Annotated in this window: 61 protein-coding genes, 1 pseudogene and 1 riboswitch (2 of these 63 only partly in view); of the genes and pseudogenes, 21 read left to right on the top strand and 41 right to left on the bottom strand. The window is 52.6% G+C overall.

Translation table 11 applies throughout. The features are described 5' to 3' along the window. The 8 genes from cydC to arcA all read right to left on the bottom strand — a co-directional run. Nucleotides 1-845 carry the beginning of a thiol reductant ABC exporter subunit CydC gene (cydC, locus tag EVJ26_RS05000; protein ID WP_070329149.1) on the bottom strand. 871 nt of this gene lie to the left of the window's left edge, so the window shows 845 of its 1,716 coding nt (coding positions 1-845); the start codon lies at nt 843-845; its stop codon lies off the left edge, out of view. Continuing rightward, a complete protein-coding gene (gene cydD, locus EVJ26_RS04995) occupies nt 842-2,566 on the bottom strand; it encodes a thiol reductant ABC exporter subunit CydD (RefSeq protein WP_131458991.1) in 1,725 nt (574 codons plus the stop codon). Before cydD ends, cydC begins: the two co-directional genes overlap by 4 nt. Before the next feature lie 127 nt (nt 2,567-2,693). Beyond that, nucleotides 2,694-3,383 (bottom strand): Crp/Fnr family transcriptional regulator, encoded by a 690-nt coding sequence (locus EVJ26_RS04990; protein WP_070329176.1) that lies wholly within the window; start codon nt 3,381-3,383, stop codon nt 2,694-2,696. Nucleotides 3,384-3,504: 121 nt separating this feature from the next. Then, complete coding sequence (locus tag EVJ26_RS04985) at nt 3,505-5,847, bottom strand: glycoside hydrolase family 31 protein (RefSeq protein WP_131469944.1); 2,343 nt, start codon at nt 5,845-5,847, stop codon at nt 3,505-3,507. A 178-nt stretch (nt 5,848-6,025) separates the two neighbouring features. Next, nucleotides 6,026-6,988, bottom strand: coding sequence for a carbamate kinase (gene arcC / locus EVJ26_RS04980; protein ID WP_131469942.1), 963 nt, complete (start codon nt 6,986-6,988; stop codon nt 6,026-6,028). 15 nt (nt 6,989-7,003) lie between these two features. Beyond that, complete coding sequence (gene arcD / locus EVJ26_RS04975; protein ID WP_131458994.1) at nt 7,004-8,479, bottom strand: arginine-ornithine antiporter; 1,476 nt, start codon at nt 8,477-8,479, stop codon at nt 7,004-7,006. A gap of 53 nt (nt 8,480-8,532) precedes the next feature. Continuing rightward, the gene (gene argF, locus EVJ26_RS04970; RefSeq protein WP_070329153.1) at nt 8,533-9,561 is read right to left on the bottom strand and encodes an ornithine carbamoyltransferase; all 1,029 of its coding nucleotides are present in this window, start codon (nt 9,559-9,561) and stop codon (nt 8,533-8,535) included. Between the two features lie 16 nt (nt 9,562-9,577). Continuing rightward, nucleotides 9,578-10,807 carry an arginine deiminase gene (gene arcA, locus EVJ26_RS04965; protein ID WP_070329178.1) on the bottom strand — a complete coding sequence of 410 codons (1,230 nt, stop codon included), beginning with the start codon at nt 10,805-10,807 and terminating at the stop codon, nt 9,578-9,580. A 335-nt stretch (nt 10,808-11,142) separates the two neighbouring features. On the opposite strand from arcA, the gene mgtE reads away from it, so the two are divergent. Beyond that, nucleotides 11,143-12,501, top strand: coding sequence for a magnesium transporter (mgtE, locus tag EVJ26_RS04960; protein ID WP_131458996.1), 1,359 nt, complete (start codon nt 11,143-11,145; stop codon nt 12,499-12,501). A gap of 184 nt (nt 12,502-12,685) precedes the next feature. Here mgtE and EVJ26_RS04955 read toward each other — a convergent pair. Then, nucleotides 12,686-12,997, bottom strand: a pseudogene (locus tag EVJ26_RS04955) (zinc ribbon domain-containing protein); the annotation flags it as partial. On the opposite strand from EVJ26_RS04955, the gene EVJ26_RS04950 reads away from it, so the two are divergent. From EVJ26_RS04950 to EVJ26_RS04935, 4 genes are all read left to right on the top strand, one after another. Further along, the gene (locus EVJ26_RS04950) at nt 12,960-13,724 is read left to right on the top strand and encodes a sodium:solute symporter family transporter (RefSeq protein ID WP_370250905.1); all 765 of its coding nucleotides are present in this window, start codon (nt 12,960-12,962) and stop codon (nt 13,722-13,724) included. The pseudogene EVJ26_RS04955 and the gene EVJ26_RS04950 sit on opposite strands and share 38 nt — an antisense overlap. A 386-nt stretch (nt 13,725-14,110) precedes the next feature. Continuing rightward, the gene (locus EVJ26_RS04945; protein ID WP_236635499.1) at nt 14,111-14,521 is read left to right on the top strand and encodes a GNAT family N-acetyltransferase; all 411 of its coding nucleotides are present in this window, start codon (nt 14,111-14,113) and stop codon (nt 14,519-14,521) included. Nucleotides 14,522-14,533: 12 nt separating this feature from the next. After that, complete coding sequence (locus EVJ26_RS04940) at nt 14,534-15,238, top strand: SDR family NAD(P)-dependent oxidoreductase (RefSeq protein ID WP_131458997.1); 705 nt, start codon at nt 14,534-14,536, stop codon at nt 15,236-15,238. Nucleotides 15,239-15,327: 89 nt separating this feature from the next. Further along, the gene (locus EVJ26_RS04935) at nt 15,328-15,537 is read left to right on the top strand and encodes a hypothetical protein (RefSeq protein WP_201738333.1); all 210 of its coding nucleotides are present in this window, start codon (nt 15,328-15,330) and stop codon (nt 15,535-15,537) included. An 18-nt stretch (nt 15,538-15,555) separates the two neighbouring features. On the opposite strand, the gene EVJ26_RS04930 is transcribed toward EVJ26_RS04935, so the two are convergent. Beyond that, nucleotides 15,556-15,999 (bottom strand): hypothetical protein, encoded by a 444-nt coding sequence (locus EVJ26_RS04930; protein WP_070329160.1) that lies wholly within the window; start codon nt 15,997-15,999, stop codon nt 15,556-15,558. 145 nt (nt 16,000-16,144) lie between these two features. Here EVJ26_RS04930 and EVJ26_RS04925 point away from each other — a divergent pair, with 145 nt between their 5' ends. Then, on the top strand, nt 16,145-17,140 hold the full coding sequence (locus tag EVJ26_RS04925; RefSeq protein WP_131459120.1) for an MDR family oxidoreductase: 996 nt from the start codon (nt 16,145-16,147) through the stop codon (nt 17,138-17,140). Nucleotides 17,141-17,196: 56 nt separating this feature from the next. Here EVJ26_RS04925 and EVJ26_RS04920 read toward each other — a convergent pair whose 3' ends face one another. The 4 genes from EVJ26_RS04920 to EVJ26_RS04905 form a co-directional block, all read right to left on the bottom strand. Next, complete coding sequence (locus tag EVJ26_RS04920) at nt 17,197-17,541, bottom strand: YflT domain-containing protein (RefSeq protein WP_131459119.1); 345 nt, start codon at nt 17,539-17,541, stop codon at nt 17,197-17,199. A 96-nt stretch (nt 17,542-17,637) separates the two neighbouring features. After that, nucleotides 17,638-19,098, bottom strand: coding sequence for a UDP-N-acetylmuramoyl-L-alanyl-D-glutamate--2,6-diaminopimelate ligase (locus tag EVJ26_RS04915; protein WP_131459118.1), 1,461 nt, complete (start codon nt 19,096-19,098; stop codon nt 17,638-17,640). A 155-nt stretch (nt 19,099-19,253) separates the two neighbouring features. Further along, nucleotides 19,254-19,454, bottom strand: coding sequence for a helix-hairpin-helix domain-containing protein (locus EVJ26_RS04910; RefSeq protein WP_131459117.1), 201 nt, complete (start codon nt 19,452-19,454; stop codon nt 19,254-19,256). Further along, nucleotides 19,451-19,684, bottom strand: coding sequence for a hypothetical protein (locus EVJ26_RS04905; protein WP_131459116.1), 234 nt, complete (start codon nt 19,682-19,684; stop codon nt 19,451-19,453). The genes EVJ26_RS04910 and EVJ26_RS04905 overlap by 4 nt, the downstream gene beginning before the upstream one ends. Before the next feature lie 128 nt (nt 19,685-19,812). On the opposite strand from EVJ26_RS04905, the gene EVJ26_RS04900 reads away from it, so the two are divergent. Further along, entirely contained in the window at nt 19,813-20,028 is a 216-nt protein-coding gene (locus EVJ26_RS04900) for a zinc-ribbon domain-containing protein (protein ID WP_236633483.1), read from the top strand. A gap of 174 nt (nt 20,029-20,202) precedes the next feature. Beyond that, a complete protein-coding gene (locus tag EVJ26_RS04895) occupies nt 20,203-20,466 on the top strand; it encodes a hypothetical protein (RefSeq protein ID WP_131457545.1) in 264 nt (87 codons plus the stop codon). A gap of 15 nt (nt 20,467-20,481) precedes the next feature. On the opposite strand, the gene EVJ26_RS04890 is transcribed toward EVJ26_RS04895, so the two are convergent. After that, nucleotides 20,482-21,288, bottom strand: a complete 807-nt coding sequence (locus tag EVJ26_RS04890; RefSeq protein ID WP_161567603.1) for an HAD-IIB family hydrolase — start codon at nt 21,286-21,288, stop codon at nt 20,482-20,484. A gap of 64 nt (nt 21,289-21,352) precedes the next feature. On the opposite strand from EVJ26_RS04890, the gene EVJ26_RS04885 reads away from it, so the two are divergent. The 5 genes from EVJ26_RS04885 (at nt 21,353) to EVJ26_RS04865 (ending at nt 24,189) form a co-directional block, all read left to right on the top strand. Further along, nucleotides 21,353-21,604 (top strand): hypothetical protein, encoded by a 252-nt coding sequence (locus EVJ26_RS04885; protein ID WP_070329166.1) that lies wholly within the window; start codon nt 21,353-21,355, stop codon nt 21,602-21,604. A gap of 117 nt (nt 21,605-21,721) precedes the next feature. Continuing rightward, nucleotides 21,722-22,282: an RNA polymerase sigma factor gene (locus EVJ26_RS04880; RefSeq protein ID WP_131457549.1), complete on the top strand. Its 561-nt coding sequence runs from the start codon at nt 21,722-21,724 to the stop codon at nt 22,280-22,282. Continuing rightward, nucleotides 22,279-22,992, top strand: coding sequence for an anti-sigma factor (locus tag EVJ26_RS04875; RefSeq protein ID WP_131457552.1), 714 nt, complete (start codon nt 22,279-22,281; stop codon nt 22,990-22,992). The genes EVJ26_RS04880 and EVJ26_RS04875 overlap by 4 nt, the downstream gene beginning before the upstream one ends. An 83-nt stretch (nt 22,993-23,075) precedes the next feature. Continuing rightward, nucleotides 23,076-23,987 (top strand): Gfo/Idh/MocA family protein, encoded by a 912-nt coding sequence (locus EVJ26_RS04870; protein WP_131457554.1) that lies wholly within the window; start codon nt 23,076-23,078, stop codon nt 23,985-23,987. 16 nt (nt 23,988-24,003) lie between these two features. After that, the gene (locus EVJ26_RS04865) at nt 24,004-24,189 is read left to right on the top strand and encodes a hypothetical protein (protein WP_131457556.1); all 186 of its coding nucleotides are present in this window, start codon (nt 24,004-24,006) and stop codon (nt 24,187-24,189) included. A 36-nt stretch (nt 24,190-24,225) separates the two neighbouring features. On the opposite strand, the gene EVJ26_RS04860 is transcribed toward EVJ26_RS04865, so the two are convergent. Further along, nucleotides 24,226-25,143 carry a DMT family transporter gene (locus EVJ26_RS04860; protein WP_131469938.1) on the bottom strand — a complete coding sequence of 306 codons (918 nt, stop codon included), beginning with the start codon at nt 25,141-25,143 and terminating at the stop codon, nt 24,226-24,228. A 327-nt stretch (nt 25,144-25,470) separates the two neighbouring features. Here EVJ26_RS04860 and abc-f point away from each other — a divergent pair, with 327 nt between their 5' ends. Beyond that, a complete protein-coding gene (abc-f, locus tag EVJ26_RS04855) occupies nt 25,471-27,306 on the top strand; it encodes a ribosomal protection-like ABC-F family protein (protein WP_131469936.1) in 1,836 nt (611 codons plus the stop codon). 17 nt (nt 27,307-27,323) lie between these two features. Here the strand turns inward: abc-f and EVJ26_RS14455 are convergent, their stop codons facing one another. Together EVJ26_RS14455 and EVJ26_RS04850 are read right to left on the bottom strand one after the other, a co-directional pair. After that, complete coding sequence (locus EVJ26_RS14455; RefSeq protein WP_167615757.1) at nt 27,324-27,485, bottom strand: hypothetical protein; 162 nt, start codon at nt 27,483-27,485, stop codon at nt 27,324-27,326. A 606-nt stretch (nt 27,486-28,091) separates the two neighbouring features. Further along, on the bottom strand, nt 28,092-28,940 hold the full coding sequence (locus EVJ26_RS04850) for an HAD family hydrolase (RefSeq protein ID WP_131439428.1): 849 nt from the start codon (nt 28,938-28,940) through the stop codon (nt 28,092-28,094). Nucleotides 28,941-29,106: 166 nt separating this feature from the next. On the opposite strand from EVJ26_RS04850, the gene EVJ26_RS04845 reads away from it, so the two are divergent. The 4 genes from EVJ26_RS04845 (at nt 29,107) to kynB (ending at nt 33,516) form a co-directional block, all read left to right on the top strand. After that, nucleotides 29,107-30,621, top strand: a complete 1,515-nt coding sequence (locus EVJ26_RS04845) for a BCCT family transporter (protein WP_131469935.1) — start codon at nt 29,107-29,109, stop codon at nt 30,619-30,621. Nucleotides 30,622-30,748: 127 nt separating this feature from the next. Continuing rightward, on the top strand, nt 30,749-32,026 hold the full coding sequence (gene kynU, locus EVJ26_RS04840) for a kynureninase (RefSeq protein ID WP_131469933.1): 1,278 nt from the start codon (nt 30,749-30,751) through the stop codon (nt 32,024-32,026). Between the two features lie 11 nt (nt 32,027-32,037). Continuing rightward, entirely contained in the window at nt 32,038-32,877 is an 840-nt protein-coding gene (gene kynA, locus EVJ26_RS04835; RefSeq protein WP_131457562.1) for a tryptophan 2,3-dioxygenase, read from the top strand. 12 nt (nt 32,878-32,889) lie between these two features. Beyond that, on the top strand, nt 32,890-33,516 hold the full coding sequence (kynB, locus tag EVJ26_RS04830; RefSeq protein WP_131457563.1) for an arylformamidase: 627 nt from the start codon (nt 32,890-32,892) through the stop codon (nt 33,514-33,516). 33 nt (nt 33,517-33,549) lie between these two features. On the opposite strand, the gene EVJ26_RS04825 is transcribed toward kynB, so the two are convergent. Next, complete coding sequence (locus tag EVJ26_RS04825) at nt 33,550-34,419, bottom strand: MurR/RpiR family transcriptional regulator (RefSeq protein WP_131468383.1); 870 nt, start codon at nt 34,417-34,419, stop codon at nt 33,550-33,552. 204 nt (nt 34,420-34,623) lie between these two features. On the opposite strand from EVJ26_RS04825, the gene EVJ26_RS04820 reads away from it, so the two are divergent. Beyond that, nucleotides 34,624-36,021 carry a 6-phospho-beta-glucosidase gene (locus EVJ26_RS04820; protein ID WP_131468385.1) on the top strand — a complete coding sequence of 466 codons (1,398 nt, stop codon included), beginning with the start codon at nt 34,624-34,626 and terminating at the stop codon, nt 36,019-36,021. Between the two features lie 39 nt (nt 36,022-36,060). Here EVJ26_RS04820 and rbsB read toward each other — a convergent pair whose 3' ends face one another. The 7 genes from rbsB to EVJ26_RS04785 all read right to left on the bottom strand — a co-directional run bounded on the left by rbsB (nt 36,061) and on the right by EVJ26_RS04785 (nt 42,445). Continuing rightward, nucleotides 36,061-36,972: a ribose ABC transporter substrate-binding protein RbsB gene (gene rbsB, locus EVJ26_RS04815; protein WP_070329453.1), complete on the bottom strand. Its 912-nt coding sequence runs from the start codon at nt 36,970-36,972 to the stop codon at nt 36,061-36,063. Nucleotides 36,973-36,994: 22 nt separating this feature from the next. Beyond that, on the bottom strand, nt 36,995-37,960 hold the full coding sequence (locus tag EVJ26_RS04810) for an ABC transporter permease subunit (RefSeq protein ID WP_131468387.1): 966 nt from the start codon (nt 37,958-37,960) through the stop codon (nt 36,995-36,997). A gap of 1 nt (nt 37,961) precedes the next feature. Beyond that, nucleotides 37,962-39,440 (bottom strand): sugar ABC transporter ATP-binding protein, encoded by a 1,479-nt coding sequence (locus EVJ26_RS04805; protein WP_131457567.1) that lies wholly within the window; start codon nt 39,438-39,440, stop codon nt 37,962-37,964. An 11-nt stretch (nt 39,441-39,451) separates the two neighbouring features. Then, nucleotides 39,452-39,841, bottom strand: a complete 390-nt coding sequence (gene rbsD / locus EVJ26_RS04800; protein WP_070329456.1) for a D-ribose pyranase — start codon at nt 39,839-39,841, stop codon at nt 39,452-39,454. After that, nucleotides 39,841-40,725, bottom strand: coding sequence for a ribokinase (gene rbsK / locus EVJ26_RS04795; protein ID WP_131457568.1), 885 nt, complete (start codon nt 40,723-40,725; stop codon nt 39,841-39,843). The genes rbsD and rbsK overlap by 1 nt, the downstream gene beginning before the upstream one ends. After that, nucleotides 40,722-41,705: a LacI family DNA-binding transcriptional regulator gene (locus EVJ26_RS04790; protein WP_131457569.1), complete on the bottom strand. Its 984-nt coding sequence runs from the start codon at nt 41,703-41,705 to the stop codon at nt 40,722-40,724. The genes rbsK and EVJ26_RS04790 overlap by 4 nt, the downstream gene beginning before the upstream one ends. 185 nt (nt 41,706-41,890) lie before the next feature. Then, a complete protein-coding gene (locus tag EVJ26_RS04785; RefSeq protein ID WP_131469931.1) occupies nt 41,891-42,445 on the bottom strand; it encodes a GNAT family N-acetyltransferase in 555 nt (184 codons plus the stop codon). A gap of 68 nt (nt 42,446-42,513) precedes the next feature. Between EVJ26_RS04785 and EVJ26_RS04780 the strand changes: the two genes are divergently transcribed. Further along, entirely contained in the window at nt 42,514-42,960 is a 447-nt protein-coding gene (locus tag EVJ26_RS04780; protein WP_131469929.1) for a DUF4385 domain-containing protein, read from the top strand. Here EVJ26_RS04780 and EVJ26_RS04775 read toward each other — a convergent pair whose 3' ends face one another. From EVJ26_RS04775 to EVJ26_RS04710, 14 genes are all read right to left on the bottom strand, one after another. Next, on the bottom strand, nt 42,961-43,398 hold the full coding sequence (locus EVJ26_RS04775; protein ID WP_131457572.1) for a GNAT family N-acetyltransferase: 438 nt from the start codon (nt 43,396-43,398) through the stop codon (nt 42,961-42,963). 97 nt (nt 43,399-43,495) lie between these two features. Further along, the gene (locus EVJ26_RS04770) at nt 43,496-43,945 is read right to left on the bottom strand and encodes an OsmC family protein (protein ID WP_131457573.1); all 450 of its coding nucleotides are present in this window, start codon (nt 43,943-43,945) and stop codon (nt 43,496-43,498) included. A gap of 206 nt (nt 43,946-44,151) precedes the next feature. Next, nucleotides 44,152-45,228: an RNA-guided endonuclease InsQ/TnpB family protein gene (locus EVJ26_RS04765; RefSeq protein ID WP_131469927.1), complete on the bottom strand. Its 1,077-nt coding sequence runs from the start codon at nt 45,226-45,228 to the stop codon at nt 44,152-44,154. A 4-nt stretch (nt 45,229-45,232) separates the two neighbouring features. Then, on the bottom strand, nt 45,233-45,631 hold the full coding sequence (gene tnpA, locus EVJ26_RS04760) for an IS200/IS605 family transposase (RefSeq protein ID WP_131469925.1): 399 nt from the start codon (nt 45,629-45,631) through the stop codon (nt 45,233-45,235). 269 nt (nt 45,632-45,900) lie between these two features. Next, nucleotides 45,901-46,536, bottom strand: coding sequence for an SDR family oxidoreductase (locus EVJ26_RS04755; protein WP_131457576.1), 636 nt, complete (start codon nt 46,534-46,536; stop codon nt 45,901-45,903). A 23-nt stretch (nt 46,537-46,559) separates the two neighbouring features. Beyond that, nucleotides 46,560-47,192, bottom strand: a complete 633-nt coding sequence (gene thiE / locus EVJ26_RS04750; protein ID WP_131469923.1) for a thiamine phosphate synthase — start codon at nt 47,190-47,192, stop codon at nt 46,560-46,562. Further along, entirely contained in the window at nt 47,170-47,319 is a 150-nt protein-coding gene (locus EVJ26_RS04745) for a hypothetical protein (protein ID WP_201738332.1), read from the bottom strand. The genes thiE and EVJ26_RS04745 overlap by 23 nt, the downstream gene beginning before the upstream one ends. A 36-nt stretch (nt 47,320-47,355) precedes the next feature. Beyond that, the gene (locus EVJ26_RS04740; protein ID WP_370454200.1) at nt 47,356-47,598 is read right to left on the bottom strand and encodes a thiaminase II/PqqC family protein; all 243 of its coding nucleotides are present in this window, start codon (nt 47,596-47,598) and stop codon (nt 47,356-47,358) included. An 80-nt stretch (nt 47,599-47,678) separates the two neighbouring features. Further along, nucleotides 47,679-47,783: riboswitch (TPP riboswitch) on the bottom strand. 61 nt (nt 47,784-47,844) lie between these two features. Then, a complete protein-coding gene (pelG, locus tag EVJ26_RS04735) occupies nt 47,845-49,293 on the bottom strand; it encodes an exopolysaccharide Pel transporter PelG (protein WP_131457578.1) in 1,449 nt (482 codons plus the stop codon). Beyond that, the gene (gene pelF / locus EVJ26_RS04730) at nt 49,274-50,692 is read right to left on the bottom strand and encodes a GT4 family glycosyltransferase PelF (RefSeq protein ID WP_131469921.1); all 1,419 of its coding nucleotides are present in this window, start codon (nt 50,690-50,692) and stop codon (nt 49,274-49,276) included. Before pelF ends, pelG begins: the two co-directional genes overlap by 20 nt. Continuing rightward, a complete protein-coding gene (locus EVJ26_RS04725; protein ID WP_131469920.1) occupies nt 50,689-52,536 on the bottom strand; it encodes a DUF2194 domain-containing protein in 1,848 nt (615 codons plus the stop codon). The genes pelF and EVJ26_RS04725 overlap by 4 nt, the downstream gene beginning before the upstream one ends. Continuing rightward, a complete protein-coding gene (locus EVJ26_RS04720) occupies nt 52,518-53,456 on the bottom strand; it encodes a tetratricopeptide repeat protein (RefSeq protein WP_131468398.1) in 939 nt (312 codons plus the stop codon). The genes EVJ26_RS04725 and EVJ26_RS04720 overlap by 19 nt, the downstream gene beginning before the upstream one ends. A 4-nt stretch (nt 53,457-53,460) precedes the next feature. After that, the gene (locus tag EVJ26_RS04715) at nt 53,461-54,708 is read right to left on the bottom strand and encodes a GAF domain-containing protein (protein ID WP_131457581.1); all 1,248 of its coding nucleotides are present in this window, start codon (nt 54,706-54,708) and stop codon (nt 53,461-53,463) included. Nucleotides 54,709-54,774: 66 nt separating this feature from the next. After that, nucleotides 54,775-55,614: a glycoside hydrolase family 191 protein gene (locus EVJ26_RS04710; RefSeq protein WP_236634139.1), complete on the bottom strand. Its 840-nt coding sequence runs from the start codon at nt 55,612-55,614 to the stop codon at nt 54,775-54,777. Nucleotides 55,615-55,722: 108 nt separating this feature from the next. Here EVJ26_RS04710 and EVJ26_RS04705 point away from each other — a divergent pair, with 108 nt between their 5' ends. Further along, nucleotides 55,723-56,118 carry an ion channel gene (locus EVJ26_RS04705; protein WP_131468400.1) on the top strand — a complete coding sequence of 132 codons (396 nt, stop codon included), beginning with the start codon at nt 55,723-55,725 and terminating at the stop codon, nt 56,116-56,118. An 11-nt stretch (nt 56,119-56,129) separates the two neighbouring features. On the opposite strand, the gene EVJ26_RS14450 is transcribed toward EVJ26_RS04705, so the two are convergent. Continuing rightward, on the bottom strand, nt 56,130-56,209 hold the 3' portion of the coding sequence (locus tag EVJ26_RS14450) for a hypothetical protein (RefSeq protein ID WP_021065921.1). It continues 73 nt past the right edge of the window; only the last 80 of its 153 coding nucleotides appear in the window; its start codon lies beyond the right edge, outside the window; the stop codon is at nt 56,130-56,132.

Raw genomic sequence — 56,209 nt, 5'->3', positions numbered from 1 at the left:
ATCATGACGAGCATGGCCAAGAACAGGCCGTCCAGTTCGCCATCGACGACAAGGTAGGCACCGATCGCGAGCACGCCCCACGACACGAGCAGTGACGCGGCGACGACGAGCGACGAGTTAAAGAACTGGTTCGTCACGTCTTGGCGCTGTGCAGCGGCGTAACGATCGCTTCGAGCGAGCAAGTCGTCACGGGTCTGGCCGAGCTGGTCGTGCAACAATAAATCGCGGTACCCGTACATCATCTCGGTCACCCCGCTCGACAAATCGCCGCGCAAGGCCCGAATTTCCTGGTCATGCTTCGCTCGGATGCCGGCAAACAAGATCGGAATCAAAAAGCCGGTCACGAACACCCCGAACACGAGCCAAAGGCTGACCGTCATCGAGAAGAACGTGACGAAGAAGATCGTGCTCAAGAAGACGAGCACTAAGATGATTGGCGGATAAAACACCCGCAAAAAGTAGTTTTGAAGGCTTTCGACGTCTCCGACGACACGGGCGAGCAAGTCCCCGCTCCGGTATTTGGCGAAGATGTTCGGCACGAGCGGTTCGAGCTGGCGATAAAACCGGACGCGCAGTTCGCTTAAAATCGTGAACGTCGCCCGGTGTGACGCCAAGCGTTCGCGGTAGCGGCTCCCCGCCCGAATGACGCCGAACAGCTTGATCAGGACGACCGGTACCATGAGCGCATAGAGGGGCGGCACAAGGCCGGCCCGCGACACGAGATATCCACTCGCCGCGAACAAGGCGACAGCCGCGAGTCCTGCCGTATAGCCGAAGAAGATCGAGAGGATGATATCCTTTTTCTCTTTCATCATCCATTTTGTGATCGTCCAAAGTGAGTTCATCCTCTCACCCCTTTCTGTAACGTGAACAAGTCGGCGTAGGCCGGGACAGCGAGCAACTGTTCATGTGTGCCGTTCGCGACGAGGTTACCCTCGTCCATGAACCAAATCGCGTCCGCTTGCTTGATCGTATGGAGACGGTGCGCGACCGTGACAAGCGTCGCGTCACGCGACAACTCCTCGATCGAGCGCCGAACGATTCTCTCGGTCACCAAATCGAGACCGGTCGTCGGTTCATCGAACAAGATGATACCTGGACGCTTCAAGAAGGCACGGGCCAGGGCGAGGCGTTGCCGCTCACCACCGGACAATCCGTAACCGCCTTCTCCGAGCTCGGTATTCAATCCGTCCGGCAAATTGGCGATGACCTCGACGAGGCCGGCGGCTTCAGCCGCCCGCATGATGTCAGTCTCGTCCGCCGTCTCACCGAGGGCGATATTAGCGGCGAGACTGCCGGCGAACAAATACGGGTTTTGCGAAATATACCCGATTGTCCCGTACCAAGACGTATCGGTGAACGATTCGAGCGGCTCCCCGTCGACGAGGACGCGGCCGCTGTCCGGTTTCACAAGACCGGACAGCACGTTCAACACGGTCGTCTTGCCTGATCCGCTCGCGCCGACCAAGGCGACGTGTGACCGTGCCGGGATTACCCCGCTCAGCGGGTGGAGCGTGAAGCGCCCCCCTTCATATTGGAACGAGACCGCATCGAGAACAAGTTCGGGCGTCCGGTTTGTTAGCGGTCTGTCTCCCCACTCGATGCGGTCGTCCGGGGCGTCGAGCGCCTCGAAGATACGATCGGCCGCACCCATGCTACCACGCCCGGTATGGAAGGCGCTGCCGAGGTCTTTGATCGCTAAATAGTATTCCGGGGCCAAGACGAGAATCAAGAAGCCGGCGAAAAACGTCAAGTTTTGCCAAACGACCATCTGGAGCGCCACTTCTAAGGCGACGACGCCGGTGCTGAGCATCGAGATGAACTCGAGCATGAGCCCTGACAAGAAAGCGGTCTTTAAGACGACCATCGTCGCGTCCCGGAAGTCGAGACTGCTCTTCTCGATCGCTTGCGCTTCTTGCTCGGCACGTCCGTATAGCTTGAGTGTCGTCAATCCTTGAAGGACGTCTAAAAATTTCCCTGAGAACTGGTTCATTTTCTCCATCTGCTCTTCAGACTTCTTCTGGGTCGCGATACCGATGATGATGAAAAAAATTGGAATGAACGGCGCGGTCACCATCATGATGACACCCGAGATCCAGTGCTGACTGAAGACGACGACGAGAATGAGCAGCGGGATGATCGACGTCTGGATGACTTGGGGCCAGTACTGGCTAAAGTAAGCATCGACCTCATCGACCGCATCCATATAGACACTGACTTTCTTCCCGGACTGTCCGGATAGAGACGTCTCGATCGGATTCGATGTGTAGCGGTCGAGCAGTTGACGTCGAAGCGTCCGCTTCGCCCGCTCCGACAAGTTGGCACCGATGCGTCCCGAGACATACCCGAACAAGGCACGTGCGAGCAGCGCGAGCACGAGCCAACCTAGAGACGGGATGACACTTTGGAACGATTCGTTTTTTAAAAATACTCGGTCGACGACGTCGACGATCAAATAAGCCTGAGCCAAGATGGACAACCCGATCATCACCGCGGCGATGACGAGCCCGACGATATGTCCTTTCTCGGCCAAAGCGAGAGCTTGCAGTCGTTTCACTGCGTTCATCCTTTCTAAACGTGCATGACAATTTTTCTTTGTGATGATTCTCACTAATTATAACTGATGTAAGGGTCCATAGCGAACGCTTCGCTTGTCGAGACGTGCAAAAAAACGCCACGAATGGAGCGTGGCGTCAGTGTGTCGCTTGTTCAAAATACTCAGGATGCAACGTCACGAGTTGACGGGCGTCGAACTGGAGAATGTCTTCTTTGCGCAGTCGCGATAAGATGTGGGACACGGTCTCGCGCGATGTCCCCGACAGTCTCGAGATTTCAACTGTCGTGAACGGACAACGTACGCGCACACCGTCGGCTTCTTTTTCTCCGAGGTCTTCAATCAAGTAATGGATCGTATTGATCACCCGGTCGCTCGCACTCGGCGTGATGATTTCCTGAACACGGCGTTCATGAAGGTCAAGGATTCGATTCATCTGACCGACGATGTGCAAGAGCATCGTCGCATTTCTTGAGACGAGCGCTTCAAAGCGATCCGTCGGCATATAAATGACTTCAATATCGGTCAGCGCTTCCGCCGAATGTTGGTAATACGTTTCCGTCAACAGTCCCCGGTACGGAAACAGCTGCTTCGGCTTCAAGTAGTCGGTGTATTGATGGGTCGCCGTTTCATTGCACCGCTCGAGCCTCACATACCCACTGATTAAAAAGTAGACGCGCTCACGTGGGTCGCCTTCCATGAATAAAAGCTGCCCTTTGCGGTACGTTCGACAGTATACGTGCGGTAGCAAGCTCTCTAGCTCGCGGCTCGTGCATTTATTGAAGATATCGAGTTGTCTTAAATCGTCGACTGTCCATTGCTGTCTCATGTTCAATCCCTCGCTTCCCGAACTGGTGATCTTTCTTTTAGTATACGAGACCCAACTTGTGAAAACGCTTTCAAATTCCGACAGTTTTCTGACAAGACAAAAGAGGGGTTGCCCCCTCTCCTCAGTCGAGCATCAATTCCATGATCGCATCTTGCAAATCGCGTTCGAGTTCAAGCGCATGCAGATCGAACAGCCATGCTTCGAGTCTCGTCTTCGACGCCGCCATCCGGTAGAGGCGGTCTTTCAAATCGTAAGATATCTCGGCGCGGTCAATGAAGCGATACAAGCGCTCCAGTCGATGACCGTTGTTCGTCACCTCGACAGGGAGCGACACCGTCACTTCCTCATCAATTTTACCGAGTTCGTGTCGTAACGTCTGCGTCTCCGGTTTATACTCGCCCGAACCGGTCACCCCGCGTACGAGTAATGTGACGGTCCGGTCTGACGGTAAGACGGACGTGTCGCCCGTGATATGAACGTGCAGGCTGCGCTCGTCCCAGTCGAGGGTGAACGTCGTCTCGGCGTAAGCCCCGGTCTCATAAGCCCGGTCGGTCCCGTTATCCTCATACAGCGTGAACGTGTTCGATGCCCCTGGGAAGACGACGACCTCGAGATCGGTCGGGTTGTCGGTGTCGTTGCGTCCAGAGCGATGAGCGGCCAGCGGGACGATCGCTCCAGCTTTCGCGAACACGGCCTGCTCGTCAAGCCCACGGAACACTCGGATCGACTTATCACCTTCGTAGCGATGACCCGTAAAGAAGTCGAACCAATCGCCTGTCGGCAACCAGACGTTCGTCGCCGCGACGTGAAGCCGCTTGTTCATCGGCTCGACGATCGGTGATACGACGAGTTCACTGCCGAAGTAGTATTCATTCGGCACGCCATACGCCGCTTCTTCGTCGGGATGATCGTAATACATCGGGAGGATGAGCGGGAGCGCATCCTGATGATTACGCCGGTTCATCGTGTACAAATACGGGATGAGTTGGTGGCGGAGTCGTAAAAACGACTTCATCGACCGTTCGGACTCGAGACCGAAGCGCCACGGCTCTTTGCCGTTAAAGATACTGAACGTCGAATGCAAGCGCATGATCGGGCTGAACACCCCGAACGCGACCCAGCGTGCGGCGAGCTCATCGTCTTTCGACCCTCGGTAATGCCCGCCGATGTCGTGGCTCCACCAGCCGTAACCGATATTCGATGCCGTCGCCGTGAAGTAAGGCTGAAACGCAAGCGACGCCCAAGAGATGAGCGTATCTCCCGAGAAACCGACGGGGTAACGATGGCTGCCCGGTCCGGCATAACGCGAGAAGATCAGCGGACGATTTCCGTCTCGGGAAATATCGGCCGCATGATAATGGTTTAACATCCACATCGGGTCGAGCCCTTCCATTTTCGAGGTCGACCCTTGCTGCCAGTCGATCCACCAAAAATCGACGCCGTCTACCTCGTGCGGATGATGCATCTGTTCAAAATACGCTTGAATGAAGCGTTTATCAGAGAAATCGAACGGGATGCGATCCCCGTTCGATGAGTCGAGCCCCATCGCTTCGGCCATCGCCACGTATTGGTCTTCGAACGCCCGGACCCCGTCGGCTGGGTGCAAGTTCAGCGTGACGAGCAGGTTCTCTTCTTTCAACCACGTCAAGAAGCCTTTTGGGTCCGGGAACAGATTCTTATTCCATGAGTAGCCGGTCCAACCGCTCCCGTACTCTTCAGGGACGTCGGTGACGTGCCAGTCCATATCGATGACACTGACCGAGAACGGGATATCTTCTTCTTTGAACCGGCGCATGAGCCCTTTGTACTCGGTCTCGTCATAGCGCCAGTAGCGGCTCCACCAGTTACCGAGTGCTTTTCGTGGCAACAACGGCGTCGGACCTGTCAGCTTATAAAAATCGTGAAGCGCTTGCTTGTATTCGTGTCCGTAGCCGAAGTAGTACAAATCATGGATACCTGTTCGTCTCGGCTCAACGAAGCGGTCGTCTGTCATGAGAAATGAGTCCGAGTCGTCGATGACGGCATAGCCTTGCTTGGAGACGATCCCCTCCCCGAGCTCGGTCGCTCCATCGACATGGTCGAGCGTTCGGGCCGTCCCTTTCAGCGTCCGTTCCGGGCCGTTGAACGTGTAGCGGCTATAGTACGTACTAAAGTTCCCTTTCACGTCGACGTAGAGCGTGTTCGGCGCGAACGATCCTTTCGTATAATACAGATGAACGTGATCGGTGATGATTTGCAGTTCACTCTCGTCCTCGATGATCCGGAAGTCAGGGACGTCAAAGTCCCGGTTCCACACGACTTGGGTCGGTCGGTCTTCGAACACACCGTCCTCGGCGTACTCCATCCGGATCAACTGGCTCGTCAATACCGTGAAGCGATAGCAGCTCCCTTGGACGACGGCACGTTCATCTGCAAGTGGCTTCATTTGCTGTGTGTATACGTTCTCCTGTTCAAATAGACGCATAAGTTCGAGCGTTGCCGCTCTTCGTCACATCCTTCCCCCATATTAGTGCAATCGTTTACAGGTGATGATAGCAATGTCAGGTTTGACATACAACAACCCTTCCCCTTGTTCGCGGTTCAAAAACGGCCGGTCCGCGTTATGCACAAAAAAACCGTAGACGAGATGTCTACGGCGTTGATCATTGTTGGAGCGTCGCGGCGAGCCGGACTCTCGTCCCGACGTCTCCTCGGACAGCAGCGTGCGCCTGCTCGAGCGACGTGATGACGGATACGCGTCCCGTTCCCGACTCGGCAAACTGCAAGGCGGCCCGAACTTTCGGTAACATGCTGCCCGGTGCGAACTGACCTTCGGCGATATACGTCTCGAGTTGCTCGTTCGTCGTTTCGGTTAGCGCGGCTTCCTCGGTCGTCCCGAAATTGACGTAGACGTACTCGACGGCCGTCAAGATGAGTAACATGTCCGCTTCGACGAGTTCCGCGAGCTTCGCGGCGGCAAAGTCTTTATCGATGACCGCCTCGACCCCGACGTATCCGTCTGGAGTGTCGATGACGGGAATCCCGCCGCCGCCGGACGCGACGACGATGTGGCCGTTGTCGACGAGGTCACGGATGACCGTATGCTCACAAATCGCTGTCGGGTACGGACTTGGTACGACGCGGCGATAACCGCGGCCCGCATCTTCTTTGAATATGTGACCCGTCGATCGTTCGAGCGCCGACGCTTCCGCTTCTGAATAGAAGGGACCGATCGGCTTCGTCGGGTGACTGAAGGCGCTGTCGTTCGGATCGACGACACAACGCGTCACGATTGGGGCGACGGAACGTTCGAGGCCGCGCGACCGAAGTGCCTTCGTGAGGGCGTTCTCGAACCAATACCCGATCATCCCTTGCGTCATCGCTCCACAGACGTCGAGCGGCATCGCCGGCGTCGCTGCACTGTCCGCGGCCGCCTGTTGCAAAATTAAGTTTCCGACTTGCGGACCGTTCCCGTGCGTGATGATGACGTCGACGCCTTCTTCGATGAGGGCGACCAACGACTGGGCCGTCGCCTCGACGGCCCGAATTTGAGCGCCCGCCGTCGCATCTTTTCCTTGTTGAATCGCATTCCCGCCTAAGGCGATGACTACTCGTTTGTTACGCATGCTCGATTCCCCCGATCATATGACTGAGATGTTGCCTGATACAATCCGTACGACTGCCAAGATCGCGAGTCCGGTCAAGATGCTGGCCACGATCCATTCGGTTTTCGTCAACGTCTTAATTCCGTTCTCACGCTGCGCTTTAATATAGAGCAGCGTCCCTGGTGCATACAGAAGTGTCGTGAGCAGTAAATAGTCGATACCGGCCGCATAGATCAGCCAAATCCCGTAAATCGAGGCGACCGCACCGATAATAAGGTCACGCGTCCGACGTTCGCCAACATTATAACCGAGCCCGTTTTTGGCGACTTTGACTTGGTAGAACGCCGAGAACGCATACGGGATCAAGATGGCGCTCGAAGCGAGTGAGAACGCAAAGTTATAAGCAGCGTCTGAGAACAGGAAGGTGAAGAGGAACAACTGAATCAACCCGTTCGTGAGCCAGAGTGCATTGGCCGGTGCGTTATTTTTATTCTCTTTCGTGAACCATTTCGGGAAGACACCGTCTTTACCGGCGACAAATGGGATTTCCGCCGCAAGCAACGTCCATCCAAGCCAAGCACCGAGTACCGAGATGACGAGGCCCCCGTTGATCAGCATCGCGCCCCACGGCCCGACAGCCGATTCGAGCAAATACGCCATCGCCGGTTGCGAAGCGTTCGCCACGCTCTCAGGGTTCAGCAATCCGAGTGACATGATCGAGATGAGCAAGTAAATGACGAGCGTACCGAGTAAGCCGATGACGGTCGCTTTCCCGACGTCCGAGCGCTTACGGGCCCGGCCCGACAAGACGACCGCCCCTTCGACACCGATGAATACCCAAAGTGTGACGAGCATCGTCGACACGACTTGGTCTCTCACACTGCCCCACGAGAAGCCGCCTTGGCCCCAAAAGTCGAACGTGAAGTTATCGATATTGAAGAAGAACAAGGTGATGGTGATAAAGGCAAAAATCGGAACGAGTTTCGCGATCGTCGTGATGATGTTGATCATCGAGGCTTCGTGGATGCCTCGTAAAATCAACGAGTGCACGAGCCACAACATGATGGAGGCGCCGATAATCGAGGCGATGTTTTGACCACCTTCAAAGATCGGGAAGAAGTAACCGACCGAGCTGAACAATAGTGTGGCGTAGGCAACGTTACCGAGCCAAGCAGATAACCAATAGCCCCACGCCGAGTTGAAGCCAACGAACTGGCCAAAGCCGGCCCGGGCGTAACTGTATACACCGCCGTCTAGGTCAGGACGACGCATCGTCAAGTTCTGAAAACTGAGACCGAGTGTGATAATCCCGATACCGGTGATGACCCACCCGATCAAAATAGCTCCGGCGTTCGCGCCTTGGGCCAAATCGGCCGCCAAGTTGAAGGCGCCCCCTCCAATCATCGAACCGACGACGAGGGCTGTCAGTGCACCAAGACCTAACCGTTGATCTTTTTTGCTAGGACTCGCACCAGCCGAACCACTTGAGTCATGATCTAATTTAGTAGACATATAACTCATCCCTTTCGTTTAGTACGAATGAGGAGGACATGCCTCCTCGTTCGTTAGCGTTCGAGCCATTCAAACGTATCGGTGAGTGTCGCCGCCATGACGGCTTTGATCGTGTGCATCCGATTTTCCGCCTGATCGAACACGTATGAATGGCGGCTGCGGAACACCTCGTCGGTCACTTCCATCTCTTTCAGTCCATATTGTTCATGAATCGCTCGCCCAACCTCGGTCTCTAAATCGTGGAACGCCGGCAGGCAATGCAGAAACATGACGTCTTTATTTCCGGTCTTCTCGACCATGTCCATATTCACTTGGTACGGATGAAGGAGCTTGATCCGCTCTTCATATTCGGCTTCTTCGCCCATCGATACCCACACATCGGTATAGATGACGTCCGCATCAGCGACAGCTTCGTCGATGCTCTCCGTCAAGGTGATGCGTGCTCCTGTTTCAGCCGCGACCGAACGCGCGTAATCGACGACCTCGTCAGACGGCCAGAGCGATTTCGGCGCACAGATTCGCATGTCCATGCCGACTTTGGCACCACCGATCAACAGCGTGTTGCCCATATTGTTGCGTCCATCTCCAACGTAGACGAAACGAATGCCAGCCAAATCACCTTTTTGTTCTTTGACGGTCAAGAAGTCGGCCAAAATTTGCGTCGGATGATACAAGTCCGTCAAACCGTTCCAAACCGGGACCCCGCCATCCCGTGCAAGACCTTCCACCGTTTCGTGAGCGAAGCCACGGAATTGGATGCCGTCGAACATGCGTCCAAGCACGATCGCCGTATCACGGACCGATTCTTTTTTCCCGAACTGGATATCCGATTTCCCGAGGTATTCAGGATGCATGCCGAGGTCGATTGCCGCAACTGTGAACGCACAGCGCGTCCGTGTCGACGGTTTTTCAAACAAGAGCGCCACGTTCTTGCCTTCACAAATCCGGTGGGGAATCCCTTGTTTCTTTTGACGTTTGAACGCTGCCGATAAGTCGATCAAGTAGTTCAGTTCGTCCCGCGAAAACTCGTTAAGCGATAAAAAATGACGACCTTTCAAATCAAAGTTGAACGTTGTGGACATGTGTTTCTCCTCCTCGTTAAATATCTTCACGGATAATTGGACAACTCATACAACGTGGGCCTCCACGGCCTCGTGATAACTCACTCGACATGATTTCGATGACTTCGACCCCTTCTGAACGGAGCAGCTCGTTCGAAACGTAGTTCCGGTCATACGTAACGACGACACCTGGGGCGATTGCGAGCGTGTTCGACCCATCGTTCCATTGCTCGCGCGCCGCAGCGATCGGGTCGCCACCACCACATGGGATCAACACGATTTCCTCTAGGCCGAGAGCCGATTTTAACACTTTCAACAAATCAGTGTGTTGCGTGATGTGCAGCTCACCTTCCGCGTTCAACGTCAGTTCGAAGATGTTCATCTTGCCGCCCGGTCCTTGGATGAACGGATGGATCGTGAACTTATCGTGGTCGACCATCGTGAAGACGGTATCAAGGTGCATGAACGCACGCGACTTCGGAATCTCGATGGCGATGACTTTCTTGAACGTGCCTCCGTTCGCGAGCAAGTTGAGGGCGACGCGCTCGATTCCTTGGGCGGTCGTCCGTTCCGATATCCCGATGGCGACGACTTCTTTTGATAGGACGAGTTCGTCTCCGCCTTCCATCGCGAACCGATAGTCACGATCCGACCAGATCGGGATATCATGCTTCGCAAAGCGTGGATGGTATCTCATAATATATTGCGTGAACAGTGATTCGCGGCGACGCGCCGGTTCTTTCATGCGATTGATCGACAAGCCGTTCCCAATCGCCGCGGCCGGGTCGCGCGTGAAGTACAGGTTCGGCATCGGGTCGAGAAAGAACGGATACGTGTCCTCGATCATCTCGTGCAGATGACGGCGCTTTTCGCGCTTGATCTCGGTTTTACGGATACCGGCCATGACCGTCTCGATCAACTGTTCGTTATCATAAGCGAGTAAATACTCTTTGAGCGTCTCGTATGAACCGTTAATATTTGATTTTGATTCCGAAAGAATGTCGGCGACGAATCGTTCACGTACGCCAGGCAGCGATAACGTCTCTGCCATCAAGTTTTCTAAATAGAGCACCTCGACGCCCCGGTTTTGTAGCACGCTCGCAAAGTAGTCGTGCTCTTTTTGAATGACCGGCAAATGTGGAATGTCGTCGAACAAGAGTCGTTCCAAATACTCCGGCGTCAAATTTTCAAGTTCGCGTCCTGGACGCTTCAATAGTACAGTCTTTAATTCACCAATTTCTGAATACACGTGAATCGGATGTTTCAGCGTCGTATCCCGTGCGGTCAATTGATCCGTCATCGATATCATCTCGCTTCCTCCTAGTGATTCGGGTGTGTTTCTACCCTTACCTTATCAACTTACCCAATTCCGAGGCGGGTAATTCCAGCGTTCTGATTGTGGTCGATTCCACAAAAGAATGGATACAATATGAGTCAAACTGAATGAACAAACGGTTGTGAATCAATGAACAAGGAGAGAGCGACGGTTAGGATGGATACACGATGTATGAACTGTGAATAAAATCCATTATTTTTTCTTTTCAAATTAAGGTACGATAACGACAGGATATGAAAAATGACTTTAGAAAAGGAAGTGAGTCGATGGCCATCGAACGTACAGAACGCGCGCGTCATGAAGCCCAAGTGACAGCGCTCATCCAAAAAGGGGATCCGGTCGATTTCCGCGACGTGTTTTTAACACTTCACCCGGGTGAACAGGCCGACATCTTCATCGAACTCAACCAACCCGATCGGGCGTTTATATACAGCGCTTTATCACCGGAAGAGTACACCGATTTATTTGAAAAATTAGAGCTCGATGAACAACAACAGTTCATCCAAGAAATGCCGCGCCCGTATGCGGTCAGCGTCTTAAACGATATGTTCTCGGATAATGCCGCCGATCTCATGAACGAACTTCCGGACGATTTCATGAACGAACTGTTCGAACAGATGGACGAGACCGAGGCGACCGAGGTCAAAGACTTGATGCGCTATCCGGACGATACGGCCGGTGCCATTATGACGACCGAGTTCATCGTGCTACAGGCCGACAAAACGATCGGGGCGACACTTGAAGAGTTGCGTGACCTCGGTCCTGAAGCTGAGACGATTTACTATTTATATGTAATCGATGTAGACCGACGTCTCGTCGGCGTCGTGTCGCTCCGTGATTTGATCGTCTCCCCGCTCGACCATCTCATCGCTGACATCATGGGGCGGCGGGTCGTTTCGGCCCACGTCATGGCCGATCAAGAAGACTTGGCCCGAACCGTCCAAAAGTATGACTTGCTCGCGCTCCCGGTCATCGATAGCGATGATCACTTGCTCGGCATCATCACCGTCGACGACGTCATGGACGTCATCGAACGCGAGACGACCGAAGACTTTGAAGAACTGTCCGCGACGAAAGGCTCGTCTGACATCAACATGGGCCCGGTCGAGGCAGCGAAAAAACGTGCCCCTTGGATCATCAGCCTCATGTTCCTCGGGATGATCACCGCATCGACGATCGGTGGATTTGAAGATACGCTCGAGACGATTGTTTTGCTCGCCGTCTTCATGCCACTCGTCATGGGATCGGCCGGAAACGCCGCCACCCAGTCGCTCGTCGTCGCCGTACGTTCAATCGCACTCGGCACGATCAACCGAAAAAATGTCGCCAAGATGATTCGCCGGGAGTTCGGAACCGGTGTCCTGCTTGGACTCGCCTGTATGGTCGTTATTTTCGGGGTCATCACGGTCCTGTACGATAGCGCCTTGATCGGCATGATCGTCGGCTTGTCGATTTTCGCCTCACTGAGCGTTGCCACGATTGTCGGTACACTCGTCCCGCTCTTGATCAACCGCCTGAAACTCGATCCGGCCGTGGCCTCGGGTCCATTCATCACGACCGTCGTGGACAATCTCGGATTGATCATCTACTTCACTGTCGCCACTTCATTGCTTCGCTTTTTCTGACACCTGACGTTTCAGGTGTCTTTTTTCGTGTGAGCTTTGTTACGGTTTGTTTACAAAAGCGATGACGGGAAATAATTATCGTGCAAGGCGGGTAATTACGAAAAGTACTTATAGATAAGAAGTAATAAAAGGAGGGTTGAACTACCCCCACCTACGCTACGCTTGGAGGTGAGAGATTCCTGGGTCATCCGGTCGAACGACCGGAACCTGACCAGGCTAGCCCCGTCGTCCCGACGGTTGAAGAGGCCAGGATGCGTTCGGCCTCTCGTTTGAGGTTCAGTCCTGCGTTGACATCCCGGTCGTGGCGGGCGCCGCAGCCTGGGCATACCCACTCACGCAAGGCGAGATGTTTCACGTCTTTGTGCCGATGGCCGCAACCCGAGCAGAGCTGGCTCGAGGCGAACGTCTTCCCGACCCTGACCACCTGTTTCCCGTACCAGTCGGCCTTGTATGCGAGCATGCGGAAAAATTCCGACCAACCGACGTCGGCGATGGCATGGGAAGTGACGGCCGGGATTGCCGCCATCATCATGGCACTATTCCTACTGCCTCGCTTTCTCGGCATCGGTATCACGACGATCCCTGAGTTTTTAAGTCAACGCTATGACGAGGACGTCCGGCGCTTGACCGTCCTCTTGTTCTTGTTCGGTTACATGTGCGTCACGATTCCGTCGATGCTCTATTCCGGCGGCCTCGCGGTCCTTCAGCTCTTCGATGTGCCTGAACTGCTCGGGATCAGCTTTGAACAGTCACTTTGGCTCGTCATTTGGTTCATCGGCATCATTCGCGCTATCTACGCCATTTTCGGCGGCCTCCGCGCCGTTTCGGTGTCGGATACACTCAACGGCATCGGGCTCATCATCATCGGCTTCCACGTCATCACGTACTACTTCTTAGTCTGGGGTATGAAACAATGGTTCGGATTTGACCTTGTCATCAACTTCATCCACATCTACGGCATCTTGTTCGTCATCGAGACGAGTATCATGTTGTTGTTCGCCAAACTGCGTCCGATGCAACAAATCAAGCCGATCCGGATCGACCTCGGTCGGGTGAAGCCTTGGCGTCATGCGATCTCGACGTCAATCATCCTCGTCGCCTCGATGGTGTTCGTCTACTTCGTCTTCTCTCCGATCGGTCTTGCCTATGCGGACGGAATCGTCTCGGGCTGGTTCTGGCCGGCGACGCTGACATTGTTCGCCGCGACGAGCGGTCGCGTCTGAGTATCGTACCGGTACTGGCTCCCGAGATACGAGGTGTACTTGAACAACCTTGGAACGACCGAAACCGAGCTCGAAGAAAAAGCGAGCAGCGGATAAACTCTCGACATTTAAATCACCCTTACAGCTGAGTTGTTTCAGCTGTAAGGGTGATTTTTCGTCTGGATATTTTTTCTGCTCGATTCGCCTGTTCGTTCAGTAGCGATAAATCTGTCGACCAATCCTCCCTCCCCTGCTTCCCACCTTTAAAATACTTGTATATCATATTATTACAGGAAAATAACACCTATCATTTTACCATTATTTAGGTTAATGTTTATGTGGGTGATGTCCCTTGATTAAGCTGATTGAAAAATGATGATGTGCAACTACATATCGGAGGGTGACGGTTGGACAAGAGATTGATTGATTTGCAAATTCGAACGTATCAAGATACTGATTTTGACCACATTCAACGATTGAACGAAGCCGAGGGTTGGCACCAACTTGTCAGTCAAAAAGAACAAACAAAAGAAGCATGGAAAAACTCGAACGTCGCTTTCGTCATCGAGTCTGAAACGGGACACGTGATCGCCTATCTTCGCGGTTTGACCGACACAAAAGTCAGCCTTTACGTGTGCGAGTTGCTCATCGCTGCTTCGCACCGCCGGCTTGGCCTCGGGGAACGGTTATTGACACACGTCCATGCACTCTATCCTGAGACGCGGCTCGAGATGCTCGCGAGCGCTTCCTCGCATACGTATTATGAACGCTTGAACTTCCGCCCCTTCTACGGTTTTCGAAAAACGATTCACGAATAGGAGAGAATTTATTTGAAACTTGCCCTTGTCACCGGTGCGTCGCGCGGTCTCGGCCGCGCTGTCGCTGAAGAACTGTCGAGACGAAACTACGACGTCATCAACTTATCACGCTCGCAATCACGCGATTTAACGTTCGAACATATCGAAGTCGATTTATCCGACGTGTCGAGTACACTTCAAGCCCTTGAACAAATCAAGCCGCACATCGCTGACGCCACGTCGCTACTCATCATCCAAAACGCGGCGTTGATCGAACCGATTCACCGGGCTGGCCATCTCGACACGGAGCAGCTCACCGCTCACGTTCAGGCGAATCTGCTCGCCCCGATGCTGATCACGAACACCGTCCTCGCTTACGATGTGCCCGTCTCGCTCATCCATGTGACGTCAGGTGCCGCCAAACGTCCGATTTCGGGGTGGAGCGCCTACTGCGGCACGAAAGCCGGACTCGACCACTTTAGTGAGACCGTCGCGCTCGAACTAGAAGGAACGAGACATCGCCTCGCCTTGTTCAACCCGGGCGTGATGGACACATCCATGCAACAGACGATCCGCGCGTCTTCACGAGAAGCGTTTCAAGATGTCGAACAGTTTCAAGCTTACGAGACGGAAGGAAAACTGCGCTCGCCTGAGACGGTCGGCCGCGTCCTCGTCGAGCAGATGATCGACAAGCCGTTTGTCAATGGGAAAACGTACGCCATCCACGACCTCATCTAATTTTTAACCGGGTATAAAAATAGACCAACCCTGTCTCGTTTGACCGGCTACACTAGAGTCAAATCAAATGAGAAAGGGTGGCGTGATGTATGAAGACTATAGCGGGAGGATTGCTGTTTTTCGGGATATTCAGCCTCGTGCTATCGTTCACGATGATTGGAGATATCGCGATCGTCGGAGCGTTGGTGAGCGGTGTGTCCCTGCTGTGTAGCGTCGGGCTTTGGTTCGGTGCTACGGAAGTGATGCGTATCCGTATGGACATGAGCGAAGTCAAAAAAACGTCTTTCCCTTCTGAATAAGGGAAAGACGTTTTGGATTCAGTTTTGGTTATCGGTCTCATCTTCAAAGTCATCATCGGCAAACTCTTCAAAATCGTACTCTTCGAAGTCTGCTTCATCGATAAAGATGTCACGATCATTGACGACGTGAATCGGGCCATTGGCCACATCGATTCGAATCGTCCATGCCCATGGAATGCGCAGTCGGCTATATACGCCCGTCCAGAATTCCATCGATTCTTGCTCGTATCGTTCGAACTCTGTCAGTAACTCTTTAAACGTTACTCCTGACAACTGGAAGTTTGATTCTTGGATTCGCTCGAGCGCGTTATGTGTCGCTTCAAGCTCCGCCGCGCGGACCATCTCTTCGGCAGTCGCCATTTCGAGAATAGTTCCATCTGGTGGCAGAATGTCGTATACGTTGAACAATTCGCCTTCTTCTACTTCTACTTCTTCATCAAACTCATAGTCGTCGTGCCGCATGCTTCATTCCTCCTCACTCTAATTGAATCTACTACATTGTACCATTCCACACCTCGTTATAACGAAACATTCGCGTATATATTTTCCAGAGTGGGGAATGATACAAAGGGAACAGATTTGCCATACAGAAAGGGGCCAATTTACAATGAACGACTCATTTCAAGCACTCGTGCTCGACAAGCGTGATGACCGACTCCATTCCGAGGTGACTGAGGTCGATCTCGACTCACTACCTAAAGAAGAGGACGGCAACGTCCTCGTCGAGGTCCATTATTCGGCACTCAACTACAAAGACGCCCTCGGATTGACCGGATCGGGCAAAATCGTCAGCCATTATCCGTTCATCCCAGGCTGCGAATTCGTCGGGAAAGTCACCGAATCTGATCATCTTGATTTCAAGCCGGGGGACGAAGTCATCGCGACCGGCTTTGGCATCGGTGAGCGTCATTTCGGTGGCTTCAGCCAGTTTGCACAAGTTCCAGGAAATTGGCTCGTAAAATTACCGAAAGGCATGAACATGCGAGATGCCATCACGATCGGGACACCCGGACTGACCGCCATGTTCGCGATTGAGGCACTCGAACACGAAGACGTTCATCCTGGTCAAGAAGTGCTCGTCACGGGAGCATCCGGCGGAGTCGGAAGTTTCTCGATCGCCTTGCTCCATAAACTCGGCTATCATGCCATTGCCTCGACTGGAAAAACAGATTCATCTTATTTAACCGATCTCGGTGCTGAACAGACAATACCACGCAGTGAATTGGAAGGACCCCCCCGACCACTCGCTCGCCAACGGTTCGATGCTGCGATCGACTCGATCGGCGGTAACACGCTCGCGAATATTTTAAGCCAAACCCGATACGAAGGAACCGTCGCCGCTTGTGGACTAGTTGGAGGTCACGAACTTCCTGCGACCGTCTACCCGTTCATCCTGCGAGGCGTCCGTCTCGTCGGCATCGATTCGGTCATGCAGCCGATCGCAAGACGAGTGACAGCGTGGGAGCGTCTACACGAGCTGATCGAACCGCACGTACTCAACCAGATGGTGCACGAGATCCCGCTCCATGACGTCCCGCGTCAAGCCGAGGCGATGATGCGCGGTGAGCTGAGCGGCCGGACCGTCGTCCGCATGAACGGTTAAGCATCAAAAAAGGCTGAATCTGGGGATTCAGCCTTTTTTGATGCTTAATAGTGTCATTATAAAGTGAATCCGGCTGGTGCGTCTTTGACGACAACAATGACTTTGCCTTGGTCAAGCTTTTTCTCGAGTTGGTCAGCTTCCGTCGATGAGAATCCGAGTTGTTCGAACTGAGCCCGTAGCTCGTCTCCTTTTTTGCGGAACACGTTTTTTGCTGCCGTCCCTAAACCAACGTCTGAGGCTGTTACGGTATTCGCTTCTGCGTTTTCCGCCACGCGGTCGGTCCGATCATCATCATGAGTGATGACGTAAATGTTTGAGTCGTCTACTCCTTTTGTCTTCATCGATTGAATGGCGGTCACGACTTCTTCATCATTTGTAAATTCTTTGTACAAAACTGACATGTCTGTTCTCCTCCTTCAATTTACGTTACATAGGAGTTATTGCCGTCTTTTGACATATGTACACATTAAAAAACGATGACAAACGTCATCGTTTTATTAAACGGCCGGTTCTTGGCCTTTTAATTTTCTCAGTTCTTCTAACAAAATATCCGATTCATTGAACGGAATCGCTTCGCTGCCGACACGTTCGACATGGTCGTGCCCTTTTCCGACGACGACGATGCGCTTGCCGTCGAGCGCTTGCACGGCCGCATGGTGCAACGCGTCTCTTCGTGCTTCAAACGTCACATAATGCGTGTCCGTGTCGATCCCTTCGAGCAGCCCATCAATGATCTGCTTCGGATTTTCGGTTCGGACATCATGTACCGTCACAATCAAATCGTCCGAATAGCGGCTCGCGATGCGTCCCATCTCGGCCCGCTTCGTCGGGTCACGGTCTCCGGCCGCGCTCAAGACGACGACGAGCTGCCGCTCCCCTTTTTGTAAAGTGGACAGACATTTTTCAAGCCCGTCCGGTGTATGGGCGTAGTCGATATAAATCTCCGCATCTTCCGTGTCCAGCCGCTCGAGACGACCTTTCGGAAGTGTGAGCCCTGGAACATTATCGATAATCGCGCGAAGCATGAGCTCCGACGTCGAGACGAGACCGATGGCCGCGGCCAAGTTGGCAGCGTTGAACGATCCCATAAAGTGAACAGGCGCTTCGATCGTCATCGCGTTCATTTTGATGCGGACGGTGTGACCTAGCCAGATGACTTGAATATCGGCCGGGACGTCTGCGTGCGTACTGTACATGACTTTCCGCCGTGTCGGTGCGAATGCGGCCATCGTCTCGCTCGCCGGGTCTTCCGCGTTCAAGATGATGGCGTCGCCGTCCGTCGTTTCGACTTGTTCGAATAGACGCGCTTTCGCCCGTGCGTATTCATCCATTGAACGGTGGTAGTCGAGGTGGTCGTGCGTCAAGTTCGTAAACGCCGCTGCATGGAAGCGGACTCCTTCGACGCGCCCTTCCATCATGGCGTGCGACGATACTTCGACGACACAGTCGGTCACCCCGGCATCTGCCATTTCGGCCAAGATTCGGTGCAAGACGACGGCTTCTGGCGTCGTGTTAGGCGTCTTTAACTTCTTATCTTTATAACGGGCTCCAATCGTACTGACAATCCCGACCGGACGTCCTGATAAACGAAATAAATCATATGTTAACGTAGCAGTCGTCGTCTTCCCGTTCGTACCGGTGACGCCGTAAATTCGCATCCGATGGGACGGGTGGTCGTAAAACGCGCTCGCCACCACTCCGGCCGTTCGTTTCGTATCGGCAACGACAATGTTCGGCACCTCGAGGTCAAGCGGAGATTCAGAAATCACCGCGCTCGCTCCTTTAGAGACAGCGTCTTCGGCGAATTCATGTCCGTCCACCGTATAACCACGGATGCAGATAAACAAATTCCCTGGACTGACCTTTCTGGAATCTGTTTCAATTCCGGTCACCCATGGATCACATTCGATATCATCCATCTCATTTCCTAGAATGGCGGATAAATGTTTCGTCCTCATGCTGTGTACTTCCTTTCTCATGGGTGTCGCTAGGTTAACAAACCTTATCGTCATGGTACTAGATTTTAGGCTGCAATAGAGATGACAAATATATTACTTCCCTTTTTCATAGGAAAACATACGTCTAACCAAAAAATTCCTAGCCCATAACGGGACTAGGAATTCATTTCGCTATCCGTGAACCGAAGTCCTTGTTCAGCGAGAGCAATCTCTAACAATCGAAACACACTCGGTCCGACACTATGCATCACGGCGATCTTCATTCTCGGATAAACCGTGAGTTGTTCGAGCGCATCAGTAGAAGCGGAAACGTGCGCGCGTTCTGCCGGCGCCGAACATTTGGAAAGTGGCGTCATCCGACTCCCTCTTCCCCTTCAAATTTCCGGTCGATCGTCGGGAGACAGGCAAGGATGCGCTCGATGCAAAATGTTCGCCGGGCTTGCTTCATGATGTCCCATGCGACCACCCGTTCCCCTTGTAGCTTCATCAACTTGACCCGTCGCTTCGAGATGACCCCATGACGATCCACATACATCAATTCGACGACCCGGCCCATCCGCATCCAACGCGTCACTTCATCCTTCATCCTGTATCCTCCTTTGTTACATTCATTATACAGAACATTTGTTCTTATTTCTAATCTAAAGGTGTACGTTTGAGTAATTTCCCGTATGCTAGAAGAAACGAATCTTTTGTGAAAGGGGTACGCCCGTCATGACATACGTCATGTTGGCCGTTTTGGCCATCTTCTTATTTATTTCCATGATTTTTGCCGCCAAGGCGTTGCCGAACTTGAAAGACGTCTTATTCAACCGCGGAAGCTTGTTCGGTCAAGAGAGCGAGACCGTCACGTGCCCGAACTGTAAACAGACGTTCAAACGGGCACCGGGCAGTAGCCAAACTTGCCCCCACTGCTATCATTCATTTTGACCTAAAACACCCGAAGACCCGCATAAACGGTTCTTCGGGTGTTTTTGAATGTGCTCCGCGGTCAAAGTAACCGTTTACGGCACGGTGATTAGTGAAATATAACCATTACTTATTTAGCCGATTGACCACCGCGACCAAAACATGAGAGAACTGGACCCTCTAAAGGAGTTTACAATGTCATTTATTACCGACCACGAATTGTACGAACGCATCCAACAAAAAGACGCCCTCGCTTTAGAACTCCTATACGACCGTTACGAACGAATCTTATACGCCGTTACACTGCGTTTGACGACACGCCCTGACTTGGCGGAAGCCGCCCTCGTGACCGTGTTCACCGAACTTTGGCACAGTCACGTCTCGTTTGATTTGTCCACGAGAACGGTTCGGTCCCATTTGCTCGCGAGCGCGCAACAATCGGCACTCCGTTTCGCTTAAAGTGCATGAAGTGGACTAGTGCGACCGTGTCTCCTGCACAAATCGCGTCAACACCTCTAGTATTCCTTCCGCATAACTTCCCGCGGTCACACGATCGTGCTCAGACTTGGCTTGCTTCGTCCCGTTGCCGAGGACGTATCCGTTACCGACGTGCTTCAACATTGCCAAGTCGTTCCCACTGTCACCGAACGCATACGCTTCGCCCACTTGAAATGCACAGCGGGTACAGACGTAATCGACCGCGGCGGTCTTCCCGGCTCCGCGTGGGATGAAGTCGATATCATACGCCCCGACGGGATCTCCGGCGAGCGGATTGCAACGACTGACGTTGACGGCGATCCCAAAATCACGAGCGGCCGTTTGGATACGCTCTAGCTCGACTTCATCTTCACCGAAGTAATAATAGTTGTGCATCCACGCGTTCGTCCCCATGTTCGTCTGCGGCTCAATCGTGAGCGCATGGTGAGCCAACGTGTTGACGACCTGTGCGACACGGCGAGAGAAATCAGACGGGAACAGTGACTGGAAGTTCGAGTCTAGCTCGAGTTCTCCTGCAGTTGTGACACGGTATACCTCTGTCCCGAGGCTCGAGGCGATCCGATGCGGAAAGTAGCGCATCTCGGCCCGCCTCACCTTCTCAGCAATCGTCTCAAGCGAGCTCCCCGTCACCCACATCGTCGACAACCGATGGGAGTGCTGCTCGAGAAAATCTTCGAGCCGCCGCAAGTGCTCGAGCTGTTCAGATGTACACGCATGCGGGAAATACGTCTCGTCGAAATCAAAACAGACGAGCGTCCGCCCCTCGTTCGTAAATCGTTTCATGGTCATCCTCCTTGTGTCGTCATACCCCATCTCGTATAGTAAAAGGACGAAAGGAATGAGCGACATGAAAAATCGATTAAGTCGGTACTACTGTCAGTATAGCGGAATCCTGATCGGTTTCGCCCTCGTCTTCGCCTTTTTGTCCGGCGTGCGGACGTATCCGTTCTGGCATCAGTCGCTGTCAAACGGGCCCGCGCTTGTCATGACACTCGTCACGGCGGCGCTGTTCAGCTACGCGACACATCAACTGCTCACCTACTTGAATTTACGACTCTTCCGTCAAATCGGGGATGCAACTTCCACGTGTTCACGTTGAACACGATGGATACATACGACTATTCACAAAATAGTCATAATCAAATAGGCATCCATTTGACGATTCTATCCGTTAGATAAATACAAGGGACTCCCTTCATGCGTAAAGGAGAACGCCATGACTGATATTGAATTGTATGAGCGCGTCAGGAAAAAAGACAAGCAAGCGCTCGAAACATTATATGACCGCTACGAACGAATCTTGTACGCGTTCGTCATGCAACTGACGAAAGACCGCGACCTCGCCGAAGAAGCGATGCAAGAAGTCTTCATCAAGCTGTGGCGCGGCGGCGGTGTGTACGACGAGTCGAAAGGCAAGTTCAAATCGTGGCTGTTCACGATGAGCCGACACGTCACGATCGACTTGATTCGAAAACGCAAACCCGATTTACAGCTCGATGAATCATATGCTGAAGCGATTCCTTCCCCGTCCCCTTCTGTCGAGACCGAGGTCGAGTGGCAAGAAGAACGGACTCAAATCGAGACGGCGATGGCCGAGTTGCCGGTCGAGCAACAAAAAGTCGTCCGGCTCATGTATTTCCAAGGTCTCAGCCAGCAGAAGATTGCCGACGCGTGCGACATCCCGCTCGGTACCGTAAAAGGAAGGATTCGATTAGCGCTGAAACAGTTACGAAAACATCTATCCCATGACGATATAGATAAGGAGGTGGAACGATGAACGCCTGTGACCAATTGATCGACTATTTCAACCAACATTTAACGGAAGACGAACGGATTCGCTTCGAGGCACATTTGGCAACATGTCAAACTTGCCAAGAAGAACTCGAACAACTCGAGGCACTTGTCGGAGGCGTCGCGTTCCTCTCTGAACCGACCGAACCACCGAGCGGCATGAAGGCTCGCATCCTCGACAACGTCTTCGCCGAAGACGCAACTGAACCGAAGCTCGTCAAAGCCGAACCGGCTCCCGTCACACCGTTCACGAAAACCCGTAAGAAGCAGAAGTCATCGTGGGGAGCGCTCGCACTCGCGGCCGCACTCGTCCTCTCACTCGTCGGTAACGGCTATCTGTTAATGACTCAAGACGAGCCGACCGCGATCACCTTGACCGATACCGTACCACTCGAAGGCGAATCAGAAGGGGTCGCCTACTTGGCCGAACAAGACGGCGATCGCCAACTCATCGTCCAGACGAACGGCCTCGCACCGCTCGAGGCGAACGAAGTGTATCAAGTCTGGTTGCTCAAGGACGGATCTCCGATTCCGACCGGTGCGTTCGTCACAGACGATAAAGGCAACGGTACCGTCATCTATACGCTCGACTCGACCGAGTTAGCGACAGATTGGGACACGGTCGCCGTCACGAAAGAGCCTGAACGGGGCAATCAAACACCTGAGGGCGACATCGTGTTAAGTGCCAGTCTCTGACATAGAATCGGATGACTTTACGCGTGAAGCGTAGGTGTCATCCGGTTCTTTTTTCGTTATGATGAGAGAAAGGAGTGGTACATATGAGAAAACCGAAAATCGGTGTCGTCGGCCTCGGCGGCATCGCCCAAAAAGCGTACTTGCCCATCTTGACGAACAGCACGTCGTTCGAACTTGTCGGCGCCTACTCTCCGACACAGACTAAACGGGATGAAATCTGTCGGGCTCATCGGATGGAATCGTTCATGGGACTCGATACGCTCGCCTCGTCTGTCGATGCGGCGTTCGTCCATAGTTCGACCGAGACGCATTACGAGGTCGTTTCCTACTTACTCGCACAAGGCGTCGACGTGTACGTCGACAAGCCGCTCGCCGCAACCGTCGAACAGGCGGAACGGCTCGTCGAAACGGCAGAGCGTACGAACCGCAAGCTGATGGTCGGCTTTAACCGTCGCTTCGCCCCGATGTATACTCAAGTGAAGGCAGCGGCCCCGTTCCACTCACTCGACTTCGTCAAGCACCGGGGAGACGGCTTGCGCGGACACGATTACCGGTTCACGTTACTCGACGATTACTTGCACGTCGTCGATACGCTCCGCTATTTTGCCGGAAGCGACTTACGGCTCGTGACGGGACAGATCGAGACGACCGCATCGAACGGACTCCATTTCGCACGTCACGTCTGGCAAGATGAAAACGGCCTGCATACGACGTCGATGCATCGCAAGGCGGGCGTCAATCACGAAGGACTCGTCGCCATCAAGGACGGACTTCGTTTGACGGTCGATGAAATGGTGACGCTCAATCGCTTCGAGCACGGCACGCATTCGACCGAGACGTTTGGTTCGTGGGATACGTTGCTCACGCAGCGCGGCTTCCAAGGAGCAATCGACCACTTCATCACGGCGCTGACCGACGACACTCCGATTTTGACGGACGGACGCGAGGCGTTGCTCACCCAACAACTGGTCACAGACTTGTTCGGCAGACGCTGAGAGGATGAGAATTCGCATGAATTTCTTGTTTTACATCATGATCATCGCCGTCAACGCCATCGTTGCGGACACGATCATCAAGACGCGCAAAGTCCGCATCGAGGAGCTTCGTCTCAAAGTCGAGCAAGAAAAGCTGGCAATCCAGCGGCTCGAACTCGAGATGAAGCGCGACCAGGACAAATTGGATGAACACGGATTTTAAAAAGACGGTCGGCCTTCATCGGGCCGACCGTTCGTGTTATAAAATGTTTCGTTCGTATGAAGCCGTCACGTCGAGGCGACGCTTTTGCCGCCGTTCGACGAGTGTCGACCAGGTGACGGCCGTGACGATACAGGCAGCGCCGATGAAAAAGTTGCGGTCGAGCTGTTCGCCGAGAACGAGCCAACCGAGATAACCTCCGACGAGCGGCTGAAAAAAGAAGAACAACGACCCGACGCTCGCATCCATCAGTTCGAGTCCTTTGTTCCAAAAGAAGAACGCCCCGGCCGTCGAGATGATGCCGACGTATAAAACGCTGAGCCAAAGGACGCTCGTCATGTCCGGAACGCCAGACTGCACGACTTCTAGCCCCATGAGCGGTGTCATCAAGACGAAGGCGATCCCAATCGCGAACGTCGTGATCGTCAGAGACGAGACCGTTTGCGAGGCGACTTTGACATACACGGACATGAGCGCCCAGGTGATGGCGGCACCGACCAAGACGATGCTGCCAAGCAAATACGTCCCATCGACGTGCCAGCCGACGACGATGATGACGCCGAGCGTCGCTAAGACGAGTGACCCAATTTTGACAGGTGTGAGCTGCTCTTTCAAAATCAACCGGGCGAACAACACCATGAACGCCGGCGTCGCTGCTGTCACGAGTGAACCGGTATGGGCATCGGACAGCTTCGTGCCGATGAATTGGAATGAGATCGAGGCGACGTAACCGATCACACCGACGCGCGCGATCCATTTCCAATCCTCGCGCCTCACTTGTTCACGACCGAACAACGACCATGCCGCGAACAAGACGATGAACGCGACGGCGTAGCGCATCCAGACGAGCGTGAACGGCTCGATGAACCCGAGCGCATACTTACTGACGACGTACATACCGCCCCAAATACTAGCGGCGAGCGCCAAACTGATGGCACCGAGCCATTCCTTGCGCATCTTCATCCCTCCTTTGATTCCTAACTAATACGACGTCCATCGAATGAACTCCTGTTTTTCAAGCGTTGTCGAAACCCAAGAAATCGCTTACACTAGTTGTATCGATGATCGAAAGGAGGGAGAAAGGTGAACTTTGTCGGACGTACGCACTGGTCAACTGAACATTTGTACATTTTGCGTGCGATTTTTCACGATGTTGCTTAACCATAGGACCCGTCTGTCCTGTTTTAGACATTGCTGAAAATACGACGAAGCGCCTCTCTTCCTTACCGAGCGCTTGTTTGCGCTCGGTTTTTTTGATAGGCCTCGACTTTAGGAGGAACTTACATGTTGATCGACATGCAACATATTCAAAAACAATTCGGTGGCCACGCCGTCCTGACTGATGCCAATCTTCACGTGAACGCAGGCGAACGGATCGGACTCGTCGGACGGAACGGCAGCGGCAAAACGACGTTGCTCCACTTGATCGTCGGCACCGAGACGCCGGACGATGGCACGATTTATCGAAAACAACGGCTCAACATCGGTTATTTGGCACAATTGCCCGACTATCCGGACAAGAGCGGGCGCGACGTGCTCTACACCGCGTTCGCCGAACTGATTCGGCTCGGCGAGGCGATGCATGCGCTCGAGGCAGAGATGGCGTCAAGCGATAAACTTGAACTGTTATTAGATGAGTACGGAGCGCTCCAAACCCGATACGAGCAGAGCGGCGGCTATGTGATCGACTCCAAAGTGAACGCTATGATCGACGGGCTCCGCCTCACGCGGTTTGTCGACCGCCCGTTCGACACGTTAAGCGGCGGCGAGCGGACGAAGATCGGGCTCGCTTTGGCACTGCTGCAAGAACCGGAACTGCTCATCCTCGATGAGCCGACGAACCACTTAGACTTAGAAGCGATGGCTTGGCTCGAGTCGTTCTTACGGGACAGCCCGTCGACGCTCCTGCTCGTCTCGCACGACCGGGTCTTCCTCGATGCCGTCGCCACACGAATCGTCGAATGCGAGGACGGTGAGTTGACGAGTTTTGACGGCAATTACAGCTCGTTCGTCGCTCAAAAAGAGAAGCTGTTGCTCGACCAATTCCATGCCTACACCGAGCAACAAAAGAAAATCAAGAAGGTGAAAGAGACGATCCGGCAGTTACGCCAATGGGCGAACGAGGGCAATCCCCCGAACGAAAAGTTCTACCGCCGCGCCAAATCGATGGAAAAGGCGCTCGCTCGGATCGAGACGATCAAAAAACCACGACTCGAGGCGATTCAGCCCGACATCACGTTCACCGCGAGCGGGCGAACCGGGCGTGATGTGTTTGAAGTGACAGACGCTTCTGTCACGTATGACCAGACCGTGTTCCAAAACGTCTCGTTCTACGCCGGTCACGGGGAGCGGATCGCCATCGTCGGACCGAATGGCAGTGGCAAGTCGACGCTCTTGAAGCTATTGCTCGGCAAGATCGAACCGACTTCCGGAGACGTTCGCCGGGCGGAACGGGCCCGAATCGGCTACTTGTCCCAGCACGTCCAGTTTGAAGACGGGCATCGATTAATCGAGGCGTTCCGAGACCGGATCGCCGTCGACGAGGGCAAGGCACGGCAGTTGCTCGCCCAGTTCTTGTTTTATGGAGCGAGCGTGTTCAAACCGGTCGGCAATTTGAGCGGCGGTGAAAAGATGCGGCTCATGCTCGCGGTCCTCATGCACGAGGACATGAACGTGCTCGTTCTCGACGAACCGACGAACCATCTCGACATCGAAGCGCGCGAGGCGCTCGAAGAAGCGCTCGACCGCTTCACCGGAACGCTCGTCGTCGTTTCCCATGACAGGTACTTCTTGAACAAACTGTTCCCGATCACGTATTGGCTCGATGGAACGATCAACCGTTTCCCGGGAAATGTCGCCTACGCGCTCGAAAAACGGGTTGAACCTCACATCGCCGAACCCGTCTCGCAACCGAAAGCCAAAATAGCCAAACCGCAACGGCCCGTCGATACCGCGGCCGACGAGGCACGATTGAACCAGCTCGAAGATGATCATCAGCGTCTACTCGCTCAAATGAACGACACGAACGACGTCGAGGAACTGATGAAGCTGCAACGACAAGCCGATGCGCTCCAAGCTGACATCGATACGCTGCTCAATCAGTTGCTTGAATCGATTTAACGACGAACGACGCCGTGTCAACGGCGTCGTTTTTGTTCGAACCAGGATTGGACTAAAAAGCCGGTCACACCGACCGCCATCAAAAAATACGGGACGACGCGCGGCACCGCGCTCGCCTCTCCGATTGACATGAGCAGCAGTCCGCTCACGAACGTGCCGAGCCAGTACAATTTCGGCATAGATTCACCCCTTCATTCATCACCTAAGAAAAAGCGCCACACGTGTGGCGCTTAACGGTGAGCATTTTCTAAAAAAGCGGACTTTCACCCGATCGAGAAACATCTCGATCGACCGTCCCAGCGGATTGGTCAAATACGTGCTAGAAAATCGACGCGATTCACGCAATGATTTCTGAGCGTACATTCGTCTAGAGGTCGATATAGCCTGGCACAGAAGCAAAAAATCGGTTCCGGATTGGCATGTTACCGACACTTCGACTGTGAAAAATGAAATCTGTCACGAACCTCGTCCTGCTCACCTCTGTTTCCAGAAAAATCGATACCTGTTGACGTCTGCTTCCCCAAAGCATCATGTTTGTCTGCCCCTTGCCGTTTTAACATACGCAAGGTGGACGACAGATCGGATATGAAGGACGGTCACACAGGTCGATTTTTCTGACATGCTGTCTCTCGTTTCACCGAGCCGGCCTCGGCCAAACAACGACTGAATCTTTGTTTCATTCGTTGCCCCCTTTCAGCTCAACACGTTGAATGAGGACTACATTAATACAATAGCCGTTCTGCCCAGCGACGAACCCTAGTTCACCATTTCTTCAAAATTTCGGCTCATACATAACGATCCAGCGCATACGCGACTCCATCCGCCTCGACGTCTTTCGTAATATGGGTACTGATGTCTTTTAGCGGATCGACCGCGTTGCCCATCGCAATTCTCGTCTCCGCCACCTCGAACATCGAGATATCATTCAAGTTGTCCCCGATCGCAACGATCTCTTCTTGCGGGATCTGATGATGCTCGGCGAGCTGCTTCAGCGCCATGCCTTTACTCGCCTTCGGATGTCCAATTTCAATCTTCGTCCATCCCGCCGTCGTGATCAAAATATCAGTCCGCGGCTCGTACAGCTTCCGTAGCTTATGCAGCTTACGACGATCGAACGAATAGATGAACACTTTGTACACTTCATCGGCTTCAAAATCAATCTCATCAATCGTATCGACGTACGTCAGGCCGAACTGTTCATTTTGAATCTCGATCTCCCGCTCGCCCCACTCTCGGGTGAACGACTGGTCGTGCGGCAACACCTCATCTAATTCGCCTTTTAACAAGTCGGTACCCGTGCGCAACACTTTGACACCGGCGTTCGTATAAAACTCGACGTACGTATCATGCTCATGCGCCACGTCCCATAACTCCTGAACGACTTGTTTCGGGAGGGCGTGATAGTAAATACGTTCATTTTCATAAAATGCGATCGCCCCGTTCCCGGAAAGGATCGGGCACGTCAACTCGCTCCGCTTCAAAATTTCCTCGATATCATGGATCGAGCGTCCTGACGAGATGGCGACCAAATCACCGCGCTCCTGGCGTCGCCGGATTGCTTGTTGGTTCGCTTCCGTGATGACACCGGTGCGCGACAATAACGTCCCGTCTAAGTCGATGGCAATCAATTTCATTTGATTCTCTCCTTTCAGCATGCTTATCTTCATTCTAATTCCCTGATTCGCTCAGTCTCAACTGTCAGATTGCACAGTTAATGAAAACTCCGGTTTCCTGATTTCAAAATTAGGGAATTTATTATTAGTTCCCAATAATATTTGTCCGTTCAGAAAGGAGCTTTTTATGAACATCTCACCTGAAAAACCACGTTTGAATCGTGTGTTTTACATCTCTACGAGCATCATTGCCCTGCTCGTCTTATTCGGCGCGATTCGCCCGACATTATTTGCTGACATCGCCGGCAGTATCTTCAACTTCACGACCCAGGCGTTCGGTTGGTTTTACTTACTCGCCGTCTTCTTTTTCGTCCTCTTCTTAATCTTCCTCGCTTTCAGCAAGTACGGAAAGATTCGTCTCGGGACAGACAGCGATCGCCCACAATACCCGTTCTTCACTTGGATCGGAATGTTATTTTCGGCCGGGTTCGGGGTCGGGCTTGTCTTTTGGGGCGTCGCTGAACCGATGAGTCACTTCATCACGCCCCCCTATGCGGATACGACTGAACTGACAGTCGAGGGAGCCCGACTCGCCATGGCCTATTCGTTCTTTCACTGGGGCGTCAGTCAATGGTCCGTCTTCGCCATCGTCGGATTGATCATCGCCTACTTCCAGTTTCGCCGGAACACAGATGGACGGATCTCGACAAGTCTATCCCCGCTCATCAAAGAACGGCCTTACAAACAACCGCTCAACCAAGCAATCGATATTTTTGCCGTCATCGCGACAGTCATGGGTGTCGCGACGTCGCTCGGGCTCGGCGTCCTGCAAATCAATGGCGGGCTGAATAGCGTCTTCGGGTTGCCGAACACGGCACTCGTCCAAGTCCTCATCATCGTCGTATTGACCGCCTTGTTCTTGACGTCGACGACGACCGGTCTCGATCGCGGGATCAAATGGCTCAGTAACATCAACCTCGGAACGGCACTCGTATTGATGGTGTTCGTCTTCTTCGCCGGTCCGACCATCTTCATCTTAGAGACGTTCACGCTCGGGCTTGGCGACTATTTGCAAAACTTTATCCGCTATAGCCTCCGTCTCCAACCGTATCAACAAGGGACGTGGGTACGGGACTGGACGATCTTCTACTGGGCATGGGCCATCGCCTGGTCGCCATTCGTCGGCGCGTTCGTCGCTCGTGTCTCACGAGGCCGTACGATTCGCGAATTCATCGTCGGTGTTCTCGTCGTACCACCGTTCATCGCGCTCATGTGGATCGCTGTGTTCGGCGGAACCGCCCTTCATCTCGACTTGTTTGAAGGGACATCGATCGCCCAGGCAGTTGATGCCGACGTCACGAGCGCCTTGTTCGTCACGTTTGCCGAACTGCCGTTCAGTTTCATCCTGTCTGTCTTGTCGATTTTATTGATTCTCACGTTCTTGATCACGTCGGCCGACTCGGCGACGTATATCATCAGCAGCATGACAACTAACGGAAGATTGAACCCGCCGCTTTCCGTCCGCATCGTCTGGGGCATCTTGCTCGGTGGCATCGCCGCTGTCCTGCTCATCGCGAGCGGACTCGAGGGGCTACAGACCGCTTCCTTGATCTCGGCCCTGCCGTTCACGATCATTCTAATCTTGATGGTGTACACGCTGTTCAGCTTGTTGCGTCAAGAGAACATCAAAAAAATCAAATGAGTTTGTCTGAGCCGCCGATTTCATGGCGGCTCTATTGCTGTCTCGATGCGTCGGTCCGTGTTGACACGTATGCGTCCGATTGCTACGCTTTTGTCAGCATGGCACGATAGTCAAAGGGGGAAATGGTATGGTTCAAGATTTCACACGCGGTTATGCGGAGACGCGAGACGCAAGCGACCCGCTCGCACGCTACCGGGGAGAGTTTTACTTGCCGCAGGACGGGATCTACATGGACGGGAATTCGCTCGGTCTGTTATCGAAACGAGCCGAGAAGACGTTGCTCGAATCGCTCAGCGACTGGAAAGAACTCGGAATCGACGGCTGGATGTCGGGGCGCCATCCGTGGTTCAATCTGTCAGAAGAGCTGGCCGCACTCAACGCGCCGCTCATCGGTGCGAGCGCCAATGAAGTCATGGTCACCGGATCGACGACCGTCAACTTGCATCAGCTCGCCGCCACGTTCTTTAAACCGGTCGGCAAACGGACGAAGATTCTCGCCGATGCGCTGACGTTCCCGTCGGACATTTACGCACTCCAAAGCCAACTCCTGCTACGCGATCTCGATCCGGCCGAACATCTCGTGCAAGTGCCGAGTCGTGACGGTCGTTATTTAAATGAGGATGACATCATCGCCGCCATGACTGACGACATCGCGCTCATCGTCTTGCCGACGGTGTTATACCGGAGCGGTCAGATTCTCGACATGGCCCGACTCGCCAAAGCCGCACACGAACGCGATATTTTGATCGGCTTTGATGCATGCCACTCGGTCGGCGCCATCCCGCACGCGTTTCACGATTGGGGCGTCGACTTCGCCTACTGGTGCAACTATAAGCATTTGAACGGCGGACCGGGAAGTGTCGGTGGGCTGTTCGTCCACGAGCGTCATTTCGGGACGACGCCAGGTCTTGCCGGTTGGTTCGGATCACGAAAAGACAAGCAGTTCGACATGGACCATACGATGACACCGGCTGAACATGCCGGTGCGTTCCAAATCGGGACACCGCACGTCATGAGCCTCGCGCCACAACTCGGCGCGCTCGAGATGTTCAATGAAGTCGGCATGGAAGCGATTCGTGAGAAGTCGCTCGCCTTAACGACGTATATGACCGAATTGATCGATGAACTGCTCGCACCGCACGGCTTTGTCATCGGCAGCCCGCGTGACAAAAAAAAGCGCGGTGCCCACTTGAGCCTCGAGCATCCGGAAGCGGCTCGTATCTGTAAAGCGCTCAAACAACACCGTGTCATTCCTGATTTCCGGGCGCCGAACATCATCCGCCTCGCACCGGTCGCGCTCTACAACACGTTCACCGACGTGTACGACGTCGTCATGATCTTGAAAAAAATAATGGACAACAAAGAATACGAGGCGTTCGAGAACGTCCGTGAAGTCGTGGCTTAAGGAGATTAACGATGAGTGAACGTATCGAACATAAAGTCGAGCAATCGATTCAAACTGACTTTTCAAAAGCCATGTCGTATGGCGACTATTTACAGCTCGACCCGATCTTATCGAGTCAACATCGCCTGTCGGACCACCACGACGAGATGCTGTTCATCATCATCCACCAGACGAGTGAGCTGTGGATGAAGTTGATCTTGCATGAGTTGACGGCGGCCGTGACAGCCATCGAAACGGGTGAGCTCGAACGCTCGTTCAAAATGCTCGCCCGCGTCTCGAAAATCCAACAACAGCTCATCCAATCATGGAGCGTCCTCGCGACGCTCACGCCGGCCGAATACTTAGAGTTCCGTGACGAGCTCGGCTCGTCATCTGGTTTCCAATCGTACCAGAACCGCCAGATTGAATTCGCGCTCGGCTTTAAAAACGCACGGACGCTCAGTGTCTATGCCCATGACGAGGCACTGTATCCGCTCCTCGAGGCGTCACTGAACGCACCGAGCATCTATGACGTGACCGTCCATGAGATGCACCGCCGCGGACTGCATATCGACGCGGACGTGCTCAACCGGGACGTGACGCAAGACTGGGAGTGGAACGAGAGCGTCGAGAACGCTTGGGCCGCCGTGTACCGGGACGTCAACACGTATTGGGACTTGTACGAACTTGGAGAGAAGTTGCTCGACATCGGCAACCAACAACAGATGTGGCGCTTCAACCATATGAGCACGGTCGAACGGATCATCGGTCAAAAAATGGGCACGGGTGGATCGTCCGGCGTGAACTACTTACGCCGCGTCCTCGACCACCGTTTCTTCCCTGAACTATGGACCGTCCGGACAAAATTGTGAGGAGACATGACGATGACACCATGGATTGACGTATCACAGCCGCTCGAAGACTCGATCACGACATGGCCGGGCGATACCCCGTTCAACTACGAGATCGCTTGGCCGATGGCGGACAGCGGCTCCGTCAACGTCGGCAAAGTGACGATGAGTCTACATACAGGCACACATATTGACGCCCCGTTCCATTTCGACGATGCCGGCAAGCGGGTGATCGACCTCGACCCCGGGCTCTACATCGGACCGGTCCGGGTCATTCATTTGCCCGGGCGACAAAAGATTGAAGCAAGTGATTTGGACGGATTCGACTTGACCGGTGTCGAGCGCCTCATCCTGAAGACGGACGGATGGCCGAACAAAGCTGAATTTCCAAGCCAGATCCCGGAACTGACGCCATCCCTCGCCGAGCGGTTGGGACAGCTCGGTATTTATTTGATCGGTCTCGACCTGCCATCGGTCGACGCCATCGACAGTAAAGACATGGACGCCCACCACGCGCTCGCGCGGAACGGCGTCCACATCCTCGAAGGGCTCGTCCTCGATGCGATCGCGCCCGGGGATTACGAATTGAACGCCGTCCCGCTACCGATTGTGGAAGGCGATGGTAGTCCGGTGCGCGCGCTCCTACGTTCGCTCGACTGATCGACAGGCACCTCTTCGCGTGAAGGGGTGCCTTTAGTCTTCTTGCATGACCTCGCTCGAGCTCTTGCGGTGGTCGAACCGCTTGGATATTTGAATTTTGTACGCCAAATTTTCATCGTAGTCTTTCGAGAATATGCCGGCGTATAAGAGGTCGAGCAGACAGTGAATCGAGTCGTTCGAAGTGAAGCTTCCGATTTTGGAGTAGAGCCGCTCGCGCGTCGTCAAACGGAGCGTGCAATCTGCCTGATTTGAAATCGCATTCTCGCCGAGGCTCGTCAAGGCGAGCACCGGCACCCGGCGGCTCTTCAAATAAGGAATGAGGCCGACCGTATAATCACTCTCCCCTGTATACGAGATCAGGAGCGCGCACGTCCCTTCATCTGAGTTCGCTGCCTCGAACTCGGCGTCCACCTCACATAGTGTGACTTGCTTGCCAATGCGATTCATTTTGGACTTGAAGTCGTGGCAGAGCAGCAAGTTATGAATGATTGAAAAGACTTTAATATGCCGGGCCTCATGTAACATCGTCACGGCTTGTTCGAACGCCTCATGGTCGAGAAGCGACAACGTGTCTTCAATCGTCATCTGCTTCAGCGCCGCCACCTTATTCGCTACCGTCATCAATCCGTCTTCGGCTACAAACGGATAGTTGGCGTCAATCGTCGAGAAGTGACGGTTCAAATAGTCGATCTCCTCTAAAAAAACAGTCTTCAAATCGACCCAACCCGAGAACTCGAGCTTTTCGGCGATTCGACTTAGTATCGATGGGTGCGTGTACGTCGCCTCAGCAATCTGTTTCATCGTTTGGGTGGAGATGTGTTCCCGCTGTTCAAATAAATAATCGATGACGCCTCGTTCCGACGGTGAGAACAAATCTTGTTTCAGCTTTTCGGTCAACAACATATCTGGTCTCCTCTCGTGAATGAAATTCACAAAAATAATTCTTTTTTTGTTTTGTTTTGTAAACGCTTTCGGAGTTGTCTGTAAATCTATTGTGTTCATTTCTCTATATTCTATACTGAAATGGACAAGAGGAAATACATCAAGCAGTCAATTCCATTTACACACCGCTCAATTTTTTGTGAACTATATGAGGAGGAGATTGAAATGACAACCGGAATCAAACTCGTCACGATCGGTGGCGGCAGCAGCTACACGCCAGAATTGATGGAAGGGTTCATCAAGCGTTACGAGGAGTTGCCGATTCGCGAGATTTGGCTCGTCGATATCGAGGCCGGCAAAGAGAAACTAGACATTGTCGGGCAGATGGCACAGCGGATGTGGGACGCGTCGCCATATGACGTCCAAGTGCATTTGACGCTCGACCGCCGGGAAGCGTTACAAGACGCCGACTTCGTGACGACGCAGTTCCGTGTCGGCTTGCTCGACGCTCGGATCAAAGACGAACGGATTCCGCTCTCCTACGGCATGGTCGGGCAAGAGACGAATGGGGCCGGCGGCATCTTGAAGGCGTTCCGGACGATTCCTGTCATTCTCGACATCGTCGAAGATATGAAACAGCTCTGTCCAAACGCCTGGCTCATCAACTTCACGAATCCGAGCGGCATGGTGACAGACGCCATCATCCGATACGGGAACTGGGACAAAGTCATCGGACTTTGCAACGTCCCGGTCAATGCGATGATGGCCGAACCGGAACTGATCGGCAAGAAACCGGGAGACTTGATTTACTCTTTCGCCGGATTGAATCACTTCCACTGGCACCGCGTGCATGACGTGACCGGTCGTGATGTGACGCGCGACATTATCGACAAGATGTATGATGCGGATGCCGGGATTCCGGCCAATATTCACGATATGCCGTTCTTTAAAGAACAGTTGCATCAGATGAATATGATCCCGTGCGGCTACCATCGCTACTATTATCGCGCCGAAGAGATGCTCGCCCATATGCTCGGAGAGTACCGAGATCCGGCTGTCGGGACACGGGCCGAACAAGTGAAACAGACGGAAGCCGAGCTGTTCGAACTGTATAAAGATCCGCACCTCGACCATAAGCCGGAGCAACTGTCGAAGCGGGGCGGCGCCCATTATTCGGACGCGGCGTGCGAGACGATCGCCTCGATCTATGCGAATAAAAACACGCACATCGTCGTCTCGACGAAAAACAACGGGGCCGTCCCTGACCTTGCTCCGGACGACGTCGTCGAAGTGTCCGCCTATATCGGTGCTAACGGCGCGAAACCGATCGCGTTCGGCTCACTCGCACCAGCCGAAAAAGGGTGGCTCCAAGTCATGAAAAACATGGAGCTGTGCGTCGAAGAAGCAGCTGTGACTGGGAATTACGGACTTGCTCTTCAAGCGTTTATCATCAATCCGCTCATCCCGAGCGGCGAGACCGCGAAACGGGTGCTTGATGAACTACTCATCGCCCATAAAGCTCACCTGCCTCAGTTCGCTGACAAAATCGCCGAACTCGAAGCGAGCGGTGTCACGATCAGAGACGAAGTCGTTCAAGCGCTCCGTCCAATCGAGCACGCATAAAAAACAGCCGGCGCATCTAAGATACGCCGGCTGTTCTCATTATTTGATCAACTCGAGGTCGACCGGAATATTTTCTTCCACGGTCTCACCTTTCAAGTAGTTGACGGCTGCTTCGACACCGAGTTTTCCGATCTCTGTCGGTTTTTGTGCCACCGTTGCGGCCATCGTTCCGTCTTCGACAGCTTTGACCGCGTCATCCGTCGCATCGAAACCGATGACTTTGACGTCGCTCAATCCGGCGCTGCTCAATGCTTGGACTGCACCGAGCGCCATTTCGTCATTGTGCGCGAACACCGCGACGATATCTTTATTGTCTTGGAGAATGTTTTCCATGACCGTTAAGCCTTGGGCCCGGTCAAAGTTTGCCGATTGCTTGGCCACGACGTCGAGTTTTCCATCGATTGCCTCGTTGAAGCCTTGACCGCGATCGCGTGTTGCCGATGCTCCTGGAATACCTTCTAATTCAACAACTTTCCCGCCTTCCCCGACAAGTTCAACCATGTACTCACCAGCGAGCTTCCCGCCGGCGACGTTGTCTGACGCGACGTGGGCGACGACTTCTCCCGATTCTGCGTTCCGGTCGACCGTGATGACAGGGATACCGGCATCGTTCGCGCTTTGAACAGCGGCTCCGACTGCTTCGGAATCTGTCGGGTTAATCAAAATCAAGTCCATGCCTTTTTGAATCATATCTTCGACGTCACTCACTTGTTTCGCCGCATCGTTTTGTGCGTCCGCCACAGTGAGTGTCGCATCGAGTTGCTTCGCCTCTTCTTCAGCTCCATCTTTCAAGGCGACGAAGAACGGATTGTTCAATGTAGAGATGGAGAGTCCGATCTTAAAGTCCCCATCTTTTGGTTCTTGTTCCGAACTTGTTCCCGGTTGTTCCGTCGAACAAGCCGCCATCATGACCATTGTCAGTACGAGTAGCCAAGCTGTCCATTTTTTCATCTTCTGTTTCCCCTTTCGATGATTACGCGTTTTGTTTGCGATCAAGTAGCACCGCGAATAAGATGACGGCCCCTTTGACGACGAGTTGGAAGAACGACGAGACGCCGAGAAGATTCAAGCCGTTATTCAACGTGCCGATAATTAGAGCGCCAATCAATGTTCCGACAATCCATCCGCGACCGCCCGCAAGACTCGTTCCCCCGAGAACAACAGCCGCAATCGCATCAAGCTCGTATGAAGTACCTGCCGTCGGCTGAGCCGAATTGAGACGTGACGTTAAAATGATTCCTGCTAACGCTGCCAACATGCCTGACAACGAGTAAATCATCACTTTGACTTTGTTGACGCCAATCCCCATCAGTTTAGAGGCTTCCTCATTACCGCCAATCGCGTACGTATGGCGGCCGAACGTCGTTTTTTTCAAGATGAAGTAGAGTATGCCGAACGCGATCAACATCGTGACCGCCGGCACCGGAATGATCCATAAGTAGCCGCGCCCTAACATTTCAAACCAAGTCGAGTCTCCTAAACCTGTGATTGGCCGGCCATCCGTGTATACGAGCGTCAGCCCTCGGTAGATGGTCATCGTCGCCAGCGTCGCAATGAACGGCGCGACTTTCCCGTATGTGATGACGGCTCCGTTAAACGCACCGAGCACGGCACCCGCAATCAATCCGAGCGCGATCGCCATGACAGCGTGTTGGCCGTCGACCATCATCCCGGCGACAAACGCCGAAGAGAGGGCGAGAATCGACCCGACTGATAAATCAATTCCTCCGGTCAAAATGACGAACGTCATCCCGAACGCAATCAAGGCGTTGATGGAAACTTGCCGCAAGACGTTAAAGATGTTGTTCAACGAGAGAAATCCTGGTTCGAGAGCCGTCACCACAACGATGATGGCAAGTAATCCGAACAGTGGACCGAGTTTTTGCCCCCATCCGAGCTTTTGTGGTCGCTGCAGCGCAGCCGTTGCTTTCAATTCCATATCATTGTCCTCCTGTCGCATATGTCATGACTTTTTCTTGCGTCGCCTCGTCTTTTGCTAACGTCCCTGTGACGACGCCTTCTCGCATGACGACGATCCGATCACTCATCCCGAGCACCTCGGGTAAATCCGAAGATACCATGATGATTGCGACACCTGCCTCTGCCAGTTCGCTCATAATCGTGTAAATTTCTTTTTTCGCCCCGACATCGACTCCTCGTGTCGGTTCGTCAAGGATTAACACATCTGGTTCGACACCAAGCCACTTGCCTAGAACGACTTTTTGTTGATTCCCGCCAGAAAGCGACTTCACTTTTTGTTCCATCGAATGATGTTTGACACGCAGCTTCTTCAAATAACCGTCCGCGAAGCGCTCCTCGTCTTGTCTCGAGATGATTGTGCCTTTCGCCCGTTTATCGAGCGTTGGTAGCGACAAGTTTTCTCGTAACGAGAAGTCGAGGAGCAACCCTTCGCCTTTTCGGTCCTCTGTCAAAAAAGCGATACCGTGACGAATCGCATCAGCCGGCCGTTTGATTCTTATTTCTTTTCCATTCAGTTTGACGACACCGCCTTTTGTTCGATCGGCGCCGAACAAGGCGCGCATCACCTCGGTCCGACCGGCTCCCATCAATCCTGAGAAACCGACGATTTCACCCGCCCGTACATTGAACGAGACGTTGTGGAACCGGTTACCTATCAAACCATCAACTGCGAGGACGACGTCGCCAATCGTGGCGGTCCGGTCCGGATAACGTTCCCCGATCTCGCGTCCGACCATCTCTTTGACGATTTCTTCAAATGACGTCTCGGCGATTGGATGGGTCCCGATCGACACCCCATCCCGGAGAACGGTGATGCGGTCACACAGTTCAAAAATCTCTTCCATCCGATGGGAAATATAAATGATGGACACGCCTTGGTCACACAGTGCACGCGAAACCGAGAACAACGCCCGAATCTCACGGTCGGTCAAGGCGGCCGTCGGTTCGTCCATAACGATGACTTTCGCGTCTGTCATGAGTGCTTTCGCGATTTCAATCATCTGTTGTTGACCGACGGATAAGTTTTTAGCGAGCTCATCGACTTCCATGAATACGTTCAGCTCGGCCAAATATTCCCGGGCGCGGCGCTTCATCTCTTGTTGCTTGATGACACCGAACGGACCGGTCAACTCCCGACCGAGGAACAAGTTTTCCATCACCGTCAATTCCGGCAAAATATTCAACTCTTGATGGATGAAGGCGATGCCGGCTCGTTCTGCTTCTTTCGGATGTTTGAACTGCCGCACGGCACCATCGATTTGGACATCCCCTTCGTCTTGCGCGTGAAGACCGGTCATCACTTTCATGAGCGTCGATTTCCCGGCCCCGTTCTCACCCATCAACGCGTGAATTTCACCAGGTAACAGTTCAAAGTCCACACCTCTCAATACACTCACCGGACCGAATGACTTATGGATGCGTTTCAACTGGATGTGCATCGAACCCCTCCTTAAAATAAAACGCCGGCGTGTAAAATGACGTTCGCATACGGTGTCGCTTCACCTGTACGAATGACGACTTTCGCCTGCTCGACTTCGCGCTTGAACGCTTCATGCGAGCACGTCTTGACCGTTTCGAATCGTTCAGTCAACGCTTTAGCAATCGGCTCGTTCTCGGTGAACACTTCGTCCGCCACCGTAATCTGTTCGATGACCATGTCAGCCTCAACCGCATTCAACACATCAAGAAATGACGGCTCGCCGAGACGGAGCGCTAAATCGACCCGTTTTACTCCTTTCGGGATCGGCAGTCCGCAATCGGCGATGACGACTGTATCCGTATGTCCCAGGTCAGCAAAGACTTTTGCCAAATGACTATTGAGAATCCCATGTTTTTTCATCACACTCGCTCCAATCGTCTCATCACGTCGGCTCGGTTCGGCATCCCGCCTTGAGCCCCGAACCCTTCCACGCTCATGCCCGAAGCTACGACGGCAAAACGCGCGGCTTCTTCTAAATTGTTTCCTTCCACGAGGGAAACTGCGAGAGCGCCATTGAATGTATCTCCCGCTCCGGTCGTATCGACGACATTCGCCCGGATGGCTGGGATATGTTGAATCGTCTTCCCGTCGAAGAAACGAACACCTCTTACTCCTTCTGTCACAATCAATTTGTTTGGGTAACGGCGCAATACGTCTTCAATCGGCAAGTCGCCGAATAGATCGCGGCATTCGTGCTCGTTCGGCGTCACGTAAGTCACCTTTTCAAGTAACTCACTCGTGAGCGCTTGAGACGGCGCCGGATTTAACAGGACTGGAATATTTCGCTGATGACAGTACGTACTCACTTGTTCGACGGTTTCAATCGGAATTTCTAGTTGCAACAAGACAAGCGTCTGATCATCAAGCAGTTGCTCCAACTCCACGTCGGTGAAGCGTACATGCTTGTTCGCGGATTGAACGACGACGATTGAGTTATCGCCGTCTGCTAATACGATATGCGCCGTCCCTGTCACTTCTTCGCCAATCGTTCGCAAATGACGCGTCCCAACCTGGTTCTGTTCAAAGTTTTGACGGATTATATTCCCAAATTCATCGGATCCGATACAACCGACCATCTCGACCTGACCACCTAGTCGAGCGGCAGCCACTGCTTGGTTGGCGCCTTTTCCACCGGGTACCGTCTGAAATGTATTCCCGATGACAGTCTCTCCAGCCTGCGGACGTTTATTTGTCGTGACAACCAAATCCATAGATACACTCCCGATGACAACAATTCGGTTCATGCGTCATGCCCCTTTCGTTTCGTCGTCTGTCGCTCTGTCAGTGTGACAGGCAATAAAATTTCTTTTGTAGCGGTCTCTTTCTTTTCAATCAAATCAAGAAGCCGCTCGGTCGCTCGTCGCCCCATCTCATAGATCGGTTGAGCAATCGTCGTGAGTGGCGGAGACGTCATCTCACCTAATTCGATGCCATCATACCCGATGACTTGTAAGTCTTCAGGCACCCGGACGTTGCGACGCACCGCTTCCTGCAAGACTGCGGCGGCGATGACGTCATTGGCGGCAAACACGCCGTCGAACGGCCAATACTCGTCAAATAATGTTTGTGCCGCTGTGAGTGCCTCTTTGAATGCGAAACTAGAATGTGTCATCCCGACGAGCCGGTCACCCGCCACGTCGAGAAAACCATCTGTCCGTCGCCTTACCGTTAGGAGGTGCTTAGGCCCAGCGATATGAGCAAGCTTTGTTGCCCCACAGCTCAACAGCGTCTCCGCTGCGAGGCGTCCACCTTCATACCCGTTCGAGATGACTGCATCAATCCCCGGCTTGACGATACGATCTAACGCCACCATCGGTAGTTCTAACTTTTCATAGTTCGGGTTATCCGAATGGTTCGTCGTAATAATCAGTCCATCGACATGCATCGTCTGAAGAGCGACCAAATACGTCTGCTCTTTTGAAAGTTGCTCATCTGTGTTGCAAAGTACGACCTGATAGCCATGCTGGTTGGCCACGTCTTCAATCGCTCGGGCCAACTGTGGAAAGAACGGATTTGTAATGTCCGGCATGATCAAGCCGATCAAGCCCGATGTCTTTTTAAATAATGAACGCGCGACTCGGTTCGGGGCATAGTCAAGTTCGGCGATGGCCCGCTCGACGGCTTCCCGCGCTTCTGCACTTACGTATCCGTTATTGTTCATGACACGGGACACGGTCGCGACAGAAACGTTCGCTCGTTTGGCCACTTGTTTGATTGTCGCCATCTCGCCCCTCCTTCTTTGGTAACGCTTACAAAACAAGCATAATGTGTAACCGGTTACATATCAACTATTTTTTAAGAAATTTAAAAACTTCGATTTTTCCTAGCTAATAATTAACAATAGAGGCGCGTCTATCCACCAGGGACGACGCGCCTCTACTCGAAATCTTTTGACGTTTTTCTGCTCCCTTAGTTAAGAGATGAGCGGTTGTCATAATCATCACGCGTGATGACATAGACTAAACTTCGAACGGTCCGTCCGTCCAACCGAGTCAGCTCTTGCGTCGTCGTGAACGCATACGTGAAACCGCACTTCTCGACGACACGACGCGACCGGTCATTGAAGTCAAAATAACCGCACCAGATCAGTTCTAAACCAAGGTCGACAAATCCGTGACGAAGCAGCTCACGCACCGCTTCCGGGACGTAGCCTCTCCCCCAATGATCCGGACTGAGCACGTAGCCGATTTCACGCTGGTTGTCGTGTTGGATATCCGGGTCCGGGCGTCGGTCGTGCAAACCGATGCTGCCGATCAGTTCGCCGGTCGCTTTCAACGTGATCGCCCAGACGTCTTGATCTTGCTGGAACATACGGATGACGTCCCGCGTCTCGTCGACGGACTCGTGCGGGGCCCAGCCCGCCATCGGTCCGACCCACTTATTCTTCGCATAGCGATGCATCGCTTCGGCGTCATCGAGCTGAAACGCTCTGAGCCGTAGCCGTTCTGTGTCTAATAGAATCATGTCAGCTACTCCTTCGCTCGTTTCCCTCGCCTCCGTTCCGGGAACAACGGAACAGAGGAGGGATGACGATGCCGTTTGATTATGATCTTGATTTTGAGACGATCGATTTCCGAAAACACCCCGAGCTCTATCGCGTCGGACGCGGTGAACAAGGTGTGTTGCTCGTCGAACCTTACAAGAGTGAGATTTTGCCGCACTGGCGCTTTAAGACACCGGACATCGCCCGCCAATCTGCCGATGAGATCATGGAGCTGTTTGAAGCATATCGGGCAAACGATGATTTCGTCGGCATGGACATGGCGCGGAAATTCATCCAGATGGGCCATACCCGGGCCCGTCGTTACGCGAACTATAAAGGCGGCCGCAAGTATAAAGACGACGGCGCTATTCACGATCGCCAAATCGACGAAGAGAAAGCCGAATCGGCACGCATCTTTAAAGTGCAGTGGGACGAGATTCGGGCTGACGAGGACTACTTGAAACGTAAGAAGGCTCATCAGAAACAGTACGGTTGATCATTTGACCATGACAATAAAGCGGGTCGTCCCTTTTTCAAACGAAGCGACTTGTTGAAAGCCGAGCTGTCCATACAAATAGATGGCTCGTCGATTGAACACAGCCACGGTCAATCGGAGTGGTCTGCCTTCTCGCTCGGCTTCTCGCATCACTGTCTCGACGAACGCTCGACCACGTCCTTGTCCGGTCCGCGCCGGATGCATCCCGAGCCCGATATCAACGTACGTCCCGCTATAGTCATACGTCGCGTTCGGGACTTGGGCGTATGTGCCGAGGCAGAAAAAGCCATATAGCCCTTGATTATGGACCGCGCAATACGTCATCAGCTCGTTGATGCCTTCGGCCGAAGCTACTTGGTTATAAAAATCATATGGCGGCTCATACGTCCACGCTTGGATCGCATGGGCGTCTTTTTCTGTCATAGGACGAATTTCCATTTGCGCCTCCTGTCTCACGTCTTACTCCTGTTCGTGTCCTACACGAAAAATCCCTGTCGCTCCATACAAAAAAGGATGGGTTGCCCCCATCCTCTCGTTATTTACGGGTCCATGTCGCCGTGATGTCGACGTCGGCCGCATGCATCAAGTTATGGATCGGACACCGGGCCTCGACACCTTTTTGCAGCGCCTCAATCCGTTCATCCGACTCGGTCGTGTCAAGCACGATGTTGACGTGCACGTTCTCGAAATAAGTCCGGACCCCTTCGACGCCTTGGAAGCCGCGCGGGTCGAGCGTCCCTTCCGTCGCGAACGTCACACCTTCATAGTTAAAGTCCTGGTCTTGCGCGACATAGGCAATCGTGATCGTCGTACACGATGATAGCGCCCCGAGTAAATATTCGAGCGGATTCGGTCCGGCATCGGTCCCGCCGAGGCGTTCCGGCTCATCAACGATAAACGGTTCCAGGTCGCGCACGTGCACCGTCGTCTTCACGCTCGTCGCTTCGCCCTCGGCCCGCATCGTCACTAATGGTTTTTCTGACATCCCATCTCCTCCTTTGAAATCACATCTCTACTATCGTTCCCGTTATGTCGGACCGTTTGACACTCCCACGGCTAAAGCCGCAAGCTCACCCCTTCGGTATGAGTGGGATTCTGAAGTGCCCGTGCGGACGCAGTCCATTTCTGTTTTGTCCAAGCCTTCAGATGAGGGTGTGCCATCACCCCTCCTAAGACAGACCCTATAGGTTCTCAGGCTGGCCGACTGTCACCATCGACCACAGGTGCGTATCGGATGTTCATCGCACCGACTAGATCTCTGTGTTTTTTGAATCCACACGGACAGGCGTACGTCCGGTCTTTCGCTTTGCTTCGTTCGCCACAAGAAGGACAGGTTTGAGAGGTGTAGGCCGGATTGACATATTCGACCTTGATCCCTTCGAGCTTTGCCTTGTACTCGATGAACAATGCCAAGCGATAGAACGACCAGGTGTGCAGGTTCTTGTTGTGTTTACGGCTTGTTCTTGCCGTCTGTCGGATGTTCGCCAGTTTTTCTAGGCGGATGACAGAAATATGATTCTCTTTCGCGAAGCCGACGATCTCACGACTGACCTTGTGATCTTTGTCTTTCATCCAGCGCTGCTCTTTGTTGTTCAGTTTCTTGATCGCATTCAGTTTCTTCTTTTGACCGAGCTCTTTCCGTTTCGCACGGAACTTGCGTTTCATGTACTTGTTCTCGCGCCCGTTCCCGAAGAATCGCACCTTGTCACAACTTGTGGACGCGACGGCGGGGACTTTCAGGCCGAGGTCCACCCCGAGCACGTTGGTGCCCCCCTTCTCCGTCGTGGGGACCGTGACGGCGATCTGGGCGATCCACTTGTTCGATTTCTTCGTGATGCGGAGCGTCCCGAGCTTGTGCGCGAGGAGCGTGGCGTGGCGGTTGTCCGGTTCGACTATCTCGGCGCGGATCGCCGTCTTTTTGACCTTGCCGTCGATTATGATGGGGAAGGAGATCGACTCGAAGTCGAACGAGTAGTTCTGGTTGTTCCAGGTGCAGTACGGTTTCTTGAGGACAGGGACGACCTGGAAGCCCTTCTTCTTCGCCCTCCTGAACACGCTCTTCGCGTCCTGGATGGCCTGGTTCTTGACGGCGCTGGGCAGGTCGGAACTCACGTTTTTGCTCGTCAGTTTTAGGCTTTCTCGAGCCTGCACCATGTCCGAGACGAGCTGGTTTGTCGTGCGGATATAGGTGTCCATCATCCGCTCTAAGATCGACTGTTGCGCTTTTGTCGGATGAAGTTTGATGTTCACGGTCAATGCCTGTGACACGGTGTCACCCCCTTGTCTTTTGTTCCTCGACATAACGTTTGATGGTCTCACTGGAGACGTTTCCCGCCGTCGAGACGAAGAAAAATCTCGTCCAGAGGCTCGTGAGATGTGTGAGATGCGGAAACTCCTCCCTTAGCCGCTTCGACGAGACGCCTTTGATGCGCGCCATGATGTCAGACGGGCTGAGGGATGGCAACGCCGACAAGAATAGATGCGTGTGGTCCCGATCACACGCGATGGCGATGAGTCGAATGTCGAGCTCTTCGCAGACATCACGGACGATCTCTTTGAATCGTCGCTCGAACAAATCGTCATCAAATAGTTTTCGGCGATACCTCGGGCAGAACACGAAATGATAACGGATCATCGACACGGTGGTTTTGGTTCTTCTGTAGTTGTTCATACGTTTATGGTATCACTTTGTTTGTTTTAGTGATACATTTTCTTGGAATAAGATTCTGCTTGTAGATTTCTGAAGTTCCGACTAGCGGGACCCCGAAATCAAGCTCACGTTCATCCCACCACTAAAGGAGTGGGCTTTCTCGTTCGCAAATTCTGTAACGCGTCATCGCAAATCGCATAGTCGTTTTTCCTTGCTACTTGATTTGGTACATCGCTCGGTCACATCACCGCGAAAAAGCGAGCGGATTCGAATCCGCTCGCTCGCATGGTTTATATCGTTTCTTCGATTGCAGTGTCACCTTTGACCAAGTCGATGGCTTTGTTTGCCGCTTCTTGTCGACCGATGACATGGGCCAAGAACGCTGCGACATCCGCCCGCGGAATCTCACCCGTCGTCACGTTGTCGACGTTCACTTTGCCTGTACCGGCATCGTCTGTGAGCGCGCCTGGACGGACGATCGTATAATCGAGTCCACTCTGTTCGAGCAAACGGTCCGCATGATGTTTCGCCACGTAGTATGGCTTCATCGAATCAGGCCATGCCGAGCGGTCTTCCGCTTTCAAGGCACTGAGCATCACGAAGTGCTTGATGTTACCGTTCGCTTGGGCCGCCTCGACGCTTTTGGCTGCACCGTCTAGGTCGATAAGTAACGTTTTGTCGGCTCCCGTGCTGCCGCCCGAACCGGCCGCAAACACGACTGCGTCCATGCCGCTCATCGCTTGCTTCAACGTCTCGACATCACCTTCTAAGTCTCCGAGAACCGCCTGATAGCCGTTCGCTTTGAACTCGTCTAGCTGCTCTTGTTTCCGTACCATCGCGGTGACTTCGTGCTTCCCATCCTGCTTCAATCGTTCTACGAGTTGCTTTCCAATCTGTCCATTCGCTCCAATTACAAATACGTTCATCTGTCTTCCTCCTCAAATAAAATTCAGAGACAAGCGAAACGCCGTGTGGCCATGGCCACGTCCGGTGCAGAAGCAATGGCCGAGATGACAGCTACGCCGTCAGCCCCGTCACGCCGAATCGCTTCGACGTGTTCAGGCATGATTCCACCGATCCCCACGATTGGCAAATGCTGAAACCGGGCTCGCACTTGCCGAATGGGCACCGTTCCGTTCACTTCGGCCGCGTCTTGTTTCGACACAGTCGGATGAATCGGCCCAATTCCGACATAATCGGCATATCTCGAAGCCGTTGCGGCTTGCTCGAGCGAGTGGACCGAGACACCGAGACACTTCTTTGAACCGATTCGCCGACGAACGACTTCGGCTATCGCATCTTCTTGTCCGACATGAACTCCGTCCGCATCGAGTTTGATTGCCAGCTCGACGTCATCGTTGACGATGAACGGGACACGGTACTGTCGACAAAGTGGATGCAACGTTCGTGCCATCGCTTCTTTTTTATCCCCATACAGTGGCTCTTTACCTTTTTCGCGAAATTGAAAACATGTCACGCCGCATTGAAGCGCCGTTTCGACCGTCTGAACGAGGTCAAACGTATCTGCCGTGCCGCAGATGAAGTAGAGCTTTAATCGCTCAACGATAGGCGATGGATTCAATGGAAACCACCTCCTTCGGGTGCTTGTTGTACGCCCAATGATTTGTCAGTCCATGCCCGCTGCCGATCTGTAATCCGTGGGCGATGGCAATATGGATGAACTGTTTTTCCGTTAGTGCCGCTTCCATAACCGTCCGTCCGTTCGCGTGCTCCGCTGTTAGCGATCATGACCGGATCGAGCTGGCGTGCGTCAAAAAACGGCTCGCAAGTTCCATCTTCGGGGCAAGAGTCACCCCTTTAGCCTGAACTTTCGAAAATTGATTCAAGTAGTACGAGTCTTGCATCACGTAATGCCGAAACTTCGCCTCGTCGAGCGTCCCGTCTCCGAGCGCGCGGACGAACGGATGGTGGAAACTCGCCTCAAACAAGGCGTCGGCCTCTTGGCGGATATGTGCGGTAAACGTCATCGTATTCTCCTCCTTTGCATAAAAAAGACGCCGCCTCCCATAACGGAAGCGGCGTCGGCCATACACAAAGAGTGTGAGACAGGACGTTTCGCCCACTTCCCTCCGCTAGCGTGAACTAGATCAGGTTCAAAGGGTCTGGACCTCGTCCATCTCAGCCGCGTCAAGCGACTCCCCTAGTGGCAAACATTATGAAATTTGGTCATCTTCGACCACATCATATCAATCTTTTTGAAAAATGCAAACTCTTTAACGCGAGAAGCGACGGTTGAGCGCGGTCCCAAAATGCGAGAACCGTTCTGTCCCGAGCTTACGACGGTTCGAGGCCGCAAACACGTAATAATCGACCTTCCCCATAAAATAAATCAAGCGCAGTCCTGCGATAAAGAACGTGATCGTCGTGCTGACAGCAAAGCCGACCCCATACCAATCGATCCCGCGCGATAGTAACGACAACGTGAACAAGGCGTTCAGTATGAAGAACGAGAGGCTGACGAACAACGCCCCACGCCGGTCCTCAAAATACAGCAAGAGCAGCGTCAGTACGAGAATCATCGCGTTCGCGAACGCGGCGAGCGTCGTCATCCGGAAAATCTGGCCGACTTCTTCCGGGACACCGATCCACCCGACGAACACACCCGCCATCAGGATCGCGAACAAGGTGACAACACCTTGACTTCGCCCAAGTCGGATCAATTCATTTTTCAACACCGTCGTCATCGTCTGCTTCGCTTTCTCAATTTGGTGTAACGCCCCGCCATAATTGATCAAGCCGTAAAACGTTCGGTAGCGCTCGTAAAACCTTGTCTCGACAGCGACGACGAACAAGAGCTGGGTCGGGATGATCGTCAAGTACGACCAGAACACGGCCGTGTCATAATACGGATTGAACACGAACGAATCGGCAATCACCATGCGCCCTTCACCAAACCAGATGATGAAGTTGGTCACCCAGATCCCAAGCACGTATAACACACCGATGGCGAACAAGTCCGGATACTTATCAAAGTACCGGAAGTATGAAAATTCTCGCGTCGCATACCTGAGCGGGAACGTTCGGAGCATCGCGAAGAATAGCCCGAACAGCGTCACGACCATCCCAACGGTAAAGCCAAACAGAAGTTCGAGGCTCGATGGGTTGACCATGAGACGACTGATCAAATAGACGCTCGCGACTGAAATAACCCCGCCTAGCAAGAAGCTGTAAGCGACCGCTTGATAAAATTTGGCGGCGCTCAAGAACAAGAACATGACCCAGATAACGTTGATGGTCATGAATAAGACGAACAGGACGAGCTTATAGGCTAAACCGAGCGGTGAAATCAGCCAAAACACGCTATACATGACGACGGCAGCAAGAATCGTCACTTTTAACATGCCGGTGAAGACAGGAAAGATCTCATGGGCTTTCTTTTCATAAAATAAATCGGCCACGTATCGCGTGACGACGAGCTGCTGAAAACTAAATAGAATTTGCGAGAAAATGAACGCGTAAGACACGGATAGCATAAACAGCGTCCGTTCCTCGAGTGACAACATCGGCATCTGAAACGCCAACCATTGAATCGTACCGACAACGAGGATGACGATCAGCCAAGGGCCTGATGTGACGAGCCCGGAAAACGTGTACGCCTTCAGTCTTGAAGAGTAATAGTCTTCTTGAAACAACTTTTGTAACTTAAACCCGATGCCCGCCATACTGTTCCCTCCTCGCTTCATAGATGGCTTTATAGCGGTCGACGAACTGTTGCAATCGATAATACTGACGGACACGCTCGCGGCCGTTTTTACCGAAGCGCATCCGTTCGCGCGGATAATCCATCATCCATTCGACTTTGTCAGCGATGGCTTCCGGATGGACCGGAGGAACGATGAAGCCGGCCGGACCGAACGGATCGTCAGCGCGTCCGTAAAGTAGTTCCGAACAAGCCCCGACATCGGTCGCCACCCAAGGGATGCCAGCCGCCATCCCTTCTAAAATGGCGAGCGGCTGCCCTTCCGATATGCTCGTCAACAACAACAAATCAAATTTCGGCAACCAGTCTTGCACGTTCACTTTCCCGACGAGTTCGACATAGTCGGTCAGCCCGCTCTGCTCAATCAGTAGATGACACTCTTCAGCGTACTCTTCGTCCTCATCAAGCGGACCCATGATTGTCAGTTTAAACAGCCGATGGCGCTCTTGAAGGATTTTTGCGGAATAGATCATCGTCTTCAAATCCTTGATCGGAACGAGGCGGACGATGGCCCCAATTTGGAACACATCATTCTCGGCTCGCTCAAGCGTAGCGCGGATATGACGGTCGTCAATCCCGTTGGCGATAATTTTTGTCTTCTCGCTAGGCGCCCCAATCCACTCTTGATATTCGCGATTCCGCTCAAACAGCGTGATAATCTCATCGGCCGCGTTATACGCCTCGCGTGACAAGTGGTGGAAAAAGCGAACCCACCTCGGTTTGTAAGGGGACGGAATCCAATAAGACTGAAGGATTTCTTCCTCGCGTTCACGTGAGTAGATGCCGTGTTCGGTCAAAATGAACGGGATGCCTTGCGTCTCTTTCATGTAAGATGCGACGACGCCGGCGTAGCCTGTCGAGATGGAGTGGACGAGATCGACTTTTGGTAACGGTTGATGCAACACACGCAAGATCGGCATATACATACTCTGCCACATCCAAAAATAGTCGATGAACGATCCGCCGTTCATTTCTTCTGCGTAAGCTGCTTTTACGTTGCTCCAAAAGAACTCGCTTGAGAAGAAGGCTTGGCTTGACGGGACTTGTTTCCCGAGAATGCCGAGCGCTTGCCGATTCGGGTTTTTCAACATGAGCCATTCGGAAATTTTCCGTTCGTCTTCGGCGTCGAGTTTCATTCGACCCTTCGCCTTTTTATCCGTATCGCTTAAATAAAGGTGCGTGATTCCTGACACGTTTTGCGGCAACTTATATTTCATATCTTCTGGTCGCTTGACCGACGGCTGAATCGAGATGATTTCAAACTCGACTTCCGGCATCGCTTCAATCAGCGTCTGCGTCCAACTCGAGACACCTCCGCTCACATACGGGTAACTCCCTTCTAACACGAGCCCAATCTTCATTGTGGGTCCCCCTTGATGGCGATTTCAGCGTTCGCTGATGTCAATTGGACGAGATAGAGTGGACGGTCCGCCTCCATCTGCTCGACCGTACCGAATGCGAACTCGCCTGTGTCCAATGATTGGCCGACTTTTAGACGGACGGTAAAGTGTGACGGATTGACGAGTCCGTCCCCAGTCAAATAAATGGTCTCGTCATCAAACGTGACGTTCAAGTCTGCCTCTTGATACGTGATTAGTTTTTCCGTCGCATAGTGCTGTGTATAGGCTTCCAGGTGAGGATAATGGTCATTTACGTCGTGGACGATTTTGCGTAGGCTCGTAAACATCGTATCCCAGTCTCGACCGAAGGCACGGTCTGGGTCGATGACGTCATCCGGGTGGATAAAGTGTGAAAACACTCCAAAGTTAGCGATGGCATCAACCATTTGGAAAATCGAACCTCTTTCTTCCCCGTAGTCACTCGTGATGCGCGGGAAATGATAGATTCCGGCATGTGTCGTATCAAATTCGAACTCTTGGACAAAATCACCACTTTCCGGGTCACCGGTATAGAGTGACGCAATCGTCCGCAGTTCAGGCAACGCCTCAGCAATCGCGTCGACACCGGTACGATTGAGTGCATTCGAAGGTGGGACGTATGATTTGAGTTGTTCTGCCGGGAAATAGTTAGCAAATACCGATTCTGCCTGTAGCAGCGAACGCTTCATCTCGTCCTTGTCTTTCCACGGAATATATCCGTACGTCGGATCGATCGGTTCATCGGCCGTGACAAGCGATTGGTGGTTATATCCGTGCAACCCGATTTCACCACCCTGCGCCAATAGTTTTCGGCCGAAATAGAGCATCGGGAACTCGCCGCGTTTAATCAATTTTTCATCTAGCAGTTCCATCTCTTCTTCGTACGTCCCGATCATCGCGCCCGTGTAAATGATGTCGTCATCTTGAGCCATGTCGACCATGTCTTTCCACCAATCTTCGGCAAAGAAGTCTTTAACCGATTTATCGAGTGGTGTCGCCGAGACATCTTTCATCTTGCCGTCCATGACTGGAGCCGGAAAGTCATCGATATACATGAGCTTAATCGCCGCTTGGGCACCCACGAACGCAGGCGGTAACGTTCCGAGCGTTTGGACGAACAGTCCGCGAATCATCTTTTGATCGGTGGTCGTTGTATTCCAGTACAGAACGTTCCCGTCACCGACCTCATATTCCCAAAGGACGGGAAACCCTTCCGCTGACAGCATAACGTTCACTTCGTCTGCAATTGCGAAGTCAACGACACTATGGACGAACAGATCGTCCGGTGGATTCAAGTCGACATAACCCGGGAAAATCGTTTCTTCGAAGTTCAGACCATAAACATCTGGAACGAATTCACCGATTTCTTCGATACCTGTCACTTCATTCCAAGCGGGGTCTTTGAAGCGGTTGGCGAACACGACATTGCCTCCTTGTTCGACGAACCGTTTCGTCTCTTGCAATGGCCATGTCGTGGTTTTTTCGCCTGTAAATATGATGATACTGTAGGGCGACGGCACGATCGAACTGACCTCGCCCGCCTCAATTTCTCGAACGTCTAGTTTGGCGTAACGCAAGCCATGCAATAAATTATCTGCCGTATTGACCGCCAAATCACCTTCGTCTCGGACAAGGTAAACTTGAAGTTGGTGCTCTCCTGTTTTAGCGGAAGCATCCCCTTGCAATTGATCGATATTCATTCGTTGTTCAGCAACGTTCGGTAACAACGTATGCAAGGAATGGATCCTCAAGTATTGGATTGCACCGACGACGACGAGAAATAACACGATGAAGAGCGAGAATGAGATTATAGTTCGTTTTTCCATGATGTCGAGTCACTCCATTCTTCAAACAACAGTCGGTGCTCATACGGCACATCGTCTAACGAAAATTGTGTTTGCATCATAAACATGACAGCCTTCACCTCGGTCCACCGCTCCCGTTCATAGTAAAAGTCGATGAGCATGAGGTGGGCCTCGATGCGTTCCGGGAAATGGTGAACATACTCCTTCAAAATTTCGAGCTGATCTCTCGGACGTTTTAACGTGATGTAGACTTCGTTTAAATCCTCATAAATCCATGAAGACGGCGGATACAGTGTCTTCGCTGTCAAAATCTCTTTTAACCAGGCCTCGCGTTTGTCTTTCAACATGACTTCCGTGATCAGTTCACTGTGAACCATCCGTTTGTATATTGTCGCTAGCCGGCGAATCGTTTCCGGGTTTCCTAAATCGTATTCACGCTTCGCCAATTTCAATTCCTGCTCATACTGATTGATGAGAATGTTCATCGTCGCGGCCGCATAATGGACCGTTTCACTGTCCGTGCTCTCAAGCCCCATCTGCAAGTATTTCCCTTGGTTATTGATGGACTGGTTGACGTGCGTCAAAATCGAGTGCTTGCGGATCGCGGGATCTTTTGAATTGATGGCATCGGCTAACGGCAACAGGCTAGAGCTCGTTTTCGCATCGTGCCGAATCTGCTCATAATTGACGACCCGAAAATCAATATACTCATCGTAATCTTCAATCAGTCCGCTCCGATCAAAGCGTTCTGCGAAGCGATAAATCGCATATACTGCGACTTCAGCGACAAAAGGTAAAAATAGGCCGAAGCATAAAGCGACCACTGCCACCCCGTAGTCTAGCGCTTTCATTTTCCGCTTCAACACCACTAACAAAACGAACGCTAAGATTGCGTGAATCACATAGAGCCCAATCCAAACTAAACTGTCGATGGCTTCCATGAACTCACACTCCCTTCTGGATCAAAATCCCTTCGATCCGATCATAAATTCGTTGACGGTTCTCCTCACTCGTTCCTGGGAGTAGCAGCAAGAGCTTGTTCTCGTCTTCGTCATAACCGACAATATCAATCTCTCGCAAATACGACTGCACGATCGCTTCAATACTTTCGAGCGAGACTGGTTCATAACCGAGCGCATACTCGAGTACGATGAACGGTTGGTCGTGATGAAGTTTCTTTTGCTCTTGAAGCGCCATTATCTCGATGAACGCCTCTTTCTTATAGAACGATGTGCCCGGGTAGAGCTTCTCGTGTTGCTCTTTACGAATCAAGTTTTGCGCGTTTGTGATTCGCGTCCCAATCCATGAGAACAGGATATTTAATACGTGGAGGTCATCTGTCGTCAGTTTCCGGAGCGGCAGACGCTTAATGACGACAACTTCACGCGTCTCTCCGTCAATCACGATCGGAGCGAGCAACATCGGATCCGTGTCGTCATCATCGAGTTGTCGTAACATCGTTTCTTGGACTTGGAAGAAACGTTTGAACATACTCGACGCCTCATCTAAGAAAATTGTTTGTGGAAACTCTTTCTTCTCGGCTTGGCGAATGATTAGACGCATCGACTTTTGCGATCGATCGACATGATAGATGGCGACGTCGCTCGCCAAGAAATATTTTTTAAGCAGACGAATCGTCTCGCTACGAATCAATTCAGGATGTGGCAAGTCAAGCGAGACAGCTAGTTCGTACAATTGATTTAAACTGTATTCCGATTGAAGTAATTTTTGACGAAGAGTCGTTTGCGAAGTGTTGAGTAAATCGACGGTCTCTTTCAAATACGTGTTTTCATCTTTCAGTTCTTCGTTGCGAAACTGACTGATTTCATAACGCTCTCGAAATGAAGTGCTAAACAAGCCGACGATGACGGTGAGTGCGAAGTAATAGAAAAGGGTGAGAAGTGAGTTTGTATCGTAGAACAGTAAGAAGATATCGCCTCCGACAAGTCCGGTGTAGAGGACTTTGTACAGCAGCAAGACGGCGAAACTAATCAATCCAAAGGTTGTTCCGTAACGTAGCGCGAATAAGATGGCGGCTACATAAAATAGGTTCAAATCATTTTGAATCGTCCCTAAATTGAAAGCTAAATCGATTCCAATCAACAGAGTAAACACGACAAGAATTTCGGCCCACTTAATCCACGGGCGGTCTTGAGCATATAGAATGATAATCCCCTCCCAACGATTAGTCACAGCTTCATAACACGAATGTCATGCTTACTTATTTGGCGCTCGCAGCAAATTCCCCTGCTAATTTTCTTAATCTCCTTCCTGAAAATCCCACGTATCGTAATAAGTGGGTTCATGATAATGGATGAACCCGTTCGCTTCCGCCAAGTCTCGACTAATGGCTTCCTCTTGGTCCGAAACGGTAAGTACCGCAGTCCCATACTGTTCTTGAATCACATTCATCCGGTCCAACATGTCCATCGACCAAGAGTCCGATGTGATCTCCGAATAATTGAACCCCTCCCACATGAACCCATCCACGTATGGAGCGCTCGTTCGTTCAAGCGTTTCGATTCCCCAATTTTGTACAATCGGGACCCCGGGGTAAGTCTGTTTAATCGCTTTTAAAAATGCTTCTAACCCGTTCAATTGTTCAGTCAAGTCTTCGGGATAGTCGAGGTGTACATCGTCGATATCTCCAACCGTGTCTAAAAAGATACCGTCCAAGTGTTTATTGATGACTTGCTTTTGAATTTCGCGCATCAAAATCTTCCGAAAATGGTCCGAACTGATATCCGTCAAATAAGAATCCCATTTCGGAAAATAAATCCGCTCTCCGTCCCGATAGAAAAAATCATCTTGTTTCATTTGACCGATCAGTTCCCGATTCCACGTGTCCGCCTCCATCACGTTTATATAACCGAGCACTTTCGTGCCGTTCGAACGAATCGCTTCAATCTGTTCCGGTGTATACCAAATCGGTTCGATGATCACGAGATCATACCGGGTCATATCCTCAATAATCGCCTCGGTCGGAATGTTGTAAAAAATTTTATACGAGCTGATTTTATCAAAATCAAATGGTTTCTTCGTGGCACATCCACCTAACAGCAGAAGCAGCACTAAACTCGTCAACCTAAAGCGTCGCACACGGACACCTCCTTGTCGCAGAATCCTTCATGGTGCAATCAGGTCCGTTTGACGTCAATTGTTCAGGGAAACAACTTAGTATGACTTAGCAAAAAAGGAGAGATGAGGATGAATACGATTTTACTGACGGTTGCCCTCTTATTCGTCGGACTGAACGTATATACCTTCTTCCGCCGACAGACGTACCGGCAGACTGGATTTGACGGCCGGTTATTCAGCCACCTTTTTATCAGCTTGTTAGGCGTGTTGATCGGATTTGCCTTGGTGTATTACGCGTTGTCGTGGGACGGGGTCATTCTCGTCACGTCACTTGAGACGATGACCGCTGTCGAGCCATCATGGCAAAATCTGCTCTATTTCAGCGGCGTCACGCTTCTATCAATTGGATTCGGTGACTTACTGCCGGTTGGGCCGGCCCGTCTGTTCGCCCTACTCGAAGCGGCAATCGGAATCTTGCTCCCGACCGCGTTTTTCGTAAAATCGATGTATAAAAAAGAAGACTGACAAGCAGTCTTCTAGCGTCCAGTGATCAATAAGTACAAATTGAATGCGACGAGTCCAAGCGGAAATAAGGCCACGACAACGATTGGCCATT

It is taken from the genome of Exiguobacterium sp. SH3S1 (assembly GCF_004337105.1).
In the GTDB taxonomy this organism is placed as follows: Bacteria; Bacillota; Bacilli; order Exiguobacteriales; family Exiguobacteriaceae; genus Exiguobacterium; species Exiguobacterium aurantiacum_A.
This window is presented reverse-complemented; position numbering and strand designations above follow the sequence as displayed.

Bases quoted from the DNA above. Each gene is read 5' to 3' on its own strand.
- EVJ26_RS04870 (WP_131457554.1), top strand. From the start codon at position 23,076: ATGAGAAAACCGAAAATCGGTGTCGTCGGCCTCGGCGGCATCGCCCAA.
- mgtE (WP_131458996.1), top strand. From the start codon at position 11,143: ATGGCCATCGAACGTACAGAACGCGCGCGTCATGAAGCCCAAGTGACA.
- EVJ26_RS04900 (WP_236633483.1), top strand. From the start codon at position 19,813: ATGACATACGTCATGTTGGCCGTTTTGGCCATCTTCTTATTTATTTCC.
- EVJ26_RS04775 (WP_131457572.1), bottom strand. From the start codon at position 43,398: ATGGAAATTCGTCCTATGACAGAAAAAGACGCCCATGCGATCCAAGCG.
- EVJ26_RS04720 (WP_131468398.1), bottom strand. From the start codon at position 53,456: ATGGAAGCCATCGACAGTTTAGTTTGGATTGGGCTCTATGTGATTCAC.
- EVJ26_RS04950 (WP_370250905.1), top strand. From the start codon at position 12,960: ATGCGGAAAAATTCCGACCAACCGACGTCGGCGATGGCATGGGAAGTG.
- EVJ26_RS04780 (WP_131469929.1), top strand. From the start codon at position 42,514: ATGCCGTTTGATTATGATCTTGATTTTGAGACGATCGATTTCCGAAAA.
- arcD (WP_131458994.1), bottom strand. From the start codon at position 8,479: ATGTCTACTAAATTAGATCATGACTCAAGTGGTTCGGCTGGTGCGAGT.
- cydD (WP_131458991.1), bottom strand. From the start codon at position 2,566: ATGAACGCAGTGAAACGACTGCAAGCTCTCGCTTTGGCCGAGAAAGGA.
- tnpA (WP_131469925.1), bottom strand. From the start codon at position 45,631: ATGAACAACTACAGAAGAACCAAAACCACCGTGTCGATGATCCGTTAT.
- EVJ26_RS04905 (WP_131459116.1), bottom strand. From the start codon at position 19,684: ATGAAGGATGAAGTGACGCGTTGGATGCGGATGGGCCGGGTCGTCGAA.
- kynA (WP_131457562.1), top strand. From the start codon at position 32,038: ATGAGTGAACGTATCGAACATAAAGTCGAGCAATCGATTCAAACTGAC.
- pelF (WP_131469921.1), bottom strand. From the start codon at position 50,692: ATGAAGATTGGGCTCGTGTTAGAAGGGAGTTACCCGTATGTGAGCGGA.
- EVJ26_RS04910 (WP_131459117.1), bottom strand. From the start codon at position 19,454: ATGACGCCACTTTCCAAATGTTCGGCGCCGGCAGAACGCGCGCACGTT.
- EVJ26_RS04935 (WP_201738333.1), top strand. From the start codon at position 15,328: ATGAAGACTATAGCGGGAGGATTGCTGTTTTTCGGGATATTCAGCCTC.
- EVJ26_RS04925 (WP_131459120.1), top strand. From the start codon at position 16,145: ATGAACGACTCATTTCAAGCACTCGTGCTCGACAAGCGTGATGACCGA.
- EVJ26_RS04805 (WP_131457567.1), bottom strand. From the start codon at position 39,440: ATGCACATCCAGTTGAAACGCATCCATAAGTCATTCGGTCCGGTGAGT.
- EVJ26_RS04865 (WP_131457556.1), top strand. From the start codon at position 24,004: ATGAATTTCTTGTTTTACATCATGATCATCGCCGTCAACGCCATCGTT.
- kynU (WP_131469933.1), top strand. From the start codon at position 30,749: ATGGTTCAAGATTTCACACGCGGTTATGCGGAGACGCGAGACGCAAGC.
- rbsD (WP_070329456.1), bottom strand. From the start codon at position 39,841: ATGAAAAAACATGGGATTCTCAATAGTCATTTGGCAAAAGTCTTTGCT.
- EVJ26_RS04890 (WP_161567603.1), bottom strand. From the start codon at position 21,288: ATGAAACGATTTACGAACGAGGGGCGGACGCTCGTCTGTTTTGATTTC.
- EVJ26_RS04820 (WP_131468385.1), top strand. From the start codon at position 34,624: ATGACAACCGGAATCAAACTCGTCACGATCGGTGGCGGCAGCAGCTAC.
- EVJ26_RS04875 (WP_131457552.1), top strand. From the start codon at position 22,279: ATGAACGCCTGTGACCAATTGATCGACTATTTCAACCAACATTTAACG.
- EVJ26_RS14455 (WP_167615757.1), bottom strand. From the start codon at position 27,485: ATGCCGAAATTGTACTGGCTCGGCACGTTCGTGAGCGGACTGCTGCTC.
- EVJ26_RS04895 (WP_131457545.1), top strand. From the start codon at position 20,203: ATGTCATTTATTACCGACCACGAATTGTACGAACGCATCCAACAAAAA.
- EVJ26_RS04785 (WP_131469931.1), bottom strand. From the start codon at position 42,445: ATGATTCTATTAGACACAGAACGGCTACGGCTCAGAGCGTTTCAGCTC.
- EVJ26_RS04990 (WP_070329176.1), bottom strand. From the start codon at position 3,383: ATGAGACAGCAATGGACAGTCGACGATTTAAGACAACTCGATATCTTC.
- EVJ26_RS04705 (WP_131468400.1), top strand. From the start codon at position 55,723: ATGAATACGATTTTACTGACGGTTGCCCTCTTATTCGTCGGACTGAAC.
- EVJ26_RS04790 (WP_131457569.1), bottom strand. From the start codon at position 41,705: ATGGCGACAATCAAACAAGTGGCCAAACGAGCGAACGTTTCTGTCGCG.
- kynB (WP_131457563.1), top strand. From the start codon at position 32,890: ATGACACCATGGATTGACGTATCACAGCCGCTCGAAGACTCGATCACG.
- EVJ26_RS04745 (WP_201738332.1), bottom strand. From the start codon at position 47,319: ATGGAAGCGGCACTAACGGAAAAACAGTTCATCCATATTGCCATCGCC.
- EVJ26_RS04845 (WP_131469935.1), top strand. From the start codon at position 29,107: ATGAACATCTCACCTGAAAAACCACGTTTGAATCGTGTGTTTTACATC.
- pelG (WP_131457578.1), bottom strand. From the start codon at position 49,293: ATGGCGGGCATCGGGTTTAAGTTACAAAAGTTGTTTCAAGAAGACTAT.
- EVJ26_RS04725 (WP_131469920.1), bottom strand. From the start codon at position 52,536: ATGGAAAAACGAACTATAATCTCATTCTCGCTCTTCATCGTGTTATTT.
- EVJ26_RS04770 (WP_131457573.1), bottom strand. From the start codon at position 43,945: ATGTCAGAAAAACCATTAGTGACGATGCGGGCCGAGGGCGAAGCGACG.
- EVJ26_RS04850 (WP_131439428.1), bottom strand. From the start codon at position 28,940: ATGAAATTGATTGCCATCGACTTAGACGGGACGTTATTGTCGCGCACC.
- EVJ26_RS04930 (WP_070329160.1), bottom strand. From the start codon at position 15,999: ATGCGGCACGACGACTATGAGTTTGATGAAGAAGTAGAAGTAGAAGAA.
- EVJ26_RS04915 (WP_131459118.1), bottom strand. From the start codon at position 19,098: ATGAGGACGAAACATTTATCCGCCATTCTAGGAAATGAGATGGATGAT.
- EVJ26_RS04810 (WP_131468387.1), bottom strand. From the start codon at position 37,960: ATGGAATTGAAAGCAACGGCTGCGCTGCAGCGACCACAAAAGCTCGGA.
- EVJ26_RS04880 (WP_131457549.1), top strand. From the start codon at position 21,722: ATGACTGATATTGAATTGTATGAGCGCGTCAGGAAAAAAGACAAGCAA.
- rbsK (WP_131457568.1), bottom strand. From the start codon at position 40,725: ATGAACCGAATTGTTGTCATCGGGAGTGTATCTATGGATTTGGTTGTC.
- EVJ26_RS04920 (WP_131459119.1), bottom strand. From the start codon at position 17,541: ATGTCAGTTTTGTACAAAGAATTTACAAATGATGAAGAAGTCGTGACC.
- EVJ26_RS04860 (WP_131469938.1), bottom strand. From the start codon at position 25,143: ATGCGCAAGGAATGGCTCGGTGCCATCAGTTTGGCGCTCGCCGCTAGT.
- argF (WP_070329153.1), bottom strand. From the start codon at position 9,561: ATGTCCACAACGTTCAACTTTGATTTGAAAGGTCGTCATTTTTTATCG.
- EVJ26_RS04825 (WP_131468383.1), bottom strand. From the start codon at position 34,419: ATGTTGTTGACCGAAAAGCTGAAACAAGATTTGTTCTCACCGTCGGAA.
- abc-f (WP_131469936.1), top strand. From the start codon at position 25,471: ATGTTGATCGACATGCAACATATTCAAAAACAATTCGGTGGCCACGCC.
- EVJ26_RS04985 (WP_131469944.1), bottom strand. From the start codon at position 5,847: ATGCGTCTATTTGAACAGGAGAACGTATACACACAGCAAATGAAGCCA.
- EVJ26_RS04755 (WP_131457576.1), bottom strand. From the start codon at position 46,536: ATGAACGTATTTGTAATTGGAGCGAATGGACAGATTGGAAAGCAACTC.
- EVJ26_RS04740 (WP_370454200.1), bottom strand. From the start codon at position 47,598: ATGACGTTTACCGCACATATCCGCCAAGAGGCCGACGCCTTGTTTGAG.
- EVJ26_RS04885 (WP_070329166.1), top strand. From the start codon at position 21,353: ATGAAAAATCGATTAAGTCGGTACTACTGTCAGTATAGCGGAATCCTG.
- rbsB (WP_070329453.1), bottom strand. From the start codon at position 36,972: ATGAAAAAATGGACAGCTTGGCTACTCGTACTGACAATGGTCATGATG.
- arcC (WP_131469942.1), bottom strand. From the start codon at position 6,988: ATGCGTAACAAACGAGTAGTCATCGCCTTAGGCGGGAATGCGATTCAA.